This window comes from Salipiger marinus (genome assembly GCF_900100085.1).
GTDB lineage: Bacteria > Pseudomonadota > Alphaproteobacteria > Rhodobacterales > Rhodobacteraceae > Salipiger > Salipiger marinus.
On the sequence record NZ_FNEJ01000013.1, the window covers coordinates 1 to 55,595 of the forward strand.

Sequence of the window (55,595 nt, forward strand, 5' to 3'; positions counted from 1 at the left end):
CAGCAGGTGCTGCAGCACCACATGGATGGCGGTGGCCTCGAACAGATCCCGCCCGCGCACCACATGGCTGATCTGCTGCGCCGCATCGTCAAGCACCACCGACAGGTGATAGGATCCGGGAAAATCGCGCCGGGACAGCACCACATCGCCCACCTCGGCCAGCAGGCGGGCGCGGGACAGGGCGATGCGCCCGGTCTGCCCTGATGGCCCCGCGCCGGTGTCGCAGAACCCGAGCCCGTCCCCCGCCAGATCCAGCGCGGGGGCCATGTGGAGCCGCAGCGCCACGCCGTCGGGGCGCGGCCCCGCGCCATAGCCGGGGGGCAGCAGGTCGCGGCAGGTGCCGGGATAGATCAGCCCGTCCGGGCCCATGGCGGGCGCTGCCCCTTCCTGCGGGGCGGAGGCTGCGGCGGCAATGTCGCGCCTTGTGCAATGGCAGGGATAGATCAGCTCGCGCCGCCACAGATCGTCCAGTGCCGCGCCATAGGCGGCGCGCCTGTCGGACTGGCGCAGCACCGGCTCTGGCCAGTCGAGCCCCAGCCAGCGCAGGTCGTCGTAAATCTGCGCCTCCCATGCGGGGCGGGAGCGGGTGCTGTCGATATCCTCGATCCGCAGCAGAAACGCCCCGCCCGCCGCGCGGGCCATGTCCTGCGCCAGCAGCGCCGAATAGGCATGGCCCAGATGCAGCGGCCCGGTGGGCGAGGGCGCAAAGCGGGTGCGCATCGCTCAGTCGTCGCTGTCGCGCCGTCCGTAGCGCCGCGCCCGCCGGTCCTCGCGCGCCTGAAAGATCAGCACCCAGGCCAGCAGGATGAACATGGGATGCGTCAGCCCGCCCGAGAACAGGATAGCCGGAACCCAGATCACGAAGACGACGATGGACAGGAAAATCCGCCCCAGCAGCAGGATCGACAGCGGCGGCAGGAACAGGGCAAGCACATAGTTCATGCGGGGATCACCTCCTCCTGTGCCGCAAGCCAGTCGGCCCATGCGGCCTTGGCGCGGTCGGTATAGGCCTTGTAGCGGTCCTTGCGGCCGCGTCTGCCGCCGCGCAGGCCGGTCAGCGGCTGGAACAGGCCGAAATTCACGTTCATCGGCTGAAAGCTCTTGGCCTCGGCGCCACCGGTGATGTGATGGATCAGCGCGCCATGGGCGCTGTCCTGCGGCACGGGCGGCAGCGGCTGGCCAAGGATCTCGGCCACGGCCAGACGGCCCGCGACCAGCCCCATGGCGGCGCTTTCCACATAGCCCTCGACCCCGGTGATCTGTCCGGCAAAGCGCAGATGCGGGCGCGAGCGCAGGCGCATCTGCGCGTCAAGCAGCGTCGGCGAGTTGAGGAAGGTGTTGCGGTGGATGCCGCCCAGCCGGGCAAACTGCGCGTTTTCCAGTCCGGGAATGCGGCGGAACACCTCGGTCTGCGCGCCGTATTTCATCTTCGTCTGGAAGCCCACGATGTTGTAGAGCGTGCCCAGAGCGTTGTCGCGGCGCAGCTGCACCACGGCATAGGGTTTCTGGTCGGGCTGGTGCGGATTGGTCAGCCCCACCGGCTTCATCGGGCCATGGCGCAGGGTTTCACGCCCGCGTTCCGCCATCACCTCGATGGGCAGGCAGCCGTCGAAATAGCCTGCGGTCTCGCCCTCGTGAAACTGGGTCTTTTCGGCGGCGAGCAGCGCGTCGATGAACGCCTCGTAATCGTCGCGGGTCATCGGGCAGTTGATATAGGCCTTCTGCTCGGCCTCGGTCTCGCCCTTGTCGTAGCGGCTCTGCAGCCATGCCTTGCCCATGTCGATGCTGTCATGGTGCACGATGGGGGCGATGGCGTCGAAAAAGGCCAGCGCCTCGGTGCCGGTTTCGGCCTGCAGCGCGCGCCCCAGCGCGTCCGAGGTCAGCGGCCCGGTGGCGATGATCCAGTGGCCCTGATCGGGCAGGGCGGTGATTTCCTCGGAGGAGACGGTGACATTGGGCAGCGCCCGCAATGTCTCGGTCACATGGGCCGAAAAGGCGTCGCGGTCCACCGCCAGCGCGCCGCCCGCAGGCAGGCGATGCGCGGTGGCGGCCTGCATCAGCAGCGAGCCCGCCTGCCGCATTTCCCAATGCAGCAGCCCTACGGCATTCTGTTCGTGATCGTCGGAGCGGAAGGAGTTGGAACAGACCATCTCCGCCAGATTGCCGGTTTGATGGGCGAAGGTTTCCACCTTGGGCCGCATCTCGTGGATGACCACGTCAAGCCCGGCCCGCGCCGCCTGCCAGGCCGCCTCGGATCCGGCCATGCCGCCGCCCACGATATGAAGTGTCTTGTCCATGAAGCGCAGATAGGACATCGCGCTGGCGCTGTTAAGAGGGCAGCGTGGCAAACGGGGGCTCTGCCCCCGCACCCCCGGGATATTTTCAGCCGAAGGAAGAGCCGGGATCAGTCGAGGCGGCCACCTTCGGGCAGGGCCTTGAGATAGGCGGCGACGGCGGCGCGGTCTTCGGCGGGAAGGGCGGCGAAATTGGTGATGACCTCGACCATATGGCCGCCCGCGCTGTCATAGTCAGGGGTGAAGCCCGATTCGAGGTAATAGGCGATGTCTTCCGCGCTCCAGTCCAGCTGGTCGGGGGTGAGGCCGGGGATGGTGCCGCGCCCCGACGGATCGGGCGCGCCGGTCAGCCATGCGCTGCGGTCGAGCCCGCCGAGCGCGGTGCGCGGGCTGTGGCATTCGCCGCAATGGGCCAGCGCCTCGGCCAGATAGCGGCCCCGGGTGAGGTCGGGCGTGCCGGGGTCGGGCAGCACGAAGCCGCGATCCGCGTAAAGCAGTTTCCAGACGCCGACGCCGCGGCGGAGGCTGAACGGGAAGGGCAGGTCATGCGGCTGGTTGGGCGTGGCATCGGCGGGCAGGGTCGCCATATAGGCCCAGAGGTCGGCCAGATCCTGCGGCGCCATCTGCGCATAGGCGGTATAGGGGAAGGCGGGATACAGATGCTGGCCCTCGGGCGAGATGCCGCGCGTCACCGCATTGGCGAATTGCGCGAAGCTCCAGCCACCGATGCCATGGTCGGGATCGGGCGAGATGTTGGGGGCGCGGAAGGTGCCGAAATCCGACGGAAAGCTCTGGCCGCCCGCCAGCACCAGCCGGTCCTCGCTGTCGGGGGCATGGTGGCAGGAGGCGCAGCCTGCGGCGGTGAACACCGCCTCGCCCCGGGCGGCATCGCCGCTGAGCCCGGCCAGCAGTTCCTCGGGGACGGGATCGGGGGCTGTCAGCACCCATCCGGCCCCGGCGAGTGCGACACCCGCCAGAGCCACACCTGCAAGCAGCCTGCGCATGGCTTACTGCGGGGCGCGGTAGGTGTCGTGGCAGGCCTTGCAGGCGCCGCCAAGCCCGCCCATGGCGGGGCCGATCGCCTCCTGCCCGGTGGCGGCAACCTGCTGCATCGCGCTGGCCGCTTCGCCGAAACCTGCCCATTTCGAGGCAAAATCGTCCATGTTGTCCCAGATCTCGGCCTTGGCCCGGGTGCCGTCCATGTCCATTTCCGACGAGCCTTCGGGCCAGAGCGGCGGCTGGTTGATGGTGGAGACGGCGACCAGTGTGTCAGCAGCGGCCTGGGCGGCTTCGGCGTCATATTCGGTCTTGCCCTGAGCCATGTCGCCAAGAATGCCAAGGTTGATGGCCATGATCCGGAACTGCCCCTGACGGGCCTTCACATTGCCGGACAGATCCTGCTCCTGCGCCAGCGCGCCCGTGGCAAGCAGCGCGACCCCCGCTGCGGCTGCAATCGTCATCTTCATCAGAAACTCCCTTGCTTGATCATGGCTGGGCGGGCGGATGCCCGGAAAAACCTTTGCCAGCGTAGCGTAACACCTTTGTGGATCAAGACTTTTGCGCGTGGCCCGCGCGGGCGACAGCCCGGCACGGGCGGCGGGAAATCCCGTTGGGAACAAGGGGGTTGCGGGGTGCTGCGGATCCTTTGGCACCGCGGCGGGGCAAGGGATCACGAAACCTTCATCATCCCCCTGCGGTCAGGGCCGCAGGGGCAGGCGCAGCCGGTCGGGCGACAGCGCCTCCGGCCAGCCGATCCAGCGTTCCACCGCGTAAAGCGCAAGGCAGAGCGCCAGCACGATCAGCACCAGCCTCACCCGCCCGGCAGAGGGCGGGTGGCGGACCCAGCGGGCCATGCGCAAAAGCCAGTGCAGCGGCATGTCAGGCGTCGGTGAAGCGCACCTTGCCGATGAAGGGCAGGTTGCGGTTGCGCTGCGCGAAGTCGATGCCATAGCCCACGACAAATTCATCGGGGATCTCGAAGCCGATCCAGTCGGCGCTGAGCTGCACCTCGCGCCGGGCGGGTTTGTCCAAGAGGGCGATGGTGCGCAGCTTGCGCGGCTTGCGGCTCTCGATCAGGTGGATGACATGGCTGAGCGTGAAGCCGGTATCGACGATGTCCTCGACCAGCAGCACGTCGCGGCCTTCGATGGGGGAACGCAGATCCTTGAGGATCCGCACCTCGCGGCTGGTTTCCATGCCGTCGCCGTATGACGAGGCTTCAAGGAAATCGACCTCCACCGGCAGGTGCAGTTCGCGCACCAGATCGGCGATGAACACGAAACTGCCGCGCAGCAGCCCCACCACCACCAGCTTCTCGGTGCCGGCGTATTCCGCCTCGATGTCGCGCGCCAAGGCCTCGATCCGGGCGGCGATGGATTTGGCAGAAATCATCTGGTCTACCACATAGGGCTTGTCTGGCATGGTTCTCCCCTTGCAAAGCCGGGCGCAGCATAGGAAACCTGCGGGCGTTGTCACGCGATAAAGGGGCGTCATGCCAACCCATTCCGAGACGAAGCGCCTGCCGTATACGGCGCAGCAGATGTATGATCTCGTGGCCGATGTCGCGAATTATCCGCAGTTCCTGCCATGGACAGCGGCCGCGCGTATCCGCACGCGCGAGGACAAGGGCGATCACGAGGTGATGCTGGCCGATCTGGTCATCAGCTTCAAGGTGTTCCGCGAACGTTTCGGCAGCCGCGTCACGCTGTGGCCGGAGCCGAAAAAGATCGACACCGAATATCTGGACGGCCCGTTCCGGCACATGATCTCGAAATGGCATTTCGAGGATGCGCCGGAAGGCGGGGTGGACGTGCATTTCTTTGTGGATTTCGAATTCAAAAACCGCATCCTGCAGGGCGCGGCGGGCATGTTCTTTTACGAGGCGATGCAGCGCATCGTGCGCGCCTTCGAACGGCGCGCGGCAGAGCTTTACGGCTGAGGCAGGGCGGCGAGGAGCAGCGCCAGCGCGTGATCCGTGGCGGCGCTGCGCACCTGCGCCCGGCCAATCGCGCCAAACTCCACCGTCTCGGTGCGGGTGCCGGTGGCGCTGGCCAGCGCGAAGCACACCCGGCCCTCGGGCTTGAACTCCGACCCGCCGGGCCCCGCGATGCCCGAGATGGAGACGGCCAGATCGGCGCCTGCGGCGGCGCGCGCGCCTTCGGCCATTTCGCGCGCCACCTCTTCGGACACCGCGCCATGGGCACCGAGCGTGGCGGGCGCGACGCCCAGCATGTCGGTCTTGGCGGTGTTGGAATAGGTGACAAAGCCGCGCTGGAAGATCGCCGAGGATCCGGCGATGTCGGTCAGCGCCGCCGCCACCATGCCGCCGGTGCAGCTTTCGGCGGTGGTGACGGTCCAGCCCGCCGCTGTGGCGCGCTGCAGGATCCGGCTGGCAACTGTGTCGGTCACATCAGCACCCCATGCGCAAGCCCGGCCAGCAGGATGGTCACCACGGCGGCGAACACGCCCGCAATCGCGTCATCCAGCATGACCCCCATGGCGCCGCCCTGCCGGTCGGCCCAGCCCACGGGGCCGGGTTTCCAGATGTCAAAAAGCCGGAAGACCACGAAGGCCGAAATCCAGCCCGGCCACAGCCGCCACGGCTCCACCGACATCATCGCCGCGCCGTAAGCCACCGGAAACAGGGCGATCCACTGGCCCGCCACCTCGTCGATCACGATCCATGACGGGTCGTGGTTCACCATGCCCGCCGTCACCCGGTCCGTGGCGATCCAGCCCAGCACAAAGACCGCGACCGTGGCCGCCAGCAGCAGCCAGAACCCGCCCGCCAGCAGCAGCGCATAGGCCACGGGCAGCGCCGCAAGCGAGCCCCATGTGCCGGGGGCGGGCCGCAGCAGGCCCACATAGAAGAAGGTGGCGATCAGTCTCATGGCTTCACCAGCGTTGCGGTTGCAAGGGCGGCGATGCCTTCTTCGCGACCGGTGAACCCGAGCCGTTCCGAAGTGGTCGCCTTGACCGACACGCGCCCCACCTCCAGCCCCATGATCCGCGCCATTTCCGCCATCATCGCAGCGGCATGGGGGGTGATCTTGGGCTGTTCGCAGATCAGCGTCACGTCCACGTTGGAGATGGTGTAGCCGCGCGCTCTGGCAAGCTCTGCCGCGTGGCGCAGGAAAATCTCGGAGGCGGCGCCTTTCCACTGCGGATCGGAGGGCGGGAAATGCCGCCCGATATCGCCTTCGGCCAGCGCGCCATAGATCGCGTCGGTCACGGCATGCATGCCCACATCGGCGTCGGAATGGCCCTGCAGCCCGCGCCCATGCGGCACGCGCAGTCCGCACAGCACCACATGGTCGCCGGGGCCGAAGCGGTGCACGTCAAAGCCATTGCCGAGGCGAATGTCCATCTTGGTCTCCAGTAAGGCTGCGGCGCGGGGGAAATCCTCCGGGCCGGTGATCTTGAGGTTGCGTTCCTCGCCCGGAACGATGGTGACGGGCAGGCCTGCGGTGCGCGCCACCTCCACATCGTCAAGCGCGCCGCCGGGATGGGCGGCATGGGCGGCGGCGATGGCGGCATAGGCAAAGCCCTGCGGGGTCTGCGCGCGCCAGAGCCCGCTGCGGTCGCGCGTGCCGGTGACCTGTCCCTGATCCCCGGTCCAGAGCGCGTCGGTCACCGCCAGCGCCGGGGCGGCCCCGGGCGCGTCAGCCAGCGCCTTCAGCACGGCGCGGATCACCGTGCCCGACACGCAGGGCCGCGCCACATCGTGAATCAGCACATGGTCGGGCGGATCGCCTGCCAGCGCCGCCAGCCCCGCGCGCACCGATCCGGCGCGGTCCGCCGCCCCGTTCACCAGCGTGACGGGCAGGCCCTGCGCTGCGGCCTCGGCCTCGGGGCGGTCATCGGGATGGATCACCAGAACCATGGGGCCGAAGGGGGCAAACGCCTCCAGCGTCCAGCGCGCCACGGGCCTGCCTGCAAGCGGGCGCCACTGCTTGGGCACACCGCCCCCGGCGCGGCTGCCGCGGCCTGCGGCGACGATGATGGCGGCTGTTTTCATGCACGGTCCTCCGGCGTCCCTCTCTAGGCGCTGCATCGGGGCTGCGCAATCACCGGCGGGAAGCTGCCCATAAAACAGGCAAACGCGCTTGAGTGGCGCGCGGAATGGGGTCAAGAGATTGAACACCGGCAGGGGGCGCGTTACCTCCGAAGCATCTGCACAAGGAATAGGCGCTTGAGTTTCTCGCTGGGTGACAGGCTTGTCGATCCCCCGGTCCTGCTGGCTCCGCTGGCGGGAATCACCGATCTGCCCTTCCGCAGGCTGGTGGCGGGCTTCGGCGCGGGGCTGGTGGTGTCGGAAATGATCGCCAGCGGCGAATTCCTCACCGCGCGTCCCGGCACCCGCGAAAAGGCGGAACTGGGCGCGGGCATCGAAGGCACCTCGGTGCAGCTCGCGGGCCGCGCCCCCGGTCCCATGGCCGAAGCCGCGCGGCAGGTGGCCGACATGGGCGCCAAGGTCATCGACATCAACATGGGCTGTCCCGCCAAGAAGGTGACGGGCGGCTGGTCCGGTTCGGCGCTGATGCGCGAGCCCGACCATGCGCTGCGCCTGATCGAGGCGGTGGTGGGGGCCGTGGATGTGCCCGTCACGCTGAAGACCCGGCTGGGCTGGGATGGTGACTGCCTGAACGCTCCCGATCTGGCGCGCCGCGCCGAAGCGGCGGGCGTGCGCATGGTGGTGATCCATGGCCGCACCCGCTGCCAGTTCTACAAGGGCAGCGCCGACTGGGCGGCGATCCGCCGCGTGTCCGAGGCGGTGTCGGTGCCGGTGATCGCCAATGGCGACATCACGGATGCGGCATCCGCCCGCGCGGCGCTGGCGGCGTCGGGCGCGCAGGGGGTCATGGTGGGACGCGGCGCACAGGGCGCGCCGTGGCGGCTGGCGCAGATTGCGGCGGAACTTTACGGAACACCGGCACCGAGCGTGCCGCAGGGAAAGGCATTTTTCCGAATGGTAGCAGAGCATTATGAGGCGATGCTAAGCTTTTACGGCAGCGATCTCGGAGGCCGTGTCGCGCGCAAGCATCTGGGCTGGTATATGGACCACGCCCATCCCGAACCCGCCCTGCGCAAAGAGGTGCTGACCGGTCGCGATCCGGCTCAGGTGCTGGCGCTGCTGGAACAGGCGCTGGACAGCGAACAGGCGGTGGCAGCATGAGCACCAATGCCGAACTGCTGATGCAGCTGTGGTCGTCGCTGCCGGTCCCCGCGATCCTGCTGGATGCCGAAGAACGCATCGCCGACATGAACCCCGCCGCCGAGGGGTTCATGAACAACTCCGCCAAATGGCTGGTGGGTCAGCCGATCTGGGACCGGCTGGCGGTGGACGCGCCGCTGGAGGAAAGTCTGGGCCGCGCCCGGCAGCATGGCACGCCGCTTTTTGTCAATGACGTGGATGTGGGCACCGGGGCCCGCCCGCCGCTGGTCTGCAACCTGCAGCTGGCGCCAGTGCAGAATTACCCCGGCTGGTTCATCATGCTGATTTCGCCGCGCGAACTGGCCGGGCGCATGACGCAGAGCCATTCGGTGAAATCCGCCGCCAAATCCGCCATCGGCATGGCCGAGATGCTGGCCCACGAGATCAAGAACCCGCTGGCGGGCATCGCGGGCGCGGCACAGCTGCTGTCCATGAGCCTGACCAAGGACGATCTGGAACTGACCGATCTGATCGTCGCCGAAACCCGCCGCATCGTGAAGCTGCTGGAGCAGGTCGAACAGTTCGGCAACCTGTCGGCGCCGGAAATGAAGCCCGTCAACATTCATGACGTGCTGGACCGCGCGCGGCGGTCGACCCAGCTGGGCGCGGGCGCGCATATGAAATTTGTCGAGGAATACGATCCCTCGCTGCCGCTGGCCTATGGCGATCCCGACCAGCTGCTGCAGGTGGTGCTGAACCTGCTGAAGAACGCCGCCGAGGCCGCCGACAGCAAGGCGGGCGGGGTGATCCGCCTGCACACCTTCTACGAACACAGCTTCCGGATGCGCCGCGCCGATGGCAGCACCCAGAAGCTGCCCCTGCAGGTCGAGGTGATCGATGATGGCCCCGGCCTGCCCGAAGACATCCGCGGCGACATCTTCGACCCTTTCGTGTCGGGCCGCGAAAACGGCACCGGGCTGGGTCTGGCGCTGGTGTCCAAGATCATCTCGGATCACGACGGCTGGATTTCGGTGGATTCCGTCCCCGGCCGCACGGTTTTTCGTATTTCGTTGCCGCGCGCCCCGCGCGAGTCAGAGGAGAACAGGTAAATGGATGGCACGGTTCTTGTCGCCGACGACGACCGCACGATCCGCACGGTGCTGACACAGGCACTGACGCGGGCGGGCTGCAAGGTGCATGCCACCTCGTCGCTGACCACGCTCATGCGCTGGGTCAGCGAGGGCAAGGGCGACGTGGTGATTTCGGACGTGGTCATGCCCGATGGCAACGGTCTGGAAATGCTGCCGAAAATCCGAATGGACCGGCCCGACCTGCCGGTCATCGTGATCTCTGCCCAGAACACCATCATGACCGCCATTCAGGCCGCCGAGGCCGAGGCCTATGATTACCTGCCCAAGCCCTTCGATCTGCCCGACCTGATGAAGCGGACGGCCAAGGCGCTGGACAACCGCAACCGCACGCCGCGCCGCGACGAGCCGACGATCGGCGCCGATGCGCCGGACGAACTGCCGCTGGTGGGCAAGACCCCGGCGATGCAGGCGCTCTACCGGCTGGTGGCCAAGGTGATGAACACCGATCTGCCGGTGCTGATCTCTGGCGAAAGCGGCACGGGCAAATCGCTGATCGCGCGCGCCATCCACGACTTTTCCGACCGGCGCACGCTGCCCTTCATCACCGTGACCGGCGCTGACCTGTCGGATCTCGAAGGCCCGGCTCGGGTGCTGGCGCGGGTCAAGGGCGGCACGCTGCTGATCGACGAGATCAGCGACATCCCCGACGAGATTCAGGCCCGCATCGTGCGCATGATGGACATTCCCGGCGAACATGTGCCGCGCTTCATGGCGACAAGCCAAGGCGATCTGGCGCAGGCGATGGAGGATGGCCGGGTCCGGCAGGATCTGTATTACCGTCTGTCCGGCGCCACCATCACCGTGCCGTCCTTGCGCGAGCGGGTCGAGGACATCGCGCTGCTGACCGAGCATTTCCTTGCCCGGGCCGAACGCGAGGGCGCCTCGAAACGCTGGCTCAGCAAGGATGCGGCGGAGCTGTTCCGCGCCTATAGCTGGCCCGGCAACGTGCGGCAGCTGGAAAACGCGGTGCGCCGCCTGAGCCTGACCAGCCGTACCGAAGAGATCACCCGCACCGAGGTGGAGGCCGTGCTGGGCAACCAGCCCGAGACCGGCCCGATCCTGCGCGGCGGCGACAGCGAAAAGCTGGGCACCTCGGTGGCGCGCCACCTGCGGCGCTATTTCGACCTGCATGGCAACATGCTGCCGCCGCCGGGGCTTTACACCCGCATCCTCAAGGAGGTCGAAGGCCCGCTGATCGAGATCGCGCTGGAGGCCACCGGCGGAAATCAGGCGAAATGTGCCGATCTTCTGGGAATCAACCGCAATACCCTGCGCAAGAAGATCACCGATCTGGATATTCGCGTGACACGCCGCCGCAAGCTGATGTAAAAGCGTCACAGGCCTGTGGCCGTTCTGCGTCGCCTGCGGTGGCGCAGGGCGAAACGCCACAGCATATGGCGGTTGGCTGCATCCTGCAGCACATCAATGGTGAGGTGGGTCTGTGGCCACCAAGGCACGGAGCACGACTTGGGCGCGGCTGAACAGGCTGCGCCGGCAGAGACGCGTGCAGAACGTGGCCACGCTGGGACTGGTGCTGCTGGGGCCGGTTCTGGCCGGGCTGACCTTCATGGTGCTGGGGCCGCTGGATGGCGGCTCGGCGCCGCTGACCAGCCTGCGGCTGGTCCTGCTGGCTGATCTTGTCTATGTCCTGCTGATCGCGGCGCTGGTGCTGTTCCGCGTCGCGCGCATGATCGCGGACCGGCGCGCGCAGTCGGCGGGTTCGCGCCTGCATCTGCGGCTGACCGGGGTGTTTGCGCTGATGGCGCTGCTGCCCACGGTGACGGTGGCGGTCTTTGCGGTTCTGACCATCAATATCGGGCTGGAGACGTGGTTTTCCAGCCGGGTGCAGAACGTGGTCGGCGCCTCGCTCGCCGCCGCGGAAGCCTATGAACAGGAACAGCGCGAAGGCCTGACCGAGGATGTGGCCGCCCTTGCGCGCTTTCTGAACGCGGCGCGGCGGGCGAATTTTGCGCTGGATGACGGCGATCTGCGGCAGGTGCTGGCGCAGGGGCAGGGGCAGATCCAGCGCGGCCTGCGCGAGGCCTATGTGATCGACGGCGCCGGAGAGATCCGCGCGCGCGGCGAACGGTCCTATCTCTTCAACTTCGAACGCCCGGCCGAGCCGGATTTCCTGCGCGCAGAGGCCGAGGGCGCCGCGATGATCCCCGACTGGGACAATCACGAACTGCGCGCGCTGGTGCCGCTGGCCGCCTTTCCCGACCGCTATCTTTACGTCAGCCGCGAGGTGGACGGCAACCTGCTGAACCTGCTGGACGAAACGCAGGAAACCGCGCGCTTCTACCAGCAGCAGGAAAGCGAACGCGGGCGCAGGCTTTTCGATTTTGCGCTGCTTTATCTGGGCTTTGCGCTGCTGCTGATCCTTGCCGCCACATGGCTTGGCCTGTGGTTCGCCGAACGGCTGGCGCGGCCTGTGGGCCGTCTGGCCGGGGCGGCGCAGCGCGTGGGGGCGGGCGATCTGGACGTGCAGGTGATCGAGGAAGAGGGCGATGACGAAATCGCCATGCTGGGCCGCTATTTCAACCAGATGACCCGCCAGCTGAAAGGTCAGCGCGAGACGCTGCTGGAAAACACCCGCCAGATCGAACGCCGCCAGCGGCTGTTCGATTCCGTGCTGTTTTCAGTGACGTCCGGCGTGGTGGGGCTGGATGCGGATGGCAAGGTCGCCTTCGTCAACCGGTCTGCGCAGCGGCTGCTTGGCTGGTCCGAAACGCGGGCGGCGGTGCCGATCCCGGTGGCGGTGCCGGAATTTGGCCCGCTCTTCACCCGGCTGCGCGAGGCGCGGCTGGAAACCGCGCAGGAAGAGGTCAAGGTCAGCCGCGAGGGGCGGCTGGAGCATCTGCTGGTGCGGCTGTCGGTGCGGCGGCGCGATGATGGCACGCTGGAAGGCTATGTGATGGCCTTTGACGACGTGACCGATCTGGTCAGCGCGCAGCGTATGGCGGCATGGGGCGACGTGGCCCGCCGCATCGCGCATGAGATCAAGAACCCGCTGACGCCGATCCGGCTCTCTGCCGAACGCATCCGGCGCAAGTTCGTGCGGCAGGTGCTGCCCGAGGATGCCGAGAAGCTGGAACAGATGACCGAGGTCATCGTGCGCCAGACCGAGGATCTGCGCCGCATCGTCGACGAGTTCAGCAAGTTCGCCCGCATGCCCGAACCCGAACGCAAGCCCGAGGATCTGCGCGCGCTGCTGCGCGGGGCGGTGCTTTTGCAGGAAACCGGCCAGCCCGGCGTGCGCTTCGTGACCGATCTGCCGGACGAGGCGATGCCCGCCGAACTGGACGCCACCATGATCGGGCAGGCGCTGACCAATCTTATCAAGAACGCGGGCGAAGCCATTGAAAGCCTTGTGGAACATGGCGCGCCCGAAGGTCACGCGCCGGAAATCCGCATCAGCCTTGCCGCCGAAGATGACCGCGCCGTGATCCGCATCGCCGACAATGGCGTGGGCCTGCCCGAAGACCGGGCGCGGCTTTTCGAACCCTATGTGACCACCCGCGACAAGGGCACCGGGCTTGGCCTGCCCATCGTCAAGAAGATCATCGAGGAGCATGGCGGCACGCTTGCCCTCGACGACGCGCCGCTTTTTGGCGGTGCGGTCCGTGCCGGAGCCATGGCGGTGGTGCGCCTGCCGCTTGGCGCCGCCGGGACGCGGCCGGATCAACTGCACAAGACCCATTCGGAACTGGAGAGGCAGACATGAGCGACATTCTGATCGTCGATGACGAACGTGACATTCGCGAACTGATCGGGGACATTCTCGAGGACGAAGGCTACACCACACGGCTTGCCGGGAATTCCACAGAGGCCATGGCCGAGGTCAACGCCGAACCCCCGGCCTTGATGATCCTCGACATCTGGCTGAAGGACAGCAAGATGGACGGGATCGACATCCTGAAGACCGTCAAGCGCGACAATCCCGATATTCCCATCATCATCATCTCGGGCCATGGCAATATCGAAATCGCCGTCGCGGCGATCAAGCAGGGCGCTTATGACTTCATCGAAAAGCCGTTCAACATCGACCAGCTTCTGGTGGTGATCCGGCGCGCGATGGAAACCTCGCGGCTGCGCCGGGAAAACCTGAAGCTGAAGCGGCGCGATACCGAAGTGGCGCAGATGATCGGCGAAAGCGCTGCCTTCCGCGCGCTGGTGGGCCAGCTTGACAAGGTGACGCGCTCCAACGGGCGGGTGATGCTGACCGGGCCCGCTGGCAGCGGCAAGGAGGTGGCGGCGCGCTACATCCACGCCCATTCAGGCCGCGCGCAGGCGCCGTTCATCACCGTGAACTGCGCGGGCGTGGAACCCGAGAACATGGAAACCGTGCTTTTCGGGCGGGAAACGGCGGATCGCGGCGTAGAGCCGGGGCTGCTGGAACAGGCGCATGGCGGGTTGATCTATTTTGACGAAGTGGCCGACATGCCGCTGGGAACACAGTCGAAAATCCTGCGGGTTCTGGTCGACCAGAGCTTCACGCGGGTGGGCGGCACCGACAAGGTGCGGGTCGATCTGCGCGTCATCTCCTCCACCAACCGCGATCTGGACGAAGAGATCACGCTGGGCCGTTTCCGGCAGGAGCTGTTCCACCGGCTGAACGTGGTGCCGATCGCGGTGCCGTCGCTGGCCGACCGGCGCGAGGACATCCCCGTGCTGGCGCGGCATTTCATCGAAAGCTTCAACCGCAGTCAGGGCCTGCCGCTGCGCAGCCTGTCAGAAGATGCGGTGGCGCTGCTGCAGACCATGGTCTGGCCGGGCAATGTGCGCCAGCTCAAGAACCTGATCGAACGGGTGCTGATCCTTGGCGACAGCTCCGGCCCGATCGAGGCGCGGGAACTGCCGCAGGACGGTCCGGCCAGCGGCGACGAGGAAGGCCGCGTGGTGCTGTCGGGCACGCTGGCGACGCTGCCGCTGCGCGAGGCGCGCGAGGCCTTTGAACGCGAATACCTGCTGACCCAGATCAACCGGTTCGGCGGCAACATCTCCCGCACGGCGGCCTTTGTCGGCATGGAACGCTCGGCGCTGCACCGCAAGCTCAAGTCTCTGGGGGTGGTGACCGGGGCGAAATCCGGCGGGCGGCTGGCCTTTCTGGACGATGACGCGGTGCAGGAGGCGGGCTGACCGCCCGCACCGCCAATGCGCCGCGCCTAGTGCGGGCGCGGGTCCTGCCGCCATGTCAGCAGTTCGCGCCCCTCGAAGATCCATGTCTTCTGCGGTTCGGGGCGCGGCCCGCGCGGCACCTTGGCCAGCAGCATCACCGGCGGGTCGATCAGCGGCAGCCCCCCCCGGCGGGTCAGCGCCTGACGCGCCGCCATGCAGGCGGCCAGCATCTCGTGCCGGTGATGCCCGCCGCCATCGTTGAGCCCGAAGCTGTGCCAGCCCCGTCCGGCTGCGCGCGCGACAAGCGCCAGCAGCACCGGCACGGCGGGATCCTCGGGGTCGCAGCTGTCGGCGGTCACGCCGCAATAGCGCCAGCCTTCGAGCCTGCAGAACGTGTCGGCGGCAATCGCCTCGGGGCAGAGCGGATGGCGCAGGATCCAGACCAGCAGCTCGGCATTGCCGGGCAGGTCCAGTGACAGATCCGCCGCAGTCTGGAACCAGATCTGCGGGTCTGGATGGTCTTCGAGCCAGTCGCGGGCACTGCCCTCGAACGTAAGCTGAAACAGAAAATGATGCGCAAAGGCGCTGCGGGGATCGGTCATAATGGGCACTCGTATACAGGTTTACAGCTTGGGTTTCCAGCATGGAGTTATGGCAGAAATCTGTCCGAACTGCGGTATTTTTGGGCGCGCCGCGTTCTGCCGGGGCGAGGCGGGGCAAAAGCCCGCGCGGGCGGGCGGATTGACCGCTGCCGCAGGGCGTGTCATGCGGGTCGGACGTCTGGGGCCGAAGGGCAGGAGCGCATGAAAGTCATCATCTGCGGCGCGGGACAGGTGGGCTGGCAGATCGCCCGCCATCTGTCCGGGGAACGGAACGACGTGACCGTGGTCGACAGCAACGCCGATCTGGTCCGCCGGGCCACGGATTCGCTGGATGTTCAGGGGATCGCGGGCTTTGCCTCCTATCCCGACGTGCTGGAACGGGCAGGCGCCCGCGATGCCGACATGATCATCGCCGCTACCCATTCCGACGAGGTCAACATGGTCACCTGTCAGGTGGCGCATTCGATCTTTTCGATCCCGCGCAAGATCGCGCGGCTGCGGGCGCAGAGCTACCTGACCGCGATCTATTCCGATCTGTACCGCCGCGACCACCTGCCCATCGACGTGGTGATCTCTCCCGAGAAGGAGGTGGCGGAGGCCGCGCTGCAGCGCCTGTCGGCGCCCGCCGCCTTTGACACGGAGGTGTTTCTGGACGGGCGCGCGCAGCTTCTGGGGCTGACCATCGATGCCAACTGCCCGGTGGTGAACACGCCGCTGCGACAGCTGACCGACCTGTTTTCCACCCTGCGTTCGGTGGTGGTGGGCATCCGGCGCGACGGCTCGCTCTTCGCCCCCGAACCGCGCGACCAGCTGTTCGAGGGCGACAGCTGTTACGTGCTGGTCCATGCCGAGGACATCCACCGCACGATGGAGATCTTCGGCAAGGCGCAGCGCAAGCAGGAGCGGGTGGTGGTGCTGGGCGGCGGCAATGTCGGGCTTGCCGTGGCCCGCGCGCTGGAAGGCCGCGCCGACCGCATCCGCGCCAAGGTCATCGAAAAGGACCGCCGCGCCGCCGAACGTGCCGCCGACGCGCTGGAACGCACCATCGTGCTGCATGGCGACGGGCTGGATACCGCGCTGCTGCGCGAGGCGGGCATCGACAAGGCCGATGCGGTGCTTTGCGTCACCGATGACGAAAAGACCAACCTGCTGGCCGCCGTGCGCGCCAAGGCCGAAGGCTGCCCCATGGCCATCGCGCTGATCAACGACCCCACGCTGGTGCCGCTGATGGAGCCGCTGGGGGTGGATGCGCATATCAACCCGCGCTCCACCACGGTCAGTTCGATCCTGCGCCATATCCGCCATGGCCGGGTGCGGTCGGTCTATTCCATCGGCGATGCCGAGGCCGAGGTGATCGAGGCGGAGGTGCTGTCCACCTCCTCCATCTCCGGGCGCATGATCCGAGAGATCGACTTCCCCGAAGGCGTGCTGGTGGGCGCGGTGATGAAGCAGGGAAAGGTGGTCAAGATCACCGGCAACCTGCGCATCGAGGAAGGCGACCGCATCGTGCTGTTTTCCCTGACAAAAGACGTGCCGGAGGTCGAGCGGCTCCTGCAGGTCAGCATCGATTTCTTCTAGATCATGACGTCGCTGGCCCGCATGCCGCTTCTTCTGCTGCTGGCGGGGCTTGCCAGCGCGTCGATGATCGCGCCCGCCGCCGTGGCGCTGGCGGAGGAAAGCTTTCACGACGCGCGCAGCTTCTTTTACGGCGGCATCGTCGGGCTGGTGCTGACCACGCTCATCACCATCGCGCAGGCGACGCGGCGGCACAACCGCACCGCCTCGCGGCAGCTTCTGGCGCTGCTTGCCGCCTTCGTGGTGCTGCCCGCCGTCTTTGCCGTGCCCTTTCACGAGGCGGTGCGCACCACCAGTTTTCTCAACGCCTATGTGGAGATGGTGTCGAGCTTCACCACCACCGGATCCACGCTGTTTGCCCCCGACCGGCTGTCGGCGGCGGAACATCTGTGGCGCGCGCAGGTGGGCTGGCTGGGCGGGCTGCTGATGTGGGTGGCCGCTGCGGCCATCCTTGCGCCGCTGACCCTTGGCGGGTTCGAGGTGACGGCCTCGGGCGAGCCGGGGCAGTCGGTGGCCGCAGGCAGCGCGCGGCGCGACATGTTCGATCCCTCGCAGCGGCTGGCCACCACCGCCTCGCGGCTGGTGCCGGTCTATGTCGGGCTGACCGGGGCGCTGTGGCTCTTGCTGCTGATCGCGGGCGATCCGCCGCTGCTGGCGCTGATCCATGCCATGTCGACGCTGGCCACCTCGGGGATCTCCGCCGTGGCGGGGCCGTCGCAGGCGCCAAGCGGCATGGCGGGAGAGATGATCATCTTCTGCTTCCTGTTTTTTGCGCTGTCGCGGCTGACCTTTTCCGGCGACACGCGCGGCCTGACCCGGTCGCGGCTGCGCGACGATCCGGAATTCCGCATGGGGCTGCTGATCGTGCTGGCGCTGCCGCTGACGCTGTTCCTGCGGCACTGGATCGCGGCCTTTGACGTGGGCGCCGAACAGAACCTTGGCGCGGGGCTGCGCGCGCTCTGGGGCGGGCTTTTCATGTCGCTGTCCTTCCTGACCACCACCGGCTTTGAAAGCGGCGACTGGAGTGCCGTGCGCTTCTGGTCGGGGCTGGAAACGCCGGGGGTGATCCTGATGGGGCTTGCCATCATCGGCGGCGGTGTGGCCACCACGGCGGGCGGGGTGAAGCTGCTGCGGATCTATGCGCTTTATCTTGCGGGCGTGCGCGAGATGGAAAAGCTGGTGCATCCGCATTCGGTGGGCCGGTCCGGGGTGATGGCGCGGCGCATCCGGCGGCAGGGCGCCTTCGTGGCCTGGGTGTTCTTCATGATGTTCGCCATGAGCATCGCCGCCATTTCGCTGGCCTTCGCGCTGACCGGGCTGGATTTCGAGAATGCCATGGTCATGACCATCGCGGGGCTGACCAATTGCGGCCCGCTGATCCGGGTTGCGGCAGAACAGCCGGTTATCCTGAACGAACTTGGCGCCACGGCCAAGATGATCTATGCCGGAGCCATGGTTCTGGGGCGTCTGGAGCTGCTGGCGATCTTTGTGCTGCTGACCCCCGGCATCTGGCGCGACTGACTGCCCGGCGGTTGGGCACCCCCTGCCGCGCGGCGCAAGTTGCGTGATTTCGGGGATTTTTGCTCTGGAAGTTCCCTGACCCGCAAGACATACTCCCCCAGACGGGGGAATGCCGAGACCGGCAAAGACAAGAACAAAGGCTAGACTCAATGGCTTCGGACAGACAGAATCTTCAGGACGCCTTTCTCAATCACGTCCGGAAGACCAAGGTTCCGGTGACGGTTTTCCTGATCAATGGCGTGAAATTGCAGGGTGTCATCACCTGGTTTGACAATTTCTGCGTTCTGCTGCGCCGTGATGGCCAGTCGCAGCTTGTGTACAAGCACGCGATTTCCACCATCATGCCGTCGCAACCCATCAACCTTTATGACGGCGACGACGCTTCTTGAAGGAACATGACACGCATGTGACCCGCGCATGGGTTCTGCATCCCGACCTCAAGGGGGACCGGGACCGCAGGGATGCCGACATGGCGCTGGAAGAGGCGGTGGCGCTGGCCGCCGCCCTGCCGGATCTGGAAGTGGTGGGCGCCACCGTGGTGCCGCTGCGCGATCCGCAGCCGGGGACGCTCTTCGGCTCCGGCAAGGTGGCCGAGCTGAAATCCGTGCTGAAAGAGGCCGAGGCCGAACTGGTGCTGGTCGACGGCCCGGTGACCCCGGTGCAGCAGCGCAATCTGGAAAAGGAATGGGGCGTCAAGCTTCTGGACCGGACCGGGCTGATCCTTGAAATCTTCTCCGACCGTGCCGCCACCCGCGAAGGTGTGCTGCAGGTAGAGATGGCGGCCCTCAGCTATCAGCGCACGCGGCTGGTGCGGGCATGGACCCACCTTGAACGCCAGCGCGGCGGGCTTGGCTTTGTCGGCGGCCCCGGCGAGACGCAGATCGAGGCGGACCGCCGCGCCATCGACGACCAGCTGGTGCGGCTGCGCCGTCAGCTCGACAAGGTGGTGAAGACCCGCGAACTGCACCGCAAGGCGCGGGCCAAGGTGCCGTTCCCGATCGTGGCGCTGGTGGGCTATACCAATGCCGGGAAATCGACGCTGTTCAACCGCCTGACCGGGGCGGAGGTGCTGGCCAAGGACATGCTGTTCGCCACGCTGGATCCGACCATGCGCGCGGTGCGTCTGCCCACCGGGCTCGACGTGATCCTGTCCGATACGGTGGGCTTCATTTCGGATCTGCCGACCGAACTGGTCGCGGCCTTCCGCGCCACGCTCGAAGAAGTGCTGGCGGCCGACATCATCTGCCATGTGCGCGACATCTCGCATCCCGCGACCGAGGAACAGGCGCAGGATGTGGCGACCATCCTGCGCTCGCTTGGCGTGGACCGCGACGTGCCGATGATCGAGGTCTGGAACAAGATCGACCTGCTCGACCCCGAAGAACATGACGGCGCGCAGGCGCGGGCCGCGCGCGAGGAGCATATCTTTGCCACCTCCGCGCTGACCGGCGAAGGGCTGGACGTGCTTCTGGAAGCGGTCACCGAAAAGCTGCAGGGCGCCGCCATCGAGGAGGATCTGCGGCTTGGCTTCAGCGAGGGCAAGCGCCGGGCCTGGCTCTTTGAGAAGGGCTTCGTGGTGTCCGAACAGCAGGACGAAGACGGCTATCTGCTGCATCTGCGCTGGACGGTGCAGGACCGGTCAAGGTTCGAAACCGTCTGAGTTTCGGTCTGTAACGGATTGATTTACCTAGATAAGCGGCGCGTCTGATCTTATGATCAGGCGCGCCGCTGCCAGTTTCAGCGCCTGCCGCTGCGACGGCTGCGCGGGGGTGCGGCACCAGAGCCCCAGCGCATAGGCGCGCTGCAGGAACAGCCGCAGCTCTGCGGGCGTGTCGCGGTCGTCATAGCCGGAGGCCAGCGCTGCCGCCATCGGGGCAATGTCGCCGCCCAAGGCCACGGCATCGATCAGCAGCGCCACCAGATCGCGCGCGGGATCATCCTCTGCCGCATTCTCCACATCCAGCCCCCAGAGCGCGCCGTCGCTCACCACAAGGTTCGACAGATGCAGGTCGCGATGGGTGACGGCGCGCGGCACCGGCAGGCCGCGCAGCTCTGGCACCAGCGCCTCAAGCTGCGCCAGAGCCTGCGCAAATTCCGCCATCTCGGGGAAGGGGCGCAGACCGTCCCGCGCCTCGGTCAGGCGGCGCGCAAGCCAGCCCATCTGCCGCGCCGGGCGCAGCTTGCCCTGCCTGCGGCTGAGCCCGTGCAGGGCGGCAAGCCAGCCGCCCGCACGGGTCATCAGGGCCGCCTTCGCGTCGGGGTCGAGCCCGGGCCAGAGGGCGGCGAGGGTGGCACCGGGGGCATAGTCCATCACCATCACCAGCCTGTCGGCGTCAAAGCCCAGCACCTGCGGCACCCGCCACGGGCCCGCGGCCAGCGCGCGGCCCAGCTCGGCCTGCCGCGCCGCCTGTGCTGCCGCGCGTGACGCCTCTGCCGGGGCATAGACCTTGGCCACCAGATGCCGGTCGGGATGGGCGGCGCAGAACACCTGCGCGCGCAGCGGCTGGTCAAGGTTTTTCAGACAGCCCAGACCCCAGTCCCGCCCCGGAAACATGTCCGCCAGCGTGGCGCGGGCCAGCGCCTGCGCCTCTGCCCGCGTCAGATGCGTGGTCACGGTGTGACAAGCCGGGTGATGCCGACCGAGGCCGCCCGCGCCAGATCCTGATCCAGCGACATGGGCAGATATTCGCCGCGCCGCCACAGCGTGCCCAGATCGTCGTAATGGCGCGACAGGAAATGCCCCGACTCGCCGGTGGACAGGATGTAGACCGAACTGTCGGGATCGGCGAAATCATAGACGCCGCGATAGGTTGCGCCATGCACGTTGCTGAACGGCTGCGGATCGCGCCCCGAGGTGCGCCCGCGCTGCAGGGTGAAATCCCCGCCCGAGGTGCTTTGCCGGATGTTCACGAAGGAGCGCAGCAGCGGCACGTTGCCCAGAACCGGGTGTTCGTGCGCTGCCTGATGCGCATCGCCCCAGCGCAGCGATTCCAGCGCCGTGCCATGGCGTTCGCCGACCCAGACCAGCGCATCGTCCAGCGCCATGCGCGCGATGTCGGAACAGGTTTCCACCACCACCGACCGGATCACGTCGCACCACACGCCCGCGCCGTCGATGTCGCGGAACACCCGTTCGATGAACAGCGGCTCCACATGGGTGTAATTGTCGGCAAGCGGCCCGATCTCGTCCCGGATCAGCCGGTCCTGCAGCGCCCGCAGCCATGCCGCATAGAGCAGCGGCTCGGGCAGGTGCTCGTTCATCTCGCCGTTCCAGTTGGCCAGCAGATCCAGCGCACGCTGGCGCTGGCGTTCGGGCGTGCCCTCGGGGGCGGCCTCGCCGGTATACCACAGGTCGCGCCCGATCAGCGGCAGCAGGGTGCGTGCGGCAGGCGACACGGTGTCAAGCTGCGCCTCGATGAAACTGTCGCGGGTATGGACCTGCCGCCCGGTCATCAGGCTCTGCCAGCGCATCACCCGCTGGCTGTCGCCCCAGTCAAAACTGACATGTTCGGGGAAGGGCCGGTCGATGACCTTGTTGTTGGTGTTGCCGACGATGCCGCCGGGCGGGTCCAGAAACAGCGGATTGGCGCTGTCGGGCAGGCGGCCCTGCCAGCGGTTGGCTTCGATCCAGCCGGGGCTGGGCAGGCGGCCCTGCGACTGATGCGCGGGATCGCGCGCGGGCATGGTGCCGATCAGCTTCATGGCGATGCGCTCGCCGTCGATCAGCGTCAGCATCTGCGAGGGCGCGACATACAGCTCGGAAGCCGCCAGCGCCTCGTCGACGTCCTGCGCCCGCATCAGCCGCAGCGCGGCAGAGAGCGAGGTATCGGCCCCGTCCAGCGCCGTCCATGCCAGCGAGACCACATCGCCCTGCGGCGTGATCGAGCCCAGATCGAAGGCGCTGCGCGGCAGCACCGGGCCGTTTTCGGTCCAGCGCAGGGTCAGGGTGACCGGCGCCTCGTTCTTGATGTCGACGATGGTGCGCCGCGTTTCGAAGGCGGCGAAACCGTCGGGCGTGCGGTAGCGGTCGGGATTGTCGGGGTCGAGCTCCTCGATGAACAGATCCTGATCGTCGAGATAGGAGGAGGTCAGCCCCCAGGCCAGATGTTCCGACCGCCCCAGCATCACCGCCGGAACCCCCGGCACGGTGCCGCCGATGACCCCGCCCGAGGACAGCTCCAGCCGTGCCAGATACCATGTGGAGGGCGCGGTGAAGCCCAGATGCGGGTCATTGGCCAGCAGCGTGCCGCCCCCGGCAGAGCGGGCGGGGCTTGCGGCCCATGCGTTCGAGGCCCCGGCAAGGCCGCGTTCGGGGAAGGGCGACAGCGCGTCCATCTCATGCGCCGCCGTGGCGAAGGGCTGCAGGGTCTTGCCGGGGAAAAGCTGCGCGTAATCGGGCAGGGCGGCGGTGCCCGCGCCGGGGATGTCGGGCAGGATGTCCTGCAGCCGCGCCGGATCGGGCAGCGCCAGCGAGGTCTGGGCGCGCAGGATTTCCTCGCGGAACTGGCCAGAGAGCTGCAGCGCCATCAGCTTGACGATGGCAAGGGAATCCGCAGGCTGCCATGGCGCGATGGGGGCGTTGAACAGGAAGAATTCCGGCGCGCCACGGCCAAGGCTTTCGGCATTGATCTCGGCGATGCGGGCATTGACGCCTGCGGCATAAGCCTCCAGCGCCTCCAGTGCCTGCGGATCCTGCGCCGCCACTGACCGCACGGCCAGCGGATAAAGATCAAGCCTGCGCATCAGCGTGTCGGTTTCCAGCGTGCGGCGGCCAAAAAGCTCCGACAGGCGCCCCTGCGCGGTGCGGCGCAGCAGGGTCATCTGCCATAGCCGGTCCTGCGCATGGGCATAGCCCAGCCCGAAATAGGCGTCGCTGTCATTTTGCGGGAAGATATGCGGCACGCCTGCATTGTCGCGCACGATCTCGATCTCGGCGCGGCTGCCCTCCACGGCGAGCACCTTGTCATAATCCGGCAGCGAGCGCGCGGCGAGGTAATAGACCAGCCCAAGCCCCAGCACGGCGAGCAGGATCGCAGCGCTGGTCAGCCTGAGCAGCCATCGGAAAAGTGTCGCCATGTCGCGCTCCGCCTCTGTCAGCCTGTCGGGGGATTACCGGAGCCCCGCCCCCTTGCCAAGGGGCGGGCAAGAGGGGAGAACAGGGACAATTGCAGCGGTAACGGGAGCTTGAACCATGGCAAAATGCGCATTTCTGGGGCTGGGGGTGATGGGCCATCCGATGGCGGGGCATCTGGCCCGGGCCGGTCACGAGGTCGCCGTCTACAACCGCACCGCCGCCAAGGCGCAGGCCTGGGTCGAGGAATTCGGGGGCCGCATGGCGCCGACCCCGCGCGAGGCGGCGGAGGGCGCGGAGTTCGTCATGGCCTGCGTCGGCAATGACGATGACCTGCGCGCCGTCTGTCTGGGCGCCGAGGGCGCCTTTGCCGGCATGTCCGAGGGGGCGGTGTTTGTCGATCACACCACGGTCAGCTCCAGGGTGACGCTGGACCTGTACAAGGTGGCCAAGGAAAACGGACTGGGCTTTGTCGACGCGCCGGTCTCTGGCGGGCAGGCGGGCGCGCAGAACGGCCAGCTTGTGGTGATGTGCGGCGGCGACCAGCCCGATTACGACAGCGCCGAGCCGGTGATCGCCGCTTATGCCAAGCTCTGTCGCCGCATCGGCGACAGCGGCGCCGGGCAGACCTGCAAGATGGTGAACCAGATCTGCATCGCTGGGCTGGTGCAGGGCCTGTCCGAGGGGCTGGCCTTTGCCGAGAAGGCAGGCATCGACGGGCGCGCGGTGGTCGAGGTGATCGGCGGCGGCGCTGCGGGATCGTGGCAGATGATGAACCGTTACGAGACGATGCTGGACGACAAGTTCGAGCATGGCTTCGCGGTGGACTGGATGCGCAAGGATCTGGCGATCTGCCTTGCCACCGCCGAGGAAAACGGCGCCGCACTGCCGGTCACGGCGCTGGTGGACCAGTTCTACAAGGACGTGCAGAAGATGGGCGGCGGGCGCTGGGACACCTCGAGCCTGATCAAGCGGCTGAAGGCCTTCGACTGAGCGCTGCTGACGGGGCGGCGCGCCGCCCCGTCTTCCTGCTGCCCTCCGGGCGCGGCGGGAACCGTCCGTCAGGGACGGACGAATATAAGGAAGGGGGACTCTGCCCCCGTCCATTACAGACTGACAAAGAAAGAGTGACAGGGGGCTCTGCCCCCGTCCGCCTGTGGCGGACTCCCCCGGGATATTTGCAGCCAATGGAAACGCTGAGGTGGTGGCGGGCCGCGCCGCCGCGCGCGGGCTTTCTGCAGGCGCGGGGGCGGGGTCGGGTGCAGGTTTTCCACAGGCTGTCACATTCCATATTGTCATCCGGGGCGGGATGCCCCTATGGTAACTGTCAGGCCTGTTCCCCCGCGGGGGGAGGCCCCGAGAGTTTCGCTGCCCGGGCGCCGTCCGCAAGAGGACCCCAGGCAGACCGATCTGGCCGAAAGGCCAAGAATGCCGATCTGGCCGCGAGGCCATGAAAGACCGCCCGGACCGCAGCTTGCGGCGGGCCGCAACAAGGCGCAGCGGGCCTGTCCCGGAGGCGTCGGAGAAGAACCGCGATGAAGCGCGCGACGAGATACAGGCACCCGGCTGAAGACAGAGCGTCTTCCCGTGTCTGCGTGCCGCAACTCGCCCAGACAAGCCACGCCGCATCGCCCCCGGGTCCCGCGGGACCGGAGGCCCATGCGCCGTGCAGACGGATAACATGGCAAAGAAAATGCTCATCGACGCCACCCACGCGGAGGAAACCCGCGTCGTGGTGGTGGACGGAAACAAGGTCGAGGAATTCGATTTTGAATCGGAGAACAAGCGGCAGCTGGCAGGGAACATCTACCTTGCCAAGGTGACGCGGGTCGAGCCGTCGCTGCAGGCGGCTTTTGTGGATTACGGCGGCAACCGCCACGGCTTCCTCGCCTTTTCGGAAATTCACCCGGATTATTACCAGATCCCCGTGGCTGACCGTCAGGCGCTGATGGCCGAGGAGGCCGCCCTTGCCGCCGAGGCCGACGAGGAGGACGAGAAGTCCCGCTCCAAGCCGCAGCGTGGCCGCACCCGGCGTCCCGCCCGCAGCCGCAGCGCCGCCAAGGCCGAAAAGGCCGAGAGCGGCGACAAGACCGTGAGCGCCGAGGTCTCCGAGACCATCAGCGGCATGGAGACCATCGATCTGGAGACGGATGAGGCCGAAGCCTCGGCATCGCTGTCGGACAGCGAGGGGCTGTCGCCCATGGAGACGGTGGCCGAGGCCCCCGTGGCCGAGCCGCTGGATGACAGCGACGAGGCGCCCGCCGCCGGTGAGGCGCGCGGACCGCAGGACGATGCCGAAGAGGACGAGGGCGACGAGCCCCGCGCCGAGGACAGCATCGAATCCGTGGCCGATGATGACACCGAGGAAGACATCCGTCCGGCGCGCAAGCCGCGTCCGCGGAAGTACAAGATTCAGGAAGTCATCAAGGTCCGCCAGATCATGCTGGTGCAGGTGGTCAAGGAAGAGCGTGGCAACAAGGGTGCCGCACTCACCACCTATCTGTCGCTGGCCGGGCGCTACTGCGTGCTGATGCCCAACACCGCACGCGGCGGCGGCATTTCGCGCAAGATCACCGTGGCCGCCGACCGCGCCAAGCTCAAGGAGATCGCGCAGTCCATCGACGTGCCGCGCGGCGCGGGGCTGATCATCCGGACGGCAGGCGCCAAGCGCACCAAGACCGAGATCAAGCGCGATTACGAATATCTGCAGCGGCTCTGGGAGCAGATCCGCGAACTGACGCTGAAATCCATAGCACCTGCGAAGATCTATGAAGAGGGCGACCTCATCAAGCGGTCGATCCGCGATCTTTACAACCGCGACATCGACGAGGTTCTGGTGGAAGGCGAGCGCGGCTACCGCATCGCCAAGGACTTCATGAAGATGATCATGCCGTCCCATGCCAAGAACGTGAAGCATTACGCCGAAGGCATGCCGCTGTTCGCGCGCCATCAGGTGGAAAGCTATCTGTCGGGCATGTTCAACCCGGTGGTGCAGCTGAAATCCGGCGGTTACATCGTGATCGGCGTCACCGAGGCGCTGGTGGCGATCGACGTGAACTCCGGTCGCGCGACCAAGGAAGGCTCCATCGAGGAGACTGCGCTCAAGACCAACATGGAGGCTGCCGAAGAGGTGGCGCGCCAGCTGCGTCTGCGCGATCTGGCCGGGCTTATCGTCATCGACTTCATCGACATGGAGGAGCGCAAGAACAACGCCTCTGTCGAGAAGAAGCTGAAGGACAAGCTGAAGACCGACCGCGCCCGCATTCAGGTGGGCCGGATTTCCGGCTTTGGCCTGCTGGAGATGAGCCGCCAGCGGCTGCGTCCCGGCATGATCGAGGCGACAACCCAGCCCTGCACCGTCTGTCACGGCACCGGGCTGATCCGGTCGGATGACAACATGGCGCTGAACATCCTGCGCCAGATCGAGGAAGAGGGCGTGCGCCGCCGCTCGCGTGAGGTGCTGGTGAAATGCCCGGTGGGCATCGCCAACTACTTGATGAACCAGAAGCGCGAACATGTCGCCCAGATCGAGGCGCGTTACGGCATGGCCGTGCGCATCGAAGGCGACGTGCATCTTGTGTCGCCGGACTTCACCATGGAGAAGTTCAAGACCGCGACCCGTGCCGTGCCTGAGATGGTGACGCATGTGGTGTCGGTGGACACCACGCTGATGGATCAGGTCGACGAGGACGCGGCTGCCGAGGAAGAGGACGAGATCGAGGCGGAGGCCGAGGCCGACGTCGCGGCCCCGGCCGAGACCCAGCGCGCCGAACCGGCCGAAGGCGACGAGGACGGCAAGCCGAAGAAGCGGCGTCGGCGTCGGCGGCGGTCGCGCTCCAAGGGCCGGGAGACCGGATCCGAGGGTGATGACAGCGATGACGACAGCGACAGCGACGATTCCGACCGTGAGACGCCCGCGCAGCCGGTGACTGCCCCTGTGGACGCGGCCCCCGCCGAGGAGGCGCCCGCCGCCGCCGAGGCTGAGGCAGCGCCTGCCGAGACCGAGAAGCCGAAGCGGCGCACCCGTTCGCGCAGCCGCAAGAAGGTGGAGACGGTGACCGAGGAGGCGGCGGACGCGGCTCCCGAGGCGGCGCAGGCCGAAGCGCCCGCAGCGGCGGAAGTGGCGGAGCAGAGCCCGGTGATGACCGCGCTTCCCGACGAGCCGCCCGCGCCGATGCCGGTTGCCGAGCCCGAGGCCGAGGCGGCACCTGCCGCAGAGCCCGTGACGGCCGAGCCTGCCCCCGCGCCGCAGCCCGAAGTGGCGGCGGAGCCCGAGGCCGTTGAACCGGCACCTGCTGCCGAGCCTGCGCCTGTTGCAGAGCCCGAGCTGGCCGCAGAGCCTGCGCCTGTCGCGGAACCTGCACCTGCTGCGGAACCTGAAGCGGCAGCAGAGCCTGCGCCGGAGCCTGTGGCGGCTGAGGAGGGGTCTGACCCTGCGACTGCCGAAGACACCGAGGAGTCCGACGGCGACGGCTCGGAAGATGGCAAGCCCAAGCGGCGCGGCTGGTGGGCGATGAGCCGCTGAGCCCCGGCATGATATGACGACCCTGCGCCCCGGCCCTGTGCCGGGGCGTTTTTGCAGGCGGGGCAGGCGGCGGATACGGGGATGTGACCTTGCGCCGCGTGACGGCTGCGCCGGGATCGCCTAAAGGTCTGGCATGTTTGGAATCGAGATCATCGACGCGAGTCTGTTGCCCGCCATGGCCGTGGCCCTGCTGGGGGGGGTGATTTCCTTTCTCAGCCCCTGCGTGCTGCCCATCGTGCCGCCCTATCTGGCCTTCATGTCCGGGGTCAGCCTGTCAGAGATGCAGGCGGGCGGGCGGGCGCGGCTGCGCGCCTTTGTCACCGCGCTGTTCTTTGTCATGGGGCTGTCGACGGTCTTTCTGATCCTTGGCTTCACCGCCTCGTGGTTGGGCATGTTCTTTCTGCAGAATCAGGTGCTGCTGGCGCGGATCTCGGGCGTGGTGGTGATCGTGTTCGGCCTGCATTTCCTGCATGTCTTCCGCATTCCGTTTCTGGACCGCGAGGCGCGGATCGACACGGGCGATGCGGGCGGATCGGCTTTTGGCGCCTATCTGCTGGGGCTGGCCTTCGCCTTTGGCTGGACGCCCTGCATCGGGCCGCAGCTGGGGGCGATCCTGTCGCTGGCCGCCACCGAGGCTTCGGTGGCGCGCGGCACGCTGCTTCTGGGGGTTTACGCGCTGGGTCTGGGTCTGCCCTTCCTGCTGGCGGCGGTGTTCCTGAGCCGGGCCATGGGGCTGATGAACCGCATGAAGCGGCATATGGCCCTGATCGAGAAGGTCATGGGGCTGCTGCTGGTGGCGGTGGGACTGATGCTGCTGACCGGCGCCTTCACCTCCTTTTCCTTCTGGCTGCTGGAGACCTTTCCGGCGCTTGGCGAACTGGGCTGAGGCGCAGGCCGGGGCTCTCCCCCGGACCCCGGGATATTTCTGGTCAGAAGAAGCACAGGCACAAAAAGGCCCGGGCGCGCGCGGCGGCCGGGCCTTTGTCGTGTTTTGGGGCTGTTCAGCGGGTCAGAGCGAGGCCTGATAGATCTTGTCGATATTGCCGCCAAGCGCTGCGTTGAACTCTGCATCCGACTGCTGGCGGAACAGGCCTTCGGCCAGCGCGCGGCTGAAGGAGGCGATCATCCGGGGCTGACGCGCCAGCTTTTCGCAGGCATCGGCAGTGGAATAGCCGCCCGACAGCGCCACGACGCGCACCACGCGCGGGTGATCGGCAAGGCTGTCGTAAAGCCCGTCTTCGCTGGGGATGGTGAGCTTCAGCATCACGTCGCAGCCTTCGGGCAGGGCGTCGAGCGCGGTGGCGATTTCCGCCTTCAGCAGCGCTTCGGCTTCGGATTTGCTGGCGGAGTGGATGTCCACCTCCGGTTCGATGATCGGCACCAGACCGGCGGCGATCACCTGATGTGCCACCTCGAACTGCTGGGCGACCACGGCCTTGATGCCGTCGGCATTCGCTTCGTGGATCACCGAGCGTTCCTTGGTGCCGAAGATGCCGAAGGTGCCTGCGGCCTCGGCCAGCAGCGCGTCAAGACCGGGCATCGGCTTCATCAGCTGCACGCCATCAGCCTTGTCTTCCAGACCCTTGTCGATTTTCAGGAAGGGCACGACGCCGCGCTTTTCCCACATGTACTGCGCCGAGGGGATGCCCTCGATCTCGGCCCGCATGGTGCGTTCGAACAGGATCGCGCCCAGCACCTTGGCGGAGGTGAAGTCAGGCGCGGTGATGATGCGGCTGCGCATCTTGTGGATCTCGCCATACATCTCGGCTTCGCCGGAATAGTCGCTTTCCTCGACGCCATAGAGCCGCAGCGCCTTGGGCGTGGACCCGCCCGACTGGTCGAGCGCCGCGATGAAACCTTTGCCGGTCGCCATCTGCTGCTTCTGCTGCGCAAACGTGGCCTTGTCCTGTGCCATGAGGAGTCCTTTTCCCATGCGGTGATCGTTCGCCTGAGGGATAGAGCAATCATGACGCGATGGGTAGATGGCGGAATCGCGTTTAACGCTAACGTCCGGCGCTAACGGCGATCGATGCGCAGCCAGATGCCGTCGCGGGCGCGCACGGTCAGGAAGGCCACCGGATCCGGGGTCCGCTCTGGCACCACGCCAAGCCGCAGATCGCGCAGGATGGCCGCCAGCAGCAGCACGCCTTCGGCCATGGCGAAGCTGGCGCCGGTGCAGACGCGCGGCCCGGCGGAGAAGGGCATATAGGCGGCGCGGGCCGAGGCGCGCCCGGCTTCGGTCTGCCAGCGCGCCGGATCGAAGCTGTCGGGATCGGACCAGAGCCGGTCATGCCGGTGCTGGTGCCACGGGCTGAGCACGACCTGCGCGCCGGGCCGGACGGCGCGGCCGCGAAAGCTTTCCGGCTGTGCCGCCTCGCGCACCATCATCGGCACCGGCGGGTAAAGCCGCAGCGTCTCGCGGAAGACATCGCGGGTCAGGCGCAGTTTCGACAGATCGGCCATGCCGGGGCGGTCGGGCAGGGCGCGCGCCTCGGCGGCAAGCTTCTCTTGCCAGTCGGGATGGGCGGCGAGCAGCCACAGCGCCCATGCCAGCGCCGAGGCGGAGGTTTCGTGCCCGGCCAGAAAGAAGATCGCCACCTGATCGACCATTTCGGCGGTGGTGAAGCGCTGTCCGGTCTCCGGATCGGCGGTGGTCATGATCTTGGTGGCCAGATCCTGCGGCGCGGTGCCCGTGGCGATCTGGTCCTGCCGCCTTGTGGTCAGGTCAGTGATCAGCGTGCGGATCCGCGCGGCGGAGGTGCGGGTGCCGCGCCGGTGCAGCCGGGGCATCCAGCGTGGCAGCGGCAGGAAGGCGGCAAGGTTCAGCAGCGGCTGGCTGCGCTGATAGGCGCGGAATTCGTGAAAGACCTGCTGCGCCAGCGCATCCTCGATCGGCAGGGAAAACAGCGTGCGGAAGATCACATCGGCGGCGGCATGGCTGGTCTGTTCCTCCACCTCGATCGTGGATCCGCCATGGGCGGTCAGCCGGTCGCGGGCGGCGCAGGCGGCGTCCCACATGGCGGGCAGGCTGTCGCGCAGCCGTCCGCCTTCGAAGGCGGGGTCGATGATGCGGCGCTGGCGGGCCCAGACCTCGCCATTGGTCAGGAACACCGAATTGCCCAGCAGCGGGCGCAGGCCTTCGGCGATCCGGCTCGATTTGGGAAAATCGCGGGGGCGGTCCTTCAGCACCAGCTGCACCAGCGCCGGATCGTTGACCAGATAGGAGCGGAAGAAGGGCGTGCGGAATTCGGCCATCCACGCGCGGTAAAGCCGCTGCGGCTGCGCCGAGAGCAGATCCTGCCGGAAAAGCTTCATGTAGCGCCAGAGCGACACGCGGTCCGGGCGGGGCTTGGGCTTGGGCGGGATCATGCGGCGGTGGCGGTGAAGCGGTTGACCGGGGTTTCGATCCGGCTGGCCGAGGGCGGGCGCTGCGCGTAGCGGGCGGCCAGCGACAGCGGGCCTGCGGTGATGCGGAAGTAATCGTAATCCAGCGGCCGGTCGAAGGCGCAGAGATACTGGAAATGCAGCCGGAAGAAGCGCCAGCGCAGCGCCTTCCACCGTTCGGGGCTGAGGCTGCGGGTGAACTGCGCCGAAAACACCAGCGGCCAGCGTTTGCCGGGTGGGGCCACACCCGACACGGCCACCGGATCGCAGAGCGCGAAGGCGCAGCCATCGCCGGGGGCGGTGACATCGATCCATGTCAGATCGGGCCGGGTGCTGAGAAAGGCCAGATCGGCGCGCAGCCGGTGCGCGTCGCGCAGGAAGGACACCATGGGCACCACCTGCCCGAGGCTGAGAAAGGCAAGCCTTGGGCCATGGGCGGGCGGGGGTGTCTGCCGCAGCAGATCGGCAAGGATCGACACCGCCAGATGCGCGCCGGAGGAATGGCCGACCACCAGCACCTCGTCCACGTCGCTGGCCAGCGCCGCCGCGATGGTGGCGCGGAACTCGGCCATGCGCGCCTCAAGCTCGGGCGGGTTGGCGCCGCGATGGCGCGCGGAATAGGCGTAATCATGCATCAGGTAATAGGCGAAGAAGCGGTTGTCATGGGTCTGACACCAGCGCAGCACGGCCCAGAGGGTGGCAAGCCCCAGCCCGGCCCCCAGCAGATCGGCGCCCCAGCCCAGCCATGGCCGCGCCAGCCCCGCCAGCAGCAGCACGCCCCAGCCCGCCAGCACCGCCACGGCCAGCTGCGCCAGCAGCATCGCCACCGGATAGAGCGCCGCGATCACCGGCCCCTTGCGCAGCCGCATCAGCCGGAAGAGCGCGCCGGTGCCGATATATTCCCACGCGGTGCGCAGAAGCTGCAGATAGGTGGCGGGGATGGATCCGGACATGCTGTCGCGCACGATGTCGGACCAGACCAGCACCTCGATCTCGGCTTCGGTCTGCGCGCCCTCCATCACCGTCTGCACCTGCCAGCCATAGGGGCCGCGCGTGGTCTTGGGCTTCAGCGTCAGGGCATAACCCGACACGGCCGCCTGTGCCGCGCCTTCCTTGCGGTAAAGCTCGCGGTAGCGGCGCGGATGGATCGGGTCATAGCCGGGGATGTAGACCACCCGCCGCCGCCGCACGTCCTGCTCTGTCGCGTCCATTGTCTGCCCTCTTGCCTTATCCTTGGCCTTAACCCTGTTTGAGGGCAAGACTGTGGCGACCGTCTGGCGGGACTGGCTCTTGCGCCGCCTCCGCGCCGGGCTTAGCAGGGGGAACACCGCCGCGCCTGCCGCGTGGCATTCTGTCCCATCCGATGACGGGGGCCGCATGACCGGGTTCGTCAGTTTCGTGTCCAGCGGACCGGGAGATCCCGATCTGCTGACCGTCCGGGCGCTGAAGCGCCTGCAGCAGGCCGAGGCCGTGCTTTACGACGATCTGGCCTCTGGCCCGATCCTCGATCTGGCCCATCCGCAGGCGGAGATGATCGCCGTGGGCAAGCGCGCGGGCTGTCCCTCGCCCAAGCAGGAAGAGGTCAGCCGCCGTCTGGTGGAGCAGGCCGGGATGGGGCGGCGTGTGGTGCGGCTCAAATCCGGGGATGCGGGCGTCTTTGGCCGTCTGGAGGAGGAGATCGCCGCCGTCACCGCAGCGGGTCTGCCCTTCGAAGTGGTGCCCGGCGTCACCTCCGCCGCTGCTGCTGCTGCTGCTGCGTCCATCCCGCTGACCCGGCGGCTGACCGCGCGGCGGCTGCAGTTCGTCACCGGCCATGACGTGACCGGCGCGCTGCCCGAGGCGATGAACCTTGCGGCCCTTGCCGATCCCGAAGCGGTGACGGCGGTCTATATGGGGCGGCGCACCTTTGCGGCGCTTGCCGCCCGGCTGATCGCGGCGGGGCTGCCGCCTGACACGCCCGCGCTGATGGCCGAAGAGGTGTCGAAGCCCGGCCAGCGCTTTGTCTCCGCCACCGTGGCGGATCTGGCCGAGGCGCTGCGCGAGGCGCCGTCGCGCGCGGTGGTGATGATCCTTTACGGCGCGCTGGCAGAGCCGCGCCTGCCCTGAGCGGCTGCGACCTTTGTCGGTGCGGCGCTGGCCCGCGCGACGCGGCAGAGTGGTGCGAGGCAGGGGAAAGGATCGCGGATGAAGGCACCTGCGCATGTGACCGCAATGTCGCTGCTGGCGCTGCTGGGGCTGTGGCTTGTCGCCGCCGCCTTTGCCGATCCCATGGTGCTGCCCGGCCCGGCCCGCGTCTGGGAGGTGCTGCTGCGCGAGGCGGGCAGCGGCAAGCTGTGGCTGCATCTGTCGATGACGCTGTGGCGGGTGCTGGCGGCCTTCGGGCTTGCCATGGTCGCGGGCTGCGCGCTGGGGCTGCTGCTGGGGCTGGCGCCGCGCGTCAACCGCTGGCTGGATCCGTGGGTGACGGTGCTGCTGAACCTGCCCGCGCTGGTCATCATCGTGCTCTGCTACCTCTGGATCGGCCTCAACGAGACAGCGGCGATCGTGGCGGTGTCGCTGAACAAGACCGCCATGGTCATCGTCACCATCCGCGAGGGCGTGCGCAGCATGGATCCCGCCGTCTCCGACATGGCGCGGGTCTATCGCATGTCGGGCCTCGCGCGGCTGCGCCATGTGATCTGGCCGCAGCTTGGGCCGTTTGTGGCCACCGCCACCCGCAACGGGCTGGCGGTGATCTGGAAAATCGTGCTGGTGGTCGAATTTCTGGGCCGCTCCAACGGCGTGGGGTTCCAGATCCACCTCTATTTCCAGATGTTCGACACTGCCGCCGTGCTGGCCTATGCGCTCAGCTTCACCGGGGTGATGCTGCTCTTGGAATATCTTGTCGTGCAGCCATGGGAACGGCGCGCCAGCGCGTGGCGCCACGCCTGAGCCTGCGCGGGGACGCAGCCCGGTCTGTGCGGCGCGGGGGGTGTCGCTGCCGCCTGCGGGTGCCTATATCAGCCTCCGACAAAGGAGATCCCCGATGACCGCCATCCGATACAGCCTGCTTGACCTGTCGCCCATTTCCGAAGGCGGCACCGCCGCCGAGGCGCTGGCGAACACCGTGGAGCTGGCCCGCCATGCCGAGGATCTGGGCTATAACCGCTTCTGGCTGGCTGAACATCACAACATGCCCGGCATCGCGTCTGCCGCCACCGCCGTGGTGATCGGGCAGGTCGCCGCCGCCACGCGGACGATCCGGGTGGGCGCGGGCGGCATCATGCTGCCCAACCATGCGCCGCTGATGATCGCCGAACAGTTCGGCACGCTGGCCACGCTGTTTCCGGGCCGCATCGATCTGGGTCTGGGCCGCGCGCCCGGGTCGGATCAGGTGACCGCCATGGCGCTGCGCCGCAACTTTTCCGGCCCCGACCGCTTTCCCGATGACGTGGTCGAACTGATCGGCTTCTTTCAGGATCCGCAGGCGGGGCAGGCGGTGCGCGCCATCCCCGGCGAGGGCACGCAGGTGCCGGTCTGGATGCTGGGCTCCTCGCTTTATGGCGCGCAGCTTGCGGCGCATCTGGGCCTGCCTTACGCCTTTGCCTCGCATTTCGCCCCCGACGCGCTGGAAGACGCCGCCGCCATCTACCGCCGCAACTTCCGCCCCGGCCTGACCGAAGCCCCGCATTTCATGCTGGCGCTGAATGTCTGGGCCGCCGATACCGAGGAAGAGGCGGTGCGCCTGCGCACCTCGCAGCAGCAGGGCTTCCTGAACCTGCGCCGCGGTCGGCCCGGCCCGCTGCCGAAACCCGTGGACGACATCCGCGAGGTGGCAAGCACGCCGGAACTCGCCATGGTGGACCGCGCGCTGGCGGTGTCGGCCACCGGCACGCCGGGGCAGGTCGCCGACCAGATCGCGGCATGGGTGGACCGGCTGCGCCCGGACGAGCTGATCCTCACCGGCATGATCCATGATCCGCAGGCGCGGCGCCACAGTTTCCGGCTTGCGGCGGATGTGCTGCGCGCGGCTTAAACTGCTTTAAACCTTCCCGGGCGTATCACAGGGAATGCCTGTGCTGCGTTCGGGGAATCGCTGATGCTGTTTTTCGGGAAATCGAAGGTCAAACCTCCGGCGGATCTGTCCGGGGATGAAGCACTTTTGCAGATCATCGACCGGACACAGGCGGTGATCCATTTCCGGCCTGACGGCACGATCCTGCAGGCCAATGACAATTTCCTGCGCGCGCTCGGATATGCCGCGGCAGAGGTCGCGGGCCAGCATCACCGCATGTTCGTGCAGCGCGGCTATCGCGACTCCGCCGAATATGCCCAGTTCTGGGAGGATCTGCGCGCCGGCCAGTTCGTGACGGCGCAGTTTCCCCGCATCACCAAGGATGACCGGGTCATCTGGATCAGCGCCACCTATGCCCCGGTGCTGGATGCGCGCGGCAGCGTGGTGCGGGTGGCCAAGATCGCCACCGACATCACCAGCCAGCGCGAGATGATCAAGGATCTGGGCCGCGGGCTGGAGGCGCTGCGTCAGGGCGACCTGTCCTTCCGGGTCAGCCAGATCACCGATCCGCAGTTTTCCCAGCTTGGCGCGGCCTATAACCTGGCGGTGGAAAATTTCGCCCGGCTGATCCTGCAGGTGCAGTCGGTCTCGGCGGCCATCGATCAGGTGGCGCAGGATATCGGCCTCACGTCGGAGGATCTGTCGCGGCGCACCGAAACGCAGGCCGCCACGCTGGAACAGACCGCCGCCGCGGTGGAGGAGTTGAACCAGAATGTCCGCTCCGCCGCCGAATATGCCGCGGAGGTCGGGCGGGAGGCCGAGGACACCAAGGCCGCCGCCGAAGGCAGCAACAAGGTGGTGGAGGATGTGATCGCCGCCATGAAACGGATCGAGACCTCGTCGGATTCCATCGGGCAGATCATCTCGGTCATCGATGACATCGCCTTCCAGACCAATCTGCTGGCGCTGAATGCCGGGGTGGAGGCGGCGCGGGCGGGCGAGGCCGGGCGCGGCTTTGCCGTGGTCGCCGCCGAAGTGCGCTCGCTGGCGCAGCGCTCGGCAGGATCGGCGCAGGAGATCAAGGCGCTGATCGTGCAGAGCAGCCAGCATGTCAAATACGGCGTCGATCTGGTGGGCAGCGCCAGTGGCGAGCTGGGCAACATCTTTCAGGGGGTGGAGCGGATCTCGGGCCGGATCCGCGAAGTGGCCCGCGGCATCGGCGAACAGACCCTTACGCTGGGAGAGATCAACACCGCGATTTCGCATCTGGATCACGTCACCCAGAAAAACGCGGCGATGGTCAACAAGACAAGCGACGCCACGCGCGAGCTTGCTTCGAACAGCCGGACCCTTGCCGAAGGCGTGCGCGTGTTCCGGGTGGACGGGATCCCTCTCGGCCGCGACGGCCCCACGCACATGCCACAGGTCTCCGCCGCCTGAGCGGGGTGCTGGCAGTCCCAATGGCACTGCATCCACCGGGGGGTTGAGTTCCCAAGCCCTGGCAGCGAAAGCCTGATCCCCGCAATGTCCCGGTCGCCGAGTGATGGCGCGGCGCAGGTCTGTCCCGTGCAGCATCCCCCTCCGGTGGGCACAAAGCACTGCCGCGGCGCGGTGCAGCGTCCCGCTCCGGTGGCACAAAGCACTGGCCCGGCGCGCGGTGCAGCGTCCCCGCTCCGGTGGCACGAGGTGCTGGTGCTGCGCGGTGCAGCGTCCCCCTCCGGTGGCACAAAGCGCTGGCCCGGCGCGGTGCAGCGTCCCCCTCCGGTGTTCACACGTCGCTTGCGCCTCAGTGGCGCCGCGGATGGGTCGCGCGGCGCGGGGTTTTTCTTGCTCAAGCAGGCTACCGGCCATGGCGTTGGCGCACTGGCCATTGTGTTGGTCAGGCGACCTGCGACCCGTATGCTTTCCCAGTCCGGGCAGAGAACCCGCCTCAGGTGTCGGGTGGAAGCAAAAGAGCAGCGTATAGCGCCCCGCACGGCGCCTGCCTCTCTACCCGGTCAGGCACGGGCCGACAGCACGCGGGGGATCGTCACGACGAAGGGGCGAACCCTCCGCGTCGCAGCGCTGACCGTCGAGCTATAGCAGGGCCGACGGCGGGAAGGGCGAGCCACAAACACGGCGGATTTTGCCGATCGCCCCCTGCCACAGGCCTGCCGTTCCGGGGCAAGGGCGCGAGGGACGCCGGGGCTTCTGCCGGAAAGCCCCGCCCGTCTGTTTCTGTCCAAGCGTGTCTGCAGTTTCCCTGACCGCGCCACGCCCGCCATGGCATCGGCATAAGGGCGGCGCGGTGGGGCTCTTGACGTGGCCATGGCGCGTGCCATCTCTGGCCGGACCGACCCGGAGGCTGCCATGGCGCGGATGCGCAAGAAATCCGATCTGCCGCAGAAGATCTGCGCCTGCTGCGGCCTGCCGTTCAGCTGGCGCAAGAAATGGGCGCGCGACTGGGAACAGGTGCGCTTCTGCTCTGACCGCTGCCGCGCGCAGGGCCGTCGGGTCGGCGGGCGGGATCAGGACAGCGCGTGATCCTGCAGCGCGCGGCGCCGCAGCTTGCCATTGGCGTTGCGCGGCAGCGTCTCCACCCGGATCCACGCGCGCGGCTGCTTGTAGCGGGCGAGCCGCTCTGCCGCCGCCTGCGCCAGCGCGGCCTCGTCCAGCGGCAGGGCAGAGATGCAGAAGGCCGCGATCACCCGCACGCCTTCCTTGACCTGCAGCTCTGTCACCGCCAGTTCGGTGATCCCCGGCAGACCGGCTAGCGCGGTTTCCACCTCCAGCGGCGAGACGCGGTAGCCGCCTGCGGTCATCATGTCATCCTCGCGGCCCAGATAGGTGACGGCGCCCTCGTCCGACATGCTGCCCAGATCGCCGGTCAGGAACCAGTCGCCCGCCATGCGCGCCGCCGTCGCCTCTGGCGCGTTGAGATAGCCCAGCATCAGCCCCGGATCGCTGCGCGCGATGGCGATGAGGCCGGGCTCTCCGCGCGGCACCGGCCTGTGATCAGGGCCAAGGATCGCCACGCGGCGCCCGGCCTGCGCAAAGCCCAAGGCGCCTTCGGGCGCGGGCCGGTCGGGCGCGCCGGAGAGGAAGGTGGAACATTCCGACATGCCGAAGGCTTCGTGGATCTGCGTGCCGGTGGCCTCTTCCCATGCGGTGCGCAGCGGAGTGGGAAGCTTCTCCCCCGCCGCGAGCCCGTGGCGCAGCTTCGGCAGCGCGGGAAGCGGGAACTTCAGAAGCTGGCGATAAACACCCGGAACGGCAGCAAAAATCGTCGCGTCATTGCGTTTCATCAGCAGGGCGAGCTGCGCCGGATCGATGCCGGTGGCGGGGATCAGCGCGGTGGCCCCCCGCGTCCACGGATCCATCAGCCCGGTGCCCAGCGTGAAGGTCCAGTTGAACGCCCCCGCATGCAGCAGCCGGTCGTCGGGGCGCAGGCCGGTCCAGCCCTCCATCATCATCTTGCGTGCCCAGATGGCGCGATGCGCATGGGCCACGGCGCGGGGCTGGCCCGATGTGCCGGAGGTGAAGACCAGATAGGCCAGCCGGTCGGGATCGCCCATGGCATAGGGGGCGGCGGGCAGATCGCGCCATGGCAGAAAGGTGTCGGGGCCGAAGACGGGCAGGCCAAGGTCGGGGCAGGCCACCTGCGGCGCACGCAGCACGGCGGCGGGGCTGATCTCTGCCACCATCTTCGCCACTTCCGGCGCGGTCAGCTGTGCCGAGGTCGGCACCGGCACGATCCCTGCCGCGATGGCGCCCAGATAGGCGATCGGGAAATCCACCGTATCCCCTAGCCGCAGCAGCAGGATGTCGCCCGGGCTCAGCCCGGCCTGCAGCAGCCCCGTCGCCGTGCCGCGCACGGCAGCGATCAGCCGCGCATAGGACCAGCGTTCGGCACCGGTGAGGCGCAGGATGGCCAGCGCCACCTTGTCGGGGGTGGCGGCACCAGCCGCCAGAACATGCGCGGCCAGATTGAACGGTTCGGGGCAGGGCGCAAAGGCGCCTTCATCGCTGATCGACAACATGACCGCCGGGATAAGCGGGCGGCCCCTGCTCTGGCAAGGGCCACCTGCGCCGCAGTTGCAAGCGCCCCGAGCCAGCGCTATGGCGAAGCATGACTCGCGATCCGCAGACCCTGATCCGCATCGCCCGGGATACCGGGCAGGAGCAAGTTCCAGAACCGCTGGATCTGGGCCTGCGCGTGCGGGAATTGCGCAAGGCGCGGGACTGGACGCTGGAACAGGCCGCGAAACAGGCGGGGCTGGCGCGCTCGACCCTGTCGAAGATCGAGAATGGCCAGATGTCGCCCACCTATGAGGCGCTGAAGAAGCTGGCGGTGGGTCTGGGCATTTCCGTGCCGCAGCTTTTCACCCCGCCCAAGCGCGACCAGATCTCGGGGCGGATGGTGCATGTGCGCGACGGCGCCGGATTGCGGCAGGTCACCACCACCTATGAGCACGAGCTTCTGGCCGAAAGCCTGACCCGCAAGAAGATGCTGCCCTATCGCGCGCGGGTGCGGGCGCGGTCGATGGAAGAGTTCGACGGCTGGATCCGCCATGACGGCGAGGAATATCTTTATGTGCTGACCGGGGTCATCCGGCTTTACACCGAATTCTACGAACCCCTGGAGATGCGGCGCGGCGACAGCGCCTATTACGACGCGACCATGGGGCATAACGTGATCTCGCTCAGCCCCGAGGATGCGACGATCCTCTGGGTCACCTCGCTGGGCTGAGCTCAAGGCTAGAGCCCGGCAGAGGTGCCGCCGCGCAGGGTCTGCGCAAACAGCCAGTCATCCAGTTCGCGCCGCGCCTCCCTGCGGGTCAGGTCGTGGCGTTCGGCCAGATGCGCCACCAGCCGGGCGCGGTCGGGCGGCTGCCTGCGCAGCCGTTCCGTATCAAGATTGGGAAAGCGCGCGCGCAGGGTGTCCAGCGCGCGGCTCCAGTTCCGGGTAAGGTCGTGCCATGTCAGGTGTCTCATGCCAGCGCAACGCAGGGATCGGTCGGGGGTTCCCGCCGATGCGCGACCGTCTCAGCGCTCCGGCAGCAGACCGCGCGGGGCAAAGCGCAGCACCAGCAGCAGGATCACCCCCATGGTCAGCAGCCGCATGTGCTGCACGCTGTCCAGCAGATGCGCCTTGAGCCACGAACCATCCGCCATGCCCGCCGTCAGCACCGCCATCAGCGCCTGCCCGATCGGTTCGACCTGCACCCACAGGAACCAGATCAGGAACCCGCCCAGCACCGCGCCAAAATTGTTGCCCGACCCGCCGACGATCACCATGACCCAGATCAGGAAGGTGTAGCGCAGCGGCTGGTAAGTGCCCGGGGTCAGCTGCCCGTCCAGCGTGGTCATCATCGCCCCGGCAATGCCGCAGAGCGCCGATCCAAGGATGAAGATCTGCAGATGCCGGGCGGTCACGTCCTTGCCCATGGCGCGGGCGGCGGTCTCGTTGTCGCGGATGGCGCGCATCATCCGGCCCCATGGCGAGTTCAGCGCCAGTTGCGCCAGCACCAGCAGCAGGACCAGCACCGCCGCGAACAGCAGGCCATAGCCCAGCTTCACCGTCAGCGTCGAGGCGGTGGTGGGGTCGATCCCCAGATCCGCCGCGCGGGCGACAAAGCCCGGATCCTGCTGCAGGTCGATCTCGTAGGGCACGGGCCGGGGCAGGCCGGTCACGTTCTTGACGCCGCGCGCCAGCCAGTCCTCGTTCTTGAGCACGGCGATGATGATCTCGGCGATGCCCAGCGTGGCGATGGCAAGATAGTCGGAGCGCAGCCCCAGCGCGGTCTTGCCGATGGCCCAGGCCACGGCGGCGGCGAGCAGCCCGCCCACCGGCCATGCCAGCAGCACCGGCAGGCCGAGCCCGCCCAGATAGCCGGTGGCGGCGGGGTTCACCGCCTCCACCGCCGTGGCGGCAGGATCAAACAGCGCGCGATAGACGAAGAACCCGGCGACGAGCAGCGCCGCCACCCCCCAGCCGCGCAGCCGCTTCGGCAGGCGCCGCCAGACCAGCACCGCGCCCGCGATCACCGCCACGCCACATCCCAGCGCCGCCAGCAGGCGCGGGCCGCCTGCGGCCCATGCCTCGGGCACCGGCGCGGTGGAGGTCAGCACCACGGCGAGCCCGCCAAGCGCCACAAAGCCCATGACGCCCACGTTGAAGAGCCCGGCGAGCCCCCATTGCAGGTTGACCCCCAGCGCCATCACCGCGCTGACCAGCCCCATGTTCAGGATCAGCAGCGCGGAGTTCCAGCTTTGCAGCAGCCCGGTGCCAAGGATCAGCGCCGCCACCAGCGCAAACAGGGCAAGCGTTCTCATACCGATTTCCCCCTGAAAAGCCCGGTGGGGCGGAACAGCAGCACGATCACCAGAATGACGAAGCTGACCGCGAATTTGTAATCCGTGCCCATGAGCTGCAGCAGCCCCTCGGGGGCAAGGCTCTCGGGCAGAAGGTAGGTCGCGACCTTTTTCCACGCATAGGTCAGCCCCACCTCGGAAAAGGCGATGACGAAGCCGCCCGCGATCGCCCCCAGCGGGCTGCCAAGGCCGCCGACGATGGCTGCGGCAAAGACCGGCAGCAGCAGCTGGAAATAGGTGAAGGGCTTGAAGCTTTTGTCCAGCCCGTAAAGCACCCCCGCCACGGTGGCGAGTGCGGCGACGATGATCCATGTCACCAGCACCACCCGTTCGGGATTGATCCCCGACAGCAGCGCCAGATCCTCGTTATCGGCATAGGCGCGCATGGATTTGCCGGTGCGGGTATGGGTCAGGAACCAGAACAGCAGCGCCACCACCAGCACCGCCGTCACCACGGTCAGCACCTGCGTGCTGCGCAGCGCCAGCCCCTCGGCAAGGCCGGTCATCTCGCGGAAATCGCGGGCATTGATGACGAAGCGCTCGCCATCGGCGAAATTCTGGTCATCGGGGCCGATCACGAAACGCGTCAGCCCGTTATAGATGAACATCACCCCCATGGAGACGATGACAAGGATCACCGGCTTGGCCTTCTGCGCGCGGTAGAAGCGATAGACCATGCGGTCGGTGGCCAGCACCAGCAGTGCCGCGCCCAGAATGCCCGCAGGCAGCGCCAGCAGCGCGGTGGGCAGCGGCCCCAGCGTGATCCCCGCCGCCTGCAGCCCCCATGTGGCCAGAATGGTGCACATGGTGCCCCAGGCCATGGTGTCGCCATGGGCGAAGTTGGAAAAGCGCAGGATGCCGTAGACCAGCGTCACCCCCAGCGCCCCCAGCGCCAGCTGGCTGCCATAGGCCACCGCCGGGATCAGCACGAAATTGGCAAGCGCGACAAGCGCGTTCAGAACATCCATCAGGGCAGAATCCCGCAGCTCAGAAAGTCGATCTCGGGGGCAGCGCCCCCCGCGGCCTGACGCAGATAAAGCGCCGTGGTCTCGCTGCTCAGCACCAGCGTGTGGCGCGCGCCCCCGGGCAGGGTCCAGAGGAAGGGCCCGGCAAAGGAGACGCCCTGTCCCTCGCCCTGCGCCGCGCCGTCATGCCCTATGGCATAGCCGCCCGCCCCTTGGGCATCGACGCCAAGCGGCGCAAGCGTGAAGGCGACCGCACCCTCTGCTGCCGCGCAGGTGCCCGCGCCGTCACAGCGGCTGAGCCGCGTGCAGGACAGCTCAAGCCGCGCGCCCTCTGCCGCCGCCATGGCGGGCAGCAGCAGCGCCAGCAGCCCCGCCCAAGCCCTTGCAGATGTGACCATCGCCTCAGCCCCCCAGAAAACTGCGCCGCACCTGCGGATCGGCCAGCAGATCCTGCCCGGTGCCGGTAAAGGCATTGCCGCCCTGCACCAGCACATAGCCTTTGTCGGCGATCTCCAGCGCCTGCCGGGCGTTCTGCTCCACCATCAGGATCGGAATGCCGGTGCGCGAGACCTCGATGATGCGGTCAAAAAGCTCGTCCATGACGATGGGCGACACCCCCGCCGTCGGCTCGTCCAGCATCAGCACCGAAGGCTTGGTCATCAGCGCCCGGCCCACCGCCACCTGCTGGCGCTGCCCGCCGGAAAGCTCGCCCGCCGCCTGCCGCCGCTTGTCGCGCAGGATCGGAAACAGGCCATAGATCTGCTCCATCGTGGCGCGCAGATCGTCGCGGCGCAGGAAGGCGCCCATTTCAAGATTCTCTTCCACCGTCATCGACGGAAAGATGTTGCGGGTCTGCGGCACGAATCCCATGCCCTTGGCCACCCGCGCCTGCGGGCTGAGCGTGGTGATGTCCTCGCCATCCAGCACCACACGGCCCGTGCGCAGCGTCAGCATGCCGAAAAGCGCCTTCATGGCGGTGGACTTGCCCGCGCCATTGGGGCCCACGATCACCGCGATCTCGCCGCGCTCCACCGCGATGGTGCAGCCCTGCAGGATGTCGGCGCCGCGCCCGTAGCCGCCCGTCATCGCCTCGCCGATCAGGAACGGCGCCGGCGCCGAAGGGGTCGCGGCAGGCATCGTGGCGTTCTCGGTCATGAGCTTGCCCCTTCCAGCGGCTGAAAATATCCCGGGGGTATGGGGGCAGCGCCCCCATGGCGCAGCCCTGCCGTCATCCGACCATATCCTTGTTCTTGAGCCCGGTGCCCAGATAGGCCTCGATCACCGCCTCATTGGCCTTGATCTCCTCCACCGAGCCCTCGGCCAGCACCCGGCCCTCGGCCATGACGATGACCGGATCGCAGAGCCTGCCGATGAACTCCATGTCATGCTCGATCATGCAGAAGGTATAGCCGCGTTCGCGGTTCAGCCGCAGGATGGCATCGCCGATGGTGTTGAGCAGGGTGCGGTTCACCCCCGCGCCGACCTCGTCCAGAAACACGATCCTCGCCTCCACCATCATGGTGCGGCCAAGCTCGAGCAGTTTCTTCTGCCCGCCGGACAGGTTGCCGGCCTTTTCATCCTTCAGATGGGAAATCGTCAGGAAATCAAGAACTTCATCGGCTTTCTTCAGCAGCGCCGCCTCTTCCTGCGCGATGCGTCCGCGCTGGAACCACGAGGCCCAGAGCCCTTCGCCAGTCTGCCCGCCGGGCACCATCATCAGGTTCTCGCGGCAGCTCATCGAGGAAAACTCATGCGCGATCTGGAAGGTGCGCAGCAGCCCCTTGTGGAACAGCTGGTGCGGGGCAAGCCCGGTGATGTCCTCGCCCTCCATCAGGACGCGGCCGGATGTGGGCGGCAGCGCGCCCGCGATCACGTTGAACAGCGTGGTCTTGCCCGCGCCATTGGGCCCCACCAGCCCGGTGATCGAGCCGGTCTTGATGGTCAGGCTGGCGCCGTCCACGGCGCGGAAGCCGCCAAAATGGCGGTGCAGGCTTTCGACCCGGATCACGTCCTTACTCCCCGGTGCGCCGCTTCGGCGCCTTTGTTCTTTGTAAAACAGCCCGGGCGCATCCGTCCCGGGCTGTCCAGTCGTCCTGTCGGAACGGTCTTACTTGAAAGAGACCGTCTCGAAAGTGGCGTCCTTGATCTCGTAATAGCGGTAGGACCCGGCGGCTTCACCCGCCCCGATCAGTTCCACATTGGTGGCGCCCACGTAATCCACGTCGCCGCCAGAGGCAAGGATCTCCAGCGCCTTGCCCAGCTCGCCGGGCAGGATCGGCTCGCCGGGGGCATTGGCCACGTCCAGAAGATTGGCCGCAACCGCCGCCGAGGAGGGCTCGCCGCCCTTCATCATCGCCAGCGCGATCAGCGCCGCCGCGTCATAGCTTTCGCGGGTATAGGTGCTTTCCGCCACGATGCCTGCGGCTTCGGCAGCCTTGGCGAAGGCATCGGCGCCTTCCCCTTCGGCCCATGGCACCGACCCGAAGGATCCCTCAAGATCGCCGCCGAGATCGGCCAGCAGGGTTTCGGAATACATGCCGTCGCCAAGCGCAAACGTGTCGAAGGCGCCGGAATCGAGCGCTGCCTGAATCATGCCCTTGCCGCCGGAATCGGCGTAACCCAGCACGACCAGCGCGTCGCCGCCCGCAGAGGCCAGCGCCCCCACTTCGGCGGAATAGTCGGCCTTGTTGTCCTCATGCGGCGAGGTCAGGGTGATCTGCCCGCCGGTGCCGGTGAAGGCCGCCTCGAAGGCATCGGCAAAGCCCTTGCCGTAATCGTTGTTGGTATAGGTCACGGCAACCGAGGAGATGCCGCGCTCCTGCAGGATCCCGGCCAGAACTTCGCCCTGACGGGCATCCGACGGGGCGGTGCGGAAGAAGAGGCCATTGTCCTCGACCTCGGACAGCGCCGGAGAGGTGGCGGAGGGCGACACCATGGGCACGCCATTGGGCACGGCCACGTTGGACAGGACAGCACCGGTCACGCCCGAACAGTCGGCCCCCATGATGGCCACGATGCCATCGGTGGTGACCAGACGTTCCGCGGCGGCGGTGGCGGCGGCGCTGTCGACGCAGGTGCTGTCGGCGCGCACGGACACGAGGGTGACGCCCTCGAGGAACTTGCCGCTGTCATTGACCTCGATCATCGCCAGCTCTGCCGCGTCGCTCATGGCGGGGGTCAGCGATTCAATGGGCCCGGTATAGCCCATGATGACCCCGATCTTGGCATCATCCGCCATCGCTGTCCCTGCGGCAAACAGGGGCAGGGCGGAGGCCATAAGCCACTTTTTCATTTCAGTTTCTCCCTAGTGGAACTCGCGCTCTGGCCAGAGCCTATGCGCGTCATATGCAAAAGAAAAGGGCATTTGGTGGCGGCCCGGGCAGAGGGTCCGGCCGGATTGCGGGGACGGGAGAGGCCGCAGGGGGCGCTGCCCCCGAAGCCCGTTCCGGGCTTCTCCCCCGGGATATTTGCGGTCAGAAGAAGGTGGGGCCGGGGTCAGTCCTCGGCGCGGGGGGCGGATCCGGCGGGGCTGCCCTGACTGCCGCGTTCGCGATAGGGCGTGGTCTGGTAATGGGCGCGGTAGCATTTCGAGAAATGCGAGGGGCTGGCGAAGCCGCAGGCCAGCGCCACGTTGATCACGCTCATGTCGGTCTGCATCAGCAGGTTGCGCGCCTTCTGCAGGCGCAGTTCCATGTAATAACGCTTCGGGCTGCGGTTGAGATAGCGGCGGAACAGCCGTTCCAGCTGCCGGGTCGACATGCCGACCTCGCGGGCGAGCAGCGCCGGGCTGAGCGGATCCTCGACATTGGCCTCCATGCGGTGGATGACCTGCGCGAGCTTGGGATGGCGCACGCCGATGCGGGTGGGCACCGACAGGCGCTGCGTGTCCTGATCGGTGCGGATCGCGCTGTAGATCAGCTGGTCGGCCACGGCATTGGCCAGATCCTCGCCATGGTCATCGGCGATGAGCTTGAGCATGAGATCGATGGAGGAGGTGCCGCCCGCGGTGGAGAGCCGGTTGCCGTCCATGACGAAGACCTGCTTGGTCAGGGTGACCTCCTCGAATTCCTCGGCGAAGCTGTCGTGGTTTTCCCAGTGGATGGTGGCGCGCTTGCCGTCGAGCAGCCCGGCCCGCGCCAGCGTCCATGCGGCGGTGCAGAGACCGCCGATGGTCAGCCCGCGCCGGGCCTCGCGGCGCAGCCAGTTCAGCAGCTTGCGCGTGGTGCCCAGATGCACGTCGAGCCCGCCGCAGACCAGCACCGTGTCGTCGCGGGAGAGTTCGGGCAGCGGGCAGTCCAGCCGCACCGGCACGCCCGCGGAACAGCTGATGCTGTCGCCCTCGGCGCCGGTCAGCACCCAGCTGTAGAGCGTGCGGTCGGCCATGCGGTTGGCGATGCGCAGCGCCTCGAGGGCTGCGGAGAAGCTGAGCAGGGTGAAATCGGGCAGCAGAACGAAGACGAAGCGGCGCGGCCTCGGATCGGTGGCGGGGCGCGGGTCCGGCATGGGCAAGTCCTTGGCGGGGCTGGGGCGAAGCTGGCGGTCGGGCGGGCGGAGCGGCAGCCCCCACCGGGCGGGAAGGCCACGCAGCGTCAAGGCATGTCGGTTTTGTATCTTTTCCGCAAGCCTTCGCAGCGCCGGATCGGCGAATTCGTACTGGTCTTGACAGGTTGCCTTCTGTATAGGCGGGAGACGTTTTTGCGAAGACGTTTACGCTAACGGAGTGTCGTCGGGAGAGAGCCATGACCGAGTGGAGCAAGTCGAGCTGGAGATCGAAGCCGCGGATCCAGATGCCGGATTATGAAGATCAGGCAGATCTGGGAGCCGTGGAGGCGCAGCTGTCCAAGTATCCGCCGCTGGTTTTTGCAGGCGAGGCCCGCAGGCTGCGCGAGGAGCTGGGCAAGGCGTCGCGCGGCGAGGCGTTCCTGCTGCAGGGCGGCGACTGCGCCGAGGCCTTTGACCAGTTCTCCGCCAATGCGATCCGCGACACCTTCAAGGTGATGCTGCAGATGGCCATGGTGCTGACCTATGGCGCCAAGGTGCCGGTGGTGAAGGTGGGCCGCATGGCGGGCCAGTTCGCCAAGCCGCGCTCTGCCCCCACCGAGGTGGTGGACGGCGTCGAGCTGCCGAGCTTCCGCGGCGACATCATCAACGAGCTGGCCTTCACCGCCGAGGCGCGGCGTCCCAACCCGCAGAAGATGCTGCAGGCCTATACGCAGGCCGCCGCCACGCTGAACCTGATCCGCGCCTTTTCCACCGGCGGCTATGCCGACGTGCATCAGGTCCATGCCTGGACGCTGGGCTTTGTGGAGGGCGAGAAGGCGGCGCGCTACCGCGATCTGGCCAACCGCATTTCCGACACGCTGGATTTCATGAAGGCGGCGGGCATCGACAGCAACCGCTCCGCGGCGCTGCATCAGGTGAATTTCTACACCTCGCACGAGGCGCTGCTGCTGGAATATGAAGAGGCGCTGACCCGCGTCGACAGCACCTCCGGCAAGTGGCTGGCAGGCTCGGGCCATATGGTCTGGATCGGCGACCGCACCCGGCAGCCCGATGGCGCCCATGTGGAATATGCGCGCGGCGTGCTGAACCCGATCGGGCTGAAATGCGGGCCTTCGATGACCACCGAGGATCTGAAGGTGCTGATCGAGAAGCTGAACCCGCAGAACGAGGCGGGGCGGCTGACGCTGATCTCGCGCTTTGGCGCGGGCAAGGTGGCCGAGCATCTGCCGCGGCTGATCCGCAGCGTGCGCGAGATGGGCGCCAATGTGCTGTGGGTCTGCGATCCGATGCATGGCAACACGATCAAATCGGCCTCCGGCTACAAGACGCGGCCCTTCGATGCGGTGCTGCGCGAGGTGCGGGAGTTCTTTGCCGTGCACAAGGACGAGGGCACGGTGCCGGGCGGCGTGCATTTCGAGATGACCGGTCAGGATGTGACCGAATGCACCGGCGGGCTTTATGCGCTGTCCGATGACAACCTGTCGGACCGGTACCACACCGCCTGCGACCCGCGGCTCAATGCCTCGCAGTCGCTGGAGCTGGCTTTCCTTGTCGCCGAGGAGCTGACCGCGCTGCGCGCCGAACGTCCGGCGGCGATGAACGGCTGAGGCGAGGCCGGGGGCGCTGCCCCCGGACCCCCGGGATATTTGGAGCCGAAGGAAGGGGCGGGGGCCGAGGGGCCGCCGCCCTTTTTGCGTGTCCGGCGCGGGCTGAGCGCTAGGTCCTGCTGGAGAACTGGCAGGAGGTTTGCGATGCGAGGGATGATGCGGACGGTGATGGCGGCGGGGCTGGTGCTGGCGGCGCAGGGCGCGCGGGCGGAGCCCGAGCCGGATCTGGCGGCGTTGCGCTGGCAGGCGCGCCCGCTGCTGGTCTTTGCGCAGGGGGCGTCGGATCCGCGCTATGTGGCCCAGATGGCGCAGCTTTCGGAGGCCGGGGGTGCGCTGCGCGCGCGCGACATGGTGCTGTTCGGGGATGCGGCACCGGAGCGGCAGGGGGCGCTGCGGGCGCGGTTTGCGCCCGAGGGATTCCTGCTGGTGCTGATCGGCAAGGATGGTGGCGTCAAGCTTGCCACGGAGGAGGTGACACCGAACGAGGCGCTGTTTGCGCTGGTGGATGCCATGCCCATGCGCCGCCGCGAGATGCGGCAGCAGGAGTGACGGGCGGCGCAGGGCGCGCGCCGCCCGGACCCCGGTGGCTCAGGCGGCTTCGGGCGCAAAATCCTTTGGCGAGAGCAGCGCCAGCTGGTCGCGGGCCCAGTGCCGGGTGTCGCGCTTGCTGACCGCGCTGCGCAGCAGGGCCATGCGGGCGCGGCGTTCCGGTTCCGGCATGTCCATGGCGAGATCGATGGCGAAATCCATGGCGCGGCTGGAGAACGGATTGGTCAGCACCGCCGCCCCCAGTTCCACCGCCGCCCCGGCAAATTCCGACAGCACCAGCACGCCGTCGCCATCCTTGCGCGCGGCCACATATTCCTTGCAGACAAGGTTCATGCCATCGGCCAGCGGCGTGATCCATGCCACATCGGCCACCTGATACCACGCCACCAGTTCCTCGAACGGGACGGCGCGGGAGATCAGCGCCACCGGCTGGAAGGTGAAGCTGCCGAAGCGGCCATTGATTCGGCCGGCGATTTCCTCCAGTTCCTTCTGGATCGGCTCGTAGACGGTCATGGCGCGGTTGGCAGGCACCGAGACATGCAGCAGCCGCACCTGTCCGCGCAGGTCGGCGCGGCGTTCCAGCAGCCGCTCGAAGGCCAGAAGCTGGTCTGCGCCGCCCTTCGTGTAATCGGTGCGCCCGACCGAAAGCAGCAGCTTGCCCTCGCCGATTTCAGAGCGGAAGCGGGTGGCGCGTTCGTCGGTGGCCTCGTTTTCGGCGAGCCCCTTGATGTAATCGGTATCGACACCCACCGGTGTCACGCCCAGATGCACCACATGCCCGGTGTCGAGATGGATCTCGGTGGGCATGGTGCGGTCCGACAGCGCCGAGCCTTCGGAGATCAGATCGGACGGCACGGGTTTGCGCGGCACATTGCCCACATCGCGCAGGCTGCGCACGCAGGAGACGAAGTTGGCGGCATAGCGCGGGATGTGGAAGCCCACCACATCGGCGGCCAGCAGCGAATCGATGATCTCGCCGCGCCAGGGCAGCACGTTGAACATGTCCGCCGAGGGGAAGGGCGTGTGGTGGTAGAAGGAGATGCGCAGATCGGGGCGCATCTGGCGCAGATAGCCGGGCACCAGCCACAGGTTGTAGTCATGCACCCAGACGGCGGCGCCTTTGGCGGCTTCCGAGGCGGCGGCCTCTGCGAAGGCCCAGTTCACCTCCTTGAAGGTGGGCCAGTCCACCGGGTCGTAGTTATATTTTTCCTTGAAGCCGTGCAGGATTGGCCAGAACGCCTCCTTGGAGGTGATGTGGTAGAAGCTGCTGACCTGTTCGGCGGTCAGGGGCAGGCGCGACACGGTGTATTTGCCGAAGCTGTCCTCGATCTCCACCACCCGGTCGAACCCGGGGTTGGAGGTGTCCTTGGCTTCTTTCCACGCCACCCAGGCGGCCTTCTCGACCGAGCCGAAAAAGCTTTTCAGCGTGGGCACGATGCCGTTGGGGCTTTTGTTCTCGCGGTATTCGGTTTTGCCGTCGACCACCACCTCTTCATAGGGCTGGCGGTGATAGACGATGACCAGATCACTGGACATGGGTCAGACTCCTTCGATGTCGTGCAGTCCGAAGGCGCCGATGGCCTCCAGAATGCCTGCGGCGCCGATGGCGCGCGCGGTATGGACATGGGGCAGGCCGCTGACCTCGGCCAGCAGGGCGGGCTCGGCGCCGCCCACGGCCACGGCGGGCAGCCCGCATTGCAGCATGGACAGATCGTTGAGCGTGTCACCGGCGGCCAGAACGCGCGTTTCTTCCAGCCCCAGATGGGCGACCAGACGGCGCAGCGACGGACCCTTGGAGATGCCGCGCGGCAGCACGTCGAAAAAGCGGTTGTCCGAAATCAGCGGGTCATGGCCCAGATCCCGGACCTTGTCGCTGGCCGAGGGATCAAAAGTTTCGGCATCCAGATCATAGCTGATCCGGTAGCGGAACGGCGTCGGCTGCAGCGTCAGGCCGGGATGGCCGTCAAGGGCTGCGCGCACCGTCTCGCCGGCATCGCCCCATGTGGCGGCGATCTCTTCCTCCAGCGGAGCCAGCGGCGTGACCTCGCCGCCCTGCAGCCGGGCGATGGTGGTGCCGACATCGCCCACCACATATTCCGGCCATGGCACGCCGCCTGCGCAAAGCTCGCGGATGAAACGCGGATCGCGTCCGGTGACGAAGATCAGCCCGACGCTGTCGCGGTTCGACTCGATCCAGCGATAGAGCCGCTGCCGGTCCTCCTCGCTGCCGCCCAGAAAGGTGCCGTCCAGATCGGTGGCCAGCACCATGCGGGTGGTGGCGATGTCACGGGCGGGGAGCGCGTCAAGGCTCATGCGGGATCTCCTTCGGCGGGATGCAGGAACAGGTCAAGCGCGCGGGGCTCGCCCTCGATGGGCGCGGCCCAGAGCTGCTGAAAGGTTTGGGTCAGGGGGGCTGCCTCGTGCAGGACGGCATGCACCGCCTCGCAGATCGGCATGCGCACGCCCAGACGGCGGGCCAGATCCACGACCGAGACGGCGTTGACCTCGCCTTCGACCACAACCGGCTTGCCGTCGAAACATTCGGCGCGCGGCAGGCCGCGCCCCAGCTGCGTGCCAAGCGCCATGTTGCGCGAGGTGGTGGAGGAGCAGGTCAGCGTCAGGTCACCCGCCCCGGCAAGCCCGGTGACGGTTTCCCGTCTGCCGCCAAGGGCTTCGGCGAGAAACTTCATCTCGTCCATGCCGCGCGTGATCAGCGCCGCGCGGGTGTTTTCCGCAAAACCGGCGCCGGTCATCATGCCGCAGGCGATGGCGATGACGTTCTTGACCGCGCCCCCCACTTCGACGCCCACCAGATCGTCAGAGACATAGGGGCGGAAGGCATCGGTCTGCATGGTCATGGCGAGCCGCGTGGCGGGCGCCTGTTCCGGCGAAATCCGGTCGTTGTGACGGAAGGGAAAGGCCACGGTGGCGGCGGTGGGATGGCCAAGCGCGGTTTCCCGCGCAAAGGTCGGACCGGACAGCGCGCCGACCGGATGGCCGGGCAGTTCTTCCTCGATCACATGGCTGAGCAGATAGCCGGTGCCGCGTTCGATGCCCTTGCAGCAGAGCGCGATCGGCACGCCTGCGGGCAGATGCGGACGCAGGGCGCGGGCAATCTCGCGCAGCGTATGCGACGGCGTGACCAGCAGCACCGCCTCGGTGCCGTCCAGCGCCTGCGCCAGATCGGAAAAGGCGCGCAGGCCATCGGGCAGCGGGATGCCGGGCAGATGGTCGGGGTTTTCGCCCGTGTCCGTCAGGCGCTGCACCAGATCGGCGCGGCGGCCCCAGATCCGGGTCTCGCATCCGGCGCGGGCGGCGGTGGCGGCAAGCGCCGTCCCCCAGCTGCCCATGCCGATGACGGTGAGGCGGGAATAGGGAAGGACGCGCCGGGGGCCAGTCTGGCTGCCGGGATGCGCGGGCGGGGTGCGGTGGGTCTGTCCGTCCATGACTGTCTCAGGACCGCCGCCAAGCAAGGGCGGAACGGCCGCAAGGGCTTCTCCGTGGCTGTTTCAGGTGAGTTATAGGATAGGACAAAATGAGCGGATTTCCACCAGTTCCTTGGGCCTTTTCTGCGGGCGCAAAGACGGCGTTTGTGTAAGTCATTGACATAACTAAACCTTTTTATGCTGCGCTGCGGAATGAGAAGCGGGCGCGCATCTGGAAAGCGCATAACCTGTGGGCAATTGATGGAACAACGCGCAGTTTCGTCGGTTGTTCCCTCGTCAACTGCACGCATGGGGACCTGTTTTTGAGTGATCGTTTGACGAATGGCGAAAAGGCCATAACCTATTACCCAATTGCCGCGATGCAGCAGAGATCAGGTCAGTCAGAAGGAGACCCACCGTGAGCACGCCCGAACAGAAGACCCGCAAGGCCAAGGTCAGGACCGCGATCTTTCCGGTCGCGGGATTGGGAACGCGCTTCCTTCCGGCCACAAAGGCAACCCCCAAGGAGCTGCTGCCCGTGCTTGACCGTCCGCTGCTGCAGTTCGCCATCGACGAGGCGCGCGAGGCCGGGGTGGAACGGATCATCTTCGTGTCCCACCCGTCGAAAACCGCCATCGAACGCTATGTGCATGCCGATCCCGAGCTTTGCGCGACCCTGCGCGCCAAGGGCAAGGACGACATCGCCGACAGTCTGGATGCCGCAGCGCTGGATCCGGACCAGGATCAGGTGTTTTTCGTGATGCAGCCCGAACCGCTGGGGCTGGGTCATGCCGTCCTGTGCGCCGTGGATCACGTGCTGCCGGGGCCGGTGGCGGTGATCCTGCCCGATGATCTGATCATGGGCGAAAAAGGCTGCCTGTCCGAGATGCTCGACGCCTATGAGACGGCGGCGCCCGGTCACATGGTCGCCACCATGGCGGTGAAGCGCGACGAGGTGCATGCCTATGGCGTGCTGGTTCCCGAGGGCGAGGCCGAAGGCCGCCTGCTGCCCGCCTCTGGCATGGTGGAAAAGCCCGATCCCGACGAGGCCCCGTCGCTGCAGGCGGTGGTCGGGCGCTATGTGCTGGACGGGTCGATCTTTGACGATCTGCGCGGGCTGCCGCCGGGTCGTGGCGGTGAAATCCAGCTGACCGACGCCATCGCCAAAGGCGCGGAGCGCGTCGGGCTCTGTGGCTTCCGCTTCAGCGGCACGCGGTTCGACTGCGGATCCAAGGTGGGCATGCTGCGCGCCACGCTGGCTTATGCGCATCTGCACAGCGAATATGACGCGGTGCTGCAGGAACAGCGCCCGGTGCTGGCGCTGGCGGCGGAGTAACCGCCCGAACCAAACCGCCCGAATTGCGGGCGGGGCAGGTGACAGACAAGGGCCTGCGCGGCGCATCCCGGATGCCGCGCAGGCCCTTTTTGCGGGTTCAGTCGTTGGACACGATCAGGCGCAGATAGGGCGCGCGCTTGGCAGGTGCTGCCACAGGTCGGATCGGTGCCGGGCTGAAGGCGGCGGGCGGTTCGGCAAAGCCCTGGCGCTGCGGCGCGGGGGCCGGTGTCATCGTGGCGGACAGCCCCGGCGTGACCTCGGCATGGAGGATGCCGAACCGGCGCGGGGTGCGCCCGATCCGCCCCTGCGACACCAGCACGCCGATCATCCGCGTCATGTCCCCCATGTCGGAGCGCAGCGGCAGCAGCAGCATCTGCGCCTCGATCCTGCCCTTGCCGAAGCCTTCCTCGCCGCGCAGATCGATCCGCGCCAGCGCGCCTTCGGCAAACACCCGGGCCACCGCCTCTCCCATGCGGTCGCGGTCGTCGGGGGCGATCAGCGCCGAAAGCGGCATTCCGGCGGTTTCCATCCCCATCAGATCGTTGAGATGTGTGCCCGCCACCCGCAGCTTGGCCAGAGAGGGCGCGATCCGTTCCGCCAGAAAGGCGTAAGGCAGCGCGCTTTCGATCCCGCGCGGGTCGATCTGGCTGCGCAGCGGCACCTGACCGTCACCCGCCAGCGCCCGCCAGTAGCTTTCCACCAGCCGCAGGGGCGCCGCGCGCCGTTCCTTTTCGCGATCGGTCATCGACACCACACCCTGTTTGTTGTCACCGCTTCCGCACATCCCGCGCACTCCTTCGCATCGCTTGCGCTGCCGGTCGGAGCCCCCGTTCCACCTTGCCCGCCTGTCTTCGTTCTGTCCTCCATATTAGTCAAATTGTGGCCGAAATCTGCCCCATTTATGGCCAAAAGGTTAACGCCTGTGGAACCCGCCCGGCTGGACACGCTGGCGTGCTGACTGTAGGCCTTTGATAAGAGGCGCATCCATGCAGAGAAGCGCGGTCTTAGCACATGAGGAGCAGAATGCGGCATTCCATGACCGGATTTGCGGCGCAGAGTGGCGAGTTCGCCGGGATGCGCTGGCTTTGGGAGGTGCGCGGGGTCAATGGCAAGGGGCTGGACCTGCGCCTGCGGCTTCCCGAATGGATCGAGGGGCTGGAGCCCGCAGTGCGTGCCGCCATCGGCGCACGGGTGGCGCGGGGCAATGTGCAGGTCACGCTGAAGCTTCAGTCGGGCGGCGACGAGGGCGCCTGCGATCTGGACGAGGCGGTGCTGGGGCGGATCCTGCCCGCGCTGCGCCGGATCGAGGCACAGGCGGCGGCGCAGGGTCTGGTGCTGCGCTCTTCCAGCGCGGCAGAGATCATCGCATTGCGCGGCGTGCTGGCCACCGGCACCACGGTTTCTGACGTGGCCGCCCTGCGCGAGGCGCTGATGGCGAATTTCCAAAGCGCGATGGACCAGTTCGCG

The 55,595-nt window shown here is 67.4% G+C and carries 52 protein-coding genes (1 of these 52 running past the window's edge); 23 read left to right on the forward strand and 29 right to left on the reverse strand.

The window, feature by feature from the left end; all coding sequences use genetic code 11:
• The 7 genes from gluQRS to hpt all read right to left on the reverse strand — a co-directional run.
• The coding region (gluQRS, locus tag BLR51_RS15255; RefSeq protein ID WP_089848540.1) for a tRNA glutamyl-Q(34) synthetase GluQRS at positions 1-720 on the reverse strand (720 nt) is incomplete at its 3' end.
• A 3-nt stretch (positions 721-723) separates the two neighbouring features.
• A complete protein-coding gene (locus BLR51_RS15260) occupies positions 724-942 on the reverse strand; it encodes a hypothetical protein (RefSeq protein WP_089848542.1) in 219 nt (72 codons plus the stop codon).
• Positions 939-2,297 (reverse strand): methylenetetrahydrofolate--tRNA-(uracil(54)-C(5))-methyltransferase (FADH(2)-oxidizing) TrmFO, encoded by a 1,359-nt coding sequence (gene trmFO, locus BLR51_RS15265; protein WP_089848824.1) that lies wholly within the window; start codon positions 2,295-2,297, stop codon positions 939-941. Before trmFO ends, BLR51_RS15260 begins: the two co-directional genes overlap by 4 nt.
• A 107-nt stretch (positions 2,298-2,404) precedes the next feature.
• On the reverse strand, positions 2,405-3,298 hold the full coding sequence (locus BLR51_RS15270; RefSeq protein WP_089848544.1) for a cytochrome c: 894 nt from the start codon (positions 3,296-3,298) through the stop codon (positions 2,405-2,407).
• A 3-nt stretch (positions 3,299-3,301) separates the two neighbouring features.
• Positions 3,302-3,760 (reverse strand): c-type cytochrome, encoded by a 459-nt coding sequence (locus BLR51_RS15275; RefSeq protein ID WP_089848546.1) that lies wholly within the window; start codon positions 3,758-3,760, stop codon positions 3,302-3,304.
• A gap of 231 nt (positions 3,761-3,991) precedes the next feature.
• On the reverse strand, positions 3,992-4,147 hold the full coding sequence (locus tag BLR51_RS15280) for a hypothetical protein (protein WP_311135844.1): 156 nt from the start codon (positions 4,145-4,147) through the stop codon (positions 3,992-3,994).
• Between the two features lie 25 nt (positions 4,148-4,172).
• Positions 4,173-4,715, reverse strand: coding sequence for a hypoxanthine phosphoribosyltransferase (gene hpt / locus BLR51_RS15285; protein WP_089848550.1), 543 nt, complete (start codon positions 4,713-4,715; stop codon positions 4,173-4,175).
• Positions 4,716-4,785: 70 nt separating this feature from the next.
• On the opposite strand from hpt, the gene BLR51_RS15290 reads away from it, so the two are divergent.
• Positions 4,786-5,232, forward strand: coding sequence for a type II toxin-antitoxin system RatA family toxin (locus BLR51_RS15290; protein ID WP_089848552.1), 447 nt, complete (start codon positions 4,786-4,788; stop codon positions 5,230-5,232).
• On the opposite strand, the gene BLR51_RS15295 is transcribed toward BLR51_RS15290, so the two are convergent.
• From BLR51_RS15295 to BLR51_RS15305, 3 genes are read right to left on the reverse strand one after another with little or no spacing between them, the layout of a single operon-like run.
• A complete protein-coding gene (locus BLR51_RS15295) occupies positions 5,223-5,702 on the reverse strand; it encodes a CinA family protein (RefSeq protein ID WP_089848554.1) in 480 nt (159 codons plus the stop codon). The two genes, BLR51_RS15290 and BLR51_RS15295, sit on opposite strands and share 10 nt — an antisense overlap.
• Complete coding sequence (locus BLR51_RS15300; RefSeq protein ID WP_089848556.1) at positions 5,699-6,184, reverse strand: phosphatidylglycerophosphatase A family protein; 486 nt, start codon at positions 6,182-6,184, stop codon at positions 5,699-5,701. Before BLR51_RS15300 ends, BLR51_RS15295 begins: the two co-directional genes overlap by 4 nt.
• Complete coding sequence (locus BLR51_RS15305; RefSeq protein WP_089848558.1) at positions 6,181-7,311, reverse strand: bifunctional 2-C-methyl-D-erythritol 4-phosphate cytidylyltransferase/2-C-methyl-D-erythritol 2,4-cyclodiphosphate synthase; 1,131 nt, start codon at positions 7,309-7,311, stop codon at positions 6,181-6,183. The genes BLR51_RS15300 and BLR51_RS15305 overlap by 4 nt, the downstream gene beginning before the upstream one ends.
• A gap of 174 nt (positions 7,312-7,485) precedes the next feature.
• On the opposite strand from BLR51_RS15305, the gene dusB reads away from it, so the two are divergent.
• The 5 genes from dusB (at position 7,486) to ntrX (ending at position 14,738) form a co-directional block, all read left to right on the forward strand.
• Entirely contained in the window at positions 7,486-8,469 is a 984-nt protein-coding gene (gene dusB, locus BLR51_RS15310; protein ID WP_089848560.1) for a tRNA dihydrouridine synthase DusB, read from the forward strand.
• Positions 8,466-9,557 carry a two-component system sensor histidine kinase NtrB gene (locus BLR51_RS15315; protein WP_089848562.1) on the forward strand — a complete coding sequence of 364 codons (1,092 nt, stop codon included), beginning with the start codon at positions 8,466-8,468 and terminating at the stop codon, positions 9,555-9,557. The genes dusB and BLR51_RS15315 overlap by 4 nt, the downstream gene beginning before the upstream one ends.
• Positions 9,558-10,928, forward strand: coding sequence for a response regulator (locus BLR51_RS15320; RefSeq protein WP_089848564.1), 1,371 nt, complete (start codon positions 9,558-9,560; stop codon positions 10,926-10,928).
• A 112-nt stretch (positions 10,929-11,040) separates the two neighbouring features.
• Complete coding sequence (locus BLR51_RS15325) at positions 11,041-13,323, forward strand: sensor histidine kinase NtrY-like (RefSeq protein ID WP_089848566.1); 2,283 nt, start codon at positions 11,041-11,043, stop codon at positions 13,321-13,323.
• Positions 13,320-14,738, forward strand: a complete 1,419-nt coding sequence (ntrX, locus tag BLR51_RS15330) for a nitrogen assimilation response regulator NtrX (RefSeq protein ID WP_089848568.1) — start codon at positions 13,320-13,322, stop codon at positions 14,736-14,738. Before BLR51_RS15325 ends, ntrX begins: the two co-directional genes overlap by 4 nt.
• Positions 14,739-14,764: 26 nt before the next feature.
• Here the strand turns inward: ntrX and BLR51_RS15335 are convergent, their stop codons facing one another.
• The gene (locus tag BLR51_RS15335) at positions 14,765-15,319 is read right to left on the reverse strand and encodes a hypothetical protein (protein ID WP_089848570.1); all 555 of its coding nucleotides are present in this window, start codon (positions 15,317-15,319) and stop codon (positions 14,765-14,767) included.
• Between the two features lie 201 nt (positions 15,320-15,520).
• Between BLR51_RS15335 and trkA the strand changes: the two genes are divergently transcribed.
• The 4 genes from trkA (at position 15,521) to hflX (ending at position 20,075) form a co-directional block, all read left to right on the forward strand.
• Entirely contained in the window at positions 15,521-16,897 is a 1,377-nt protein-coding gene (gene trkA / locus BLR51_RS15340) for a Trk system potassium transporter TrkA (protein WP_089848572.1), read from the forward strand.
• 3 nt (positions 16,898-16,900) lie between these two features.
• Entirely contained in the window at positions 16,901-18,415 is a 1,515-nt protein-coding gene (locus tag BLR51_RS15345) for a TrkH family potassium uptake protein (protein WP_089848574.1), read from the forward strand.
• Between the two features lie 149 nt (positions 18,416-18,564).
• A complete protein-coding gene (gene hfq, locus BLR51_RS15350) occupies positions 18,565-18,804 on the forward strand; it encodes an RNA chaperone Hfq (protein ID WP_089848576.1) in 240 nt (79 codons plus the stop codon).
• A gap of 17 nt (positions 18,805-18,821) precedes the next feature.
• Positions 18,822-20,075: a GTPase HflX gene (gene hflX / locus BLR51_RS15355; RefSeq protein WP_207543642.1), complete on the forward strand. Its 1,254-nt coding sequence runs from the start codon at positions 18,822-18,824 to the stop codon at positions 20,073-20,075.
• A gap of 27 nt (positions 20,076-20,102) precedes the next feature.
• Here the strand turns inward: hflX and BLR51_RS15360 are convergent, their stop codons facing one another.
• Both BLR51_RS15360 and BLR51_RS15365 read right to left on the reverse strand, forming a co-directional pair.
• On the reverse strand, positions 20,103-21,029 hold the full coding sequence (locus tag BLR51_RS15360) for a phosphotransferase family protein (protein WP_242656750.1): 927 nt from the start codon (positions 21,027-21,029) through the stop codon (positions 20,103-20,105).
• A complete protein-coding gene (locus BLR51_RS15365) occupies positions 21,026-23,491 on the reverse strand; it encodes a penicillin acylase family protein (RefSeq protein WP_089848580.1) in 2,466 nt (821 codons plus the stop codon). The genes BLR51_RS15360 and BLR51_RS15365 overlap by 4 nt, the downstream gene beginning before the upstream one ends.
• Before the next feature lie 115 nt (positions 23,492-23,606).
• On the opposite strand from BLR51_RS15365, the gene BLR51_RS15370 reads away from it, so the two are divergent.
• The 3 genes from BLR51_RS15370 to BLR51_RS15380 all read left to right on the forward strand — a co-directional run bounded on the left by BLR51_RS15370 (position 23,607) and on the right by BLR51_RS15380 (position 28,897).
• On the forward strand, positions 23,607-24,479 hold the full coding sequence (locus BLR51_RS15370) for an NAD(P)-dependent oxidoreductase (RefSeq protein WP_089848582.1): 873 nt from the start codon (positions 23,607-23,609) through the stop codon (positions 24,477-24,479).
• A gap of 688 nt (positions 24,480-25,167) precedes the next feature.
• A complete protein-coding gene (locus tag BLR51_RS15375) occupies positions 25,168-28,011 on the forward strand; it encodes an Rne/Rng family ribonuclease (RefSeq protein ID WP_089848584.1) in 2,844 nt (947 codons plus the stop codon).
• A 133-nt stretch (positions 28,012-28,144) separates the two neighbouring features.
• Positions 28,145-28,897, forward strand: coding sequence for a cytochrome c biogenesis CcdA family protein (locus tag BLR51_RS15380; RefSeq protein ID WP_089848586.1), 753 nt, complete (start codon positions 28,145-28,147; stop codon positions 28,895-28,897).
• A 123-nt stretch (positions 28,898-29,020) separates the two neighbouring features.
• Here BLR51_RS15380 and BLR51_RS15385 read toward each other — a convergent pair whose 3' ends face one another.
• The 3 genes from BLR51_RS15385 to BLR51_RS15395 all read right to left on the reverse strand — a co-directional run bounded on the left by BLR51_RS15385 (position 29,021) and on the right by BLR51_RS15395 (position 32,606).
• On the reverse strand, positions 29,021-29,926 hold the full coding sequence (locus BLR51_RS15385) for a fructose bisphosphate aldolase (protein WP_089848589.1): 906 nt from the start codon (positions 29,924-29,926) through the stop codon (positions 29,021-29,023).
• 101 nt (positions 29,927-30,027) lie between these two features.
• On the reverse strand, positions 30,028-31,380 hold the full coding sequence (locus tag BLR51_RS15390) for a cytochrome P450 (RefSeq protein ID WP_089848590.1): 1,353 nt from the start codon (positions 31,378-31,380) through the stop codon (positions 30,028-30,030).
• The gene (locus BLR51_RS15395; RefSeq protein WP_089848592.1) at positions 31,377-32,606 is read right to left on the reverse strand and encodes a hypothetical protein; all 1,230 of its coding nucleotides are present in this window, start codon (positions 32,604-32,606) and stop codon (positions 31,377-31,379) included. Before BLR51_RS15395 ends, BLR51_RS15390 begins: the two co-directional genes overlap by 4 nt.
• 166 nt (positions 32,607-32,772) lie before the next feature.
• Between BLR51_RS15395 and cobA the strand changes: the two genes are divergently transcribed.
• The 5 genes from cobA to BLR51_RS15420 all read left to right on the forward strand — a co-directional run bounded on the left by cobA (position 32,773) and on the right by BLR51_RS15420 (position 37,912).
• Positions 32,773-33,501 (forward strand): uroporphyrinogen-III C-methyltransferase, encoded by a 729-nt coding sequence (gene cobA, locus BLR51_RS15400; RefSeq protein ID WP_089848594.1) that lies wholly within the window; start codon positions 32,773-32,775, stop codon positions 33,499-33,501.
• 78 nt (positions 33,502-33,579) lie between these two features.
• Positions 33,580-34,326 (forward strand): ABC transporter permease, encoded by a 747-nt coding sequence (locus BLR51_RS15405; RefSeq protein ID WP_089848596.1) that lies wholly within the window; start codon positions 33,580-33,582, stop codon positions 34,324-34,326.
• Between the two features lie 94 nt (positions 34,327-34,420).
• Positions 34,421-35,410, forward strand: a complete 990-nt coding sequence (locus BLR51_RS15410; RefSeq protein ID WP_089848598.1) for an LLM class flavin-dependent oxidoreductase — start codon at positions 34,421-34,423, stop codon at positions 35,408-35,410.
• A gap of 63 nt (positions 35,411-35,473) precedes the next feature.
• Positions 35,474-36,829: a methyl-accepting chemotaxis protein gene (locus tag BLR51_RS15415; RefSeq protein ID WP_089848600.1), complete on the forward strand. Its 1,356-nt coding sequence runs from the start codon at positions 35,474-35,476 to the stop codon at positions 36,827-36,829.
• A gap of 909 nt (positions 36,830-37,738) precedes the next feature.
• On the forward strand, positions 37,739-37,912 hold the full coding sequence (locus tag BLR51_RS15420) for a DUF2256 domain-containing protein (protein ID WP_089848829.1): 174 nt from the start codon (positions 37,739-37,741) through the stop codon (positions 37,910-37,912).
• On the opposite strand, the gene BLR51_RS15425 is transcribed toward BLR51_RS15420, so the two are convergent.
• Positions 37,897-39,408: a class I adenylate-forming enzyme family protein gene (locus tag BLR51_RS15425; protein ID WP_089848602.1), complete on the reverse strand. Its 1,512-nt coding sequence runs from the start codon at positions 39,406-39,408 to the stop codon at positions 37,897-37,899. The genes BLR51_RS15420 and BLR51_RS15425 overlap by 16 nt on opposite strands.
• An 89-nt stretch (positions 39,409-39,497) precedes the next feature.
• On the opposite strand from BLR51_RS15425, the gene BLR51_RS15430 reads away from it, so the two are divergent.
• Positions 39,498-40,118 (forward strand): helix-turn-helix domain-containing protein, encoded by a 621-nt coding sequence (locus BLR51_RS15430; protein ID WP_089848604.1) that lies wholly within the window; start codon positions 39,498-39,500, stop codon positions 40,116-40,118.
• 8 nt (positions 40,119-40,126) lie between these two features.
• On the opposite strand, the gene BLR51_RS15435 is transcribed toward BLR51_RS15430, so the two are convergent.
• From BLR51_RS15435 to BLR51_RS15470, 8 genes are all read right to left on the reverse strand, one after another.
• Complete coding sequence (locus BLR51_RS15435; RefSeq protein WP_089848606.1) at positions 40,127-40,363, reverse strand: hypothetical protein; 237 nt, start codon at positions 40,361-40,363, stop codon at positions 40,127-40,129.
• Between the two features lie 51 nt (positions 40,364-40,414).
• On the reverse strand, positions 40,415-41,704 hold the full coding sequence (locus tag BLR51_RS15440; protein ID WP_089848608.1) for a branched-chain amino acid ABC transporter permease: 1,290 nt from the start codon (positions 41,702-41,704) through the stop codon (positions 40,415-40,417).
• Entirely contained in the window at positions 41,701-42,711 is a 1,011-nt protein-coding gene (locus BLR51_RS15445) for a branched-chain amino acid ABC transporter permease (RefSeq protein WP_089848610.1), read from the reverse strand. The genes BLR51_RS15440 and BLR51_RS15445 overlap by 4 nt, the downstream gene beginning before the upstream one ends.
• Positions 42,711-43,106, reverse strand: a complete 396-nt coding sequence (locus BLR51_RS15450; RefSeq protein ID WP_089848612.1) for a hypothetical protein — start codon at positions 43,104-43,106, stop codon at positions 42,711-42,713. The genes BLR51_RS15445 and BLR51_RS15450 overlap by 1 nt, the downstream gene beginning before the upstream one ends.
• Positions 43,107-43,110: 4 nt before the next feature.
• Positions 43,111-43,863, reverse strand: a complete 753-nt coding sequence (locus tag BLR51_RS15455) for an ABC transporter ATP-binding protein (protein WP_089848614.1) — start codon at positions 43,861-43,863, stop codon at positions 43,111-43,113.
• Positions 43,864-43,936: 73 nt separating this feature from the next.
• Entirely contained in the window at positions 43,937-44,716 is a 780-nt protein-coding gene (locus BLR51_RS15460; RefSeq protein ID WP_089848616.1) for an ABC transporter ATP-binding protein, read from the reverse strand.
• A 99-nt stretch (positions 44,717-44,815) separates the two neighbouring features.
• Positions 44,816-46,000 carry an ABC transporter substrate-binding protein gene (locus BLR51_RS15465; RefSeq protein WP_089848618.1) on the reverse strand — a complete coding sequence of 395 codons (1,185 nt, stop codon included), beginning with the start codon at positions 45,998-46,000 and terminating at the stop codon, positions 44,816-44,818.
• 203 nt (positions 46,001-46,203) lie between these two features.
• On the reverse strand, positions 46,204-47,211 hold the full coding sequence (locus tag BLR51_RS15470) for a GlxA family transcriptional regulator (protein ID WP_089848619.1): 1,008 nt from the start codon (positions 47,209-47,211) through the stop codon (positions 46,204-46,206).
• A 236-nt stretch (positions 47,212-47,447) separates the two neighbouring features.
• Here BLR51_RS15470 and BLR51_RS15475 point away from each other — a divergent pair, with 236 nt between their 5' ends.
• Positions 47,448-48,818: a class II 3-deoxy-7-phosphoheptulonate synthase gene (locus tag BLR51_RS15475; RefSeq protein ID WP_089848621.1), complete on the forward strand. Its 1,371-nt coding sequence runs from the start codon at positions 47,448-47,450 to the stop codon at positions 48,816-48,818.
• 144 nt (positions 48,819-48,962) lie between these two features.
• Positions 48,963-49,367, forward strand: coding sequence for a DUF4174 domain-containing protein (locus BLR51_RS15480; RefSeq protein WP_089848623.1), 405 nt, complete (start codon positions 48,963-48,965; stop codon positions 49,365-49,367).
• A 39-nt stretch (positions 49,368-49,406) separates the two neighbouring features.
• Here BLR51_RS15480 and ggpS read toward each other — a convergent pair whose 3' ends face one another.
• From ggpS to BLR51_RS15495, 3 genes are read right to left on the reverse strand one after another with little or no spacing between them, the layout of a single operon-like run.
• Positions 49,407-50,903 (reverse strand): glucosylglycerol-phosphate synthase, encoded by a 1,497-nt coding sequence (gene ggpS, locus BLR51_RS15485; protein WP_089848625.1) that lies wholly within the window; start codon positions 50,901-50,903, stop codon positions 49,407-49,409.
• Positions 50,904-50,906: 3 nt separating this feature from the next.
• Complete coding sequence (locus BLR51_RS15490; protein ID WP_089848627.1) at positions 50,907-51,680, reverse strand: HAD-IIB family hydrolase; 774 nt, start codon at positions 51,678-51,680, stop codon at positions 50,907-50,909.
• Positions 51,677-52,813: an NAD(P)H-dependent glycerol-3-phosphate dehydrogenase gene (locus tag BLR51_RS15495; protein WP_089848629.1), complete on the reverse strand. Its 1,137-nt coding sequence runs from the start codon at positions 52,811-52,813 to the stop codon at positions 51,677-51,679. Before BLR51_RS15495 ends, BLR51_RS15490 begins: the two co-directional genes overlap by 4 nt.
• A 397-nt stretch (positions 52,814-53,210) precedes the next feature.
• Here BLR51_RS15495 and BLR51_RS15500 point away from each other — a divergent pair, with 397 nt between their 5' ends.
• A complete protein-coding gene (locus BLR51_RS15500) occupies positions 53,211-54,128 on the forward strand; it encodes a UTP--glucose-1-phosphate uridylyltransferase (protein WP_089848631.1) in 918 nt (305 codons plus the stop codon).
• A gap of 97 nt (positions 54,129-54,225) precedes the next feature.
• On the opposite strand, the gene BLR51_RS15505 is transcribed toward BLR51_RS15500, so the two are convergent.
• Positions 54,226-54,873 (reverse strand): PAS domain-containing protein, encoded by a 648-nt coding sequence (locus BLR51_RS15505; RefSeq protein ID WP_242656751.1) that lies wholly within the window; start codon positions 54,871-54,873, stop codon positions 54,226-54,228.
• Between the two features lie 278 nt (positions 54,874-55,151).
• Here BLR51_RS15505 and BLR51_RS15510 point away from each other — a divergent pair, with 278 nt between their 5' ends.
• On the forward strand, positions 55,152-55,595 hold the start of the coding sequence (locus tag BLR51_RS15510) for a YicC/YloC family endoribonuclease (RefSeq protein WP_089848635.1). It continues 447 nt past the right edge of the window; only the first 444 of its 891 coding nucleotides appear in the window; it begins with the start codon at positions 55,152-55,154; the stop codon falls past the right edge of the window.

What these genes read in the sequence shown, in the direction of transcription:
- BLR51_RS15260 (WP_089848542.1), bottom strand. Translation starts at nt 942, where the DNA reads ATGAACTATGTGCTTGCCCTGTTCCTGCCGCCGCTGTCGATCCTGCTG.
- trmFO (WP_089848824.1), bottom strand. Translation starts at nt 2,297, where the DNA reads ATGGACAAGACACTTCATATCGTGGGCGGCGGCATGGCCGGATCCGAG.
- BLR51_RS15270 (WP_089848544.1), bottom strand. Translation starts at nt 3,298, where the DNA reads ATGCGCAGGCTGCTTGCAGGTGTGGCTCTGGCGGGTGTCGCACTCGCC.
- BLR51_RS15275 (WP_089848546.1), bottom strand. Translation starts at nt 3,760, where the DNA reads ATGAAGATGACGATTGCAGCCGCAGCGGGGGTCGCGCTGCTTGCCACG.
- BLR51_RS15280 (WP_311135844.1), bottom strand. Translation starts at nt 4,147, where the DNA reads ATGGCCCGCTGGGTCCGCCACCCGCCCTCTGCCGGGCGGGTGAGGCTG.
- hpt (WP_089848550.1), bottom strand. Translation starts at nt 4,715, where the DNA reads ATGCCAGACAAGCCCTATGTGGTAGACCAGATGATTTCTGCCAAATCC.
- BLR51_RS15290 (WP_089848552.1), top strand. Translation starts at nt 4,786, where the DNA reads ATGCCAACCCATTCCGAGACGAAGCGCCTGCCGTATACGGCGCAGCAG.
- BLR51_RS15300 (WP_089848556.1), bottom strand. Translation starts at nt 6,184, where the DNA reads ATGAGACTGATCGCCACCTTCTTCTATGTGGGCCTGCTGCGGCCCGCC.
- BLR51_RS15305 (WP_089848558.1), bottom strand. Translation starts at nt 7,311, where the DNA reads ATGAAAACAGCCGCCATCATCGTCGCCGCAGGCCGCGGCAGCCGCGCC.
- BLR51_RS15315 (WP_089848562.1), top strand. Translation starts at nt 8,466, where the DNA reads ATGAGCACCAATGCCGAACTGCTGATGCAGCTGTGGTCGTCGCTGCCG.
- BLR51_RS15320 (WP_089848564.1), top strand. Translation starts at nt 9,558, where the DNA reads ATGGATGGCACGGTTCTTGTCGCCGACGACGACCGCACGATCCGCACG.
- ntrX (WP_089848568.1), top strand. Translation starts at nt 13,320, where the DNA reads ATGAGCGACATTCTGATCGTCGATGACGAACGTGACATTCGCGAACTG.
- BLR51_RS15335 (WP_089848570.1), bottom strand. Translation starts at nt 15,319, where the DNA reads ATGACCGATCCCCGCAGCGCCTTTGCGCATCATTTTCTGTTTCAGCTT.
- trkA (WP_089848572.1), top strand. Translation starts at nt 15,521, where the DNA reads ATGAAAGTCATCATCTGCGGCGCGGGACAGGTGGGCTGGCAGATCGCC.
- BLR51_RS15345 (WP_089848574.1), top strand. Translation starts at nt 16,901, where the DNA reads ATGACGTCGCTGGCCCGCATGCCGCTTCTTCTGCTGCTGGCGGGGCTT.
- hfq (WP_089848576.1), top strand. Translation starts at nt 18,565, where the DNA reads ATGGCTTCGGACAGACAGAATCTTCAGGACGCCTTTCTCAATCACGTC.
- BLR51_RS15365 (WP_089848580.1), bottom strand. Translation starts at nt 23,491, where the DNA reads ATGGCGACACTTTTCCGATGGCTGCTCAGGCTGACCAGCGCTGCGATC.
- BLR51_RS15370 (WP_089848582.1), top strand. Translation starts at nt 23,607, where the DNA reads ATGGCAAAATGCGCATTTCTGGGGCTGGGGGTGATGGGCCATCCGATG.
- BLR51_RS15375 (WP_089848584.1), top strand. Translation starts at nt 25,168, where the DNA reads ATGGCAAAGAAAATGCTCATCGACGCCACCCACGCGGAGGAAACCCGC.
- BLR51_RS15380 (WP_089848586.1), top strand. Translation starts at nt 28,145, where the DNA reads ATGTTTGGAATCGAGATCATCGACGCGAGTCTGTTGCCCGCCATGGCC.
- BLR51_RS15385 (WP_089848589.1), bottom strand. Translation starts at nt 29,926, where the DNA reads ATGGCACAGGACAAGGCCACGTTTGCGCAGCAGAAGCAGCAGATGGCG.
- BLR51_RS15390 (WP_089848590.1), bottom strand. Translation starts at nt 31,380, where the DNA reads ATGATCCCGCCCAAGCCCAAGCCCCGCCCGGACCGCGTGTCGCTCTGG.
- BLR51_RS15395 (WP_089848592.1), bottom strand. Translation starts at nt 32,606, where the DNA reads ATGGACGCGACAGAGCAGGACGTGCGGCGGCGGCGGGTGGTCTACATC.
- cobA (WP_089848594.1), top strand. Translation starts at nt 32,773, where the DNA reads ATGACCGGGTTCGTCAGTTTCGTGTCCAGCGGACCGGGAGATCCCGAT.
- BLR51_RS15405 (WP_089848596.1), top strand. Translation starts at nt 33,580, where the DNA reads ATGAAGGCACCTGCGCATGTGACCGCAATGTCGCTGCTGGCGCTGCTG.
- BLR51_RS15410 (WP_089848598.1), top strand. Translation starts at nt 34,421, where the DNA reads ATGACCGCCATCCGATACAGCCTGCTTGACCTGTCGCCCATTTCCGAA.
- BLR51_RS15415 (WP_089848600.1), top strand. Translation starts at nt 35,474, where the DNA reads ATGCTGTTTTTCGGGAAATCGAAGGTCAAACCTCCGGCGGATCTGTCC.
- BLR51_RS15420 (WP_089848829.1), top strand. Translation starts at nt 37,739, where the DNA reads ATGGCGCGGATGCGCAAGAAATCCGATCTGCCGCAGAAGATCTGCGCC.
- BLR51_RS15425 (WP_089848602.1), bottom strand. Translation starts at nt 39,408, where the DNA reads ATGTTGTCGATCAGCGATGAAGGCGCCTTTGCGCCCTGCCCCGAACCG.
- BLR51_RS15430 (WP_089848604.1), top strand. Translation starts at nt 39,498, where the DNA reads ATGACTCGCGATCCGCAGACCCTGATCCGCATCGCCCGGGATACCGGG.
- BLR51_RS15435 (WP_089848606.1), bottom strand. Translation starts at nt 40,363, where the DNA reads ATGAGACACCTGACATGGCACGACCTTACCCGGAACTGGAGCCGCGCG.
- BLR51_RS15440 (WP_089848608.1), bottom strand. Translation starts at nt 41,704, where the DNA reads ATGAGAACGCTTGCCCTGTTTGCGCTGGTGGCGGCGCTGATCCTTGGC.
- BLR51_RS15445 (WP_089848610.1), bottom strand. Translation starts at nt 42,711, where the DNA reads ATGGATGTTCTGAACGCGCTTGTCGCGCTTGCCAATTTCGTGCTGATC.
- BLR51_RS15450 (WP_089848612.1), bottom strand. Translation starts at nt 43,106, where the DNA reads ATGGTCACATCTGCAAGGGCTTGGGCGGGGCTGCTGGCGCTGCTGCTG.
- BLR51_RS15455 (WP_089848614.1), bottom strand. Translation starts at nt 43,863, where the DNA reads ATGACCGAGAACGCCACGATGCCTGCCGCGACCCCTTCGGCGCCGGCG.
- BLR51_RS15465 (WP_089848618.1), bottom strand. Translation starts at nt 46,000, where the DNA reads ATGAAAAAGTGGCTTATGGCCTCCGCCCTGCCCCTGTTTGCCGCAGGG.
- BLR51_RS15470 (WP_089848619.1), bottom strand. Translation starts at nt 47,211, where the DNA reads ATGCCGGACCCGCGCCCCGCCACCGATCCGAGGCCGCGCCGCTTCGTC.
- BLR51_RS15475 (WP_089848621.1), top strand. Translation starts at nt 47,448, where the DNA reads ATGACCGAGTGGAGCAAGTCGAGCTGGAGATCGAAGCCGCGGATCCAG.
- BLR51_RS15480 (WP_089848623.1), top strand. Translation starts at nt 48,963, where the DNA reads ATGCGAGGGATGATGCGGACGGTGATGGCGGCGGGGCTGGTGCTGGCG.
- ggpS (WP_089848625.1), bottom strand. Translation starts at nt 50,903, where the DNA reads ATGTCCAGTGATCTGGTCATCGTCTATCACCGCCAGCCCTATGAAGAG.
- BLR51_RS15490 (WP_089848627.1), bottom strand. Translation starts at nt 51,680, where the DNA reads ATGAGCCTTGACGCGCTCCCCGCCCGTGACATCGCCACCACCCGCATG.
- BLR51_RS15495 (WP_089848629.1), bottom strand. Translation starts at nt 52,813, where the DNA reads ATGGACGGACAGACCCACCGCACCCCGCCCGCGCATCCCGGCAGCCAG.
- BLR51_RS15505 (WP_242656751.1), bottom strand. Translation starts at nt 54,873, where the DNA reads ATGACCGATCGCGAAAAGGAACGGCGCGCGGCGCCCCTGCGGCTGGTG.